Annotated in this window: 45 protein-coding genes, 1 tRNA gene, 4 pseudogenes and 1 riboswitch (1 of these 51 running past the window's edge); of the genes and pseudogenes, 28 read left to right on the forward strand and 22 right to left on the reverse strand. The window is 40.1% G+C overall.

The window, feature by feature from the left end; translation table 11 throughout:
* Positions 1-106: 106 nt before the first annotated feature.
* From HMPREF2794_RS11500 to HMPREF2794_RS11520, 5 genes are all read right to left on the reverse strand, one after another.
* The gene (locus HMPREF2794_RS11500) at positions 107-766 is read right to left on the reverse strand and encodes a MarC family protein (protein WP_010535335.1); all 660 of its coding nucleotides are present in this window, start codon (positions 764-766) and stop codon (positions 107-109) included.
* Between the two features lie 61 nt (positions 767-827).
* Positions 828-1520, reverse strand: a complete 693-nt coding sequence (locus tag HMPREF2794_RS11505; protein ID WP_055270364.1) for a YjjG family noncanonical pyrimidine nucleotidase — start codon at positions 1518-1520, stop codon at positions 828-830.
* Positions 1521-1622: 102 nt separating this feature from the next.
* Positions 1623-2477 (reverse strand): Cbp1 family collagen-binding glycoprotein adhesin, encoded by an 855-nt coding sequence (locus HMPREF2794_RS11510; RefSeq protein ID WP_008763834.1) that lies wholly within the window; start codon positions 2475-2477, stop codon positions 1623-1625.
* Between the two features lie 34 nt (positions 2478-2511).
* The gene (gene rsmI / locus HMPREF2794_RS11515; RefSeq protein WP_008763835.1) at positions 2512-3186 is read right to left on the reverse strand and encodes a 16S rRNA (cytidine(1402)-2'-O)-methyltransferase; all 675 of its coding nucleotides are present in this window, start codon (positions 3184-3186) and stop codon (positions 2512-2514) included.
* 6 nt (positions 3187-3192) lie between these two features.
* Positions 3193-3912 carry a hypothetical protein gene (locus HMPREF2794_RS11520; RefSeq protein ID WP_070751569.1) on the reverse strand — a complete coding sequence of 240 codons (720 nt, stop codon included), beginning with the start codon at positions 3910-3912 and terminating at the stop codon, positions 3193-3195.
* Between the two features lie 141 nt (positions 3913-4053).
* Between HMPREF2794_RS11520 and HMPREF2794_RS11525 the strand changes: the two genes are divergently transcribed.
* The 3 genes from HMPREF2794_RS11525 (at position 4054) to HMPREF2794_RS11535 (ending at position 5972) form a co-directional block, all read left to right on the forward strand.
* Positions 4054-4653, forward strand: a complete 600-nt coding sequence (locus tag HMPREF2794_RS11525) for a thymidine kinase (protein WP_010535339.1) — start codon at positions 4054-4056, stop codon at positions 4651-4653.
* An 18-nt stretch (positions 4654-4671) separates the two neighbouring features.
* The gene (locus HMPREF2794_RS11530) at positions 4672-5805 is read left to right on the forward strand and encodes an AI-2E family transporter (RefSeq protein ID WP_070751548.1); all 1134 of its coding nucleotides are present in this window, start codon (positions 4672-4674) and stop codon (positions 5803-5805) included.
* A gap of 94 nt (positions 5806-5899) precedes the next feature.
* Positions 5900-5972 (forward strand) — tRNA-Lys (locus tag HMPREF2794_RS11535).
* A gap of 40 nt (positions 5973-6012) precedes the next feature.
* On the opposite strand, the gene HMPREF2794_RS11540 is transcribed toward HMPREF2794_RS11535, so the two are convergent.
* Positions 6013-6906 carry a helix-turn-helix domain-containing protein gene (locus HMPREF2794_RS11540; RefSeq protein WP_070751549.1) on the reverse strand — a complete coding sequence of 298 codons (894 nt, stop codon included), beginning with the start codon at positions 6904-6906 and terminating at the stop codon, positions 6013-6015.
* Between the two features lie 201 nt (positions 6907-7107).
* On the opposite strand from HMPREF2794_RS11540, the gene HMPREF2794_RS11545 reads away from it, so the two are divergent.
* Entirely contained in the window at positions 7108-7713 is a 606-nt protein-coding gene (locus HMPREF2794_RS11545) for a sugar O-acetyltransferase (protein WP_007485298.1), read from the forward strand.
* Positions 7710-8360 (forward strand): HAD family hydrolase, encoded by a 651-nt coding sequence (locus HMPREF2794_RS11550; protein WP_070751550.1) that lies wholly within the window; start codon positions 7710-7712, stop codon positions 8358-8360. The genes HMPREF2794_RS11545 and HMPREF2794_RS11550 overlap by 4 nt, the downstream gene beginning before the upstream one ends.
* A gap of 263 nt (positions 8361-8623) precedes the next feature.
* Here the strand turns inward: HMPREF2794_RS11550 and HMPREF2794_RS27745 are convergent.
* Positions 8624-8824: pseudogene (locus HMPREF2794_RS27745) on the reverse strand (transposase domain-containing protein); the annotation flags it as partial.
* An 8-nt stretch (positions 8825-8832) separates the two neighbouring features.
* Here HMPREF2794_RS27745 and HMPREF2794_RS29520 point away from each other — a divergent pair.
* The 7 genes and pseudogenes from HMPREF2794_RS29520 to HMPREF2794_RS11575 form a co-directional block, all read left to right on the forward strand.
* Positions 8833-9024: pseudogene (locus tag HMPREF2794_RS29520) on the forward strand (IS66 family transposase); the annotation flags it as partial.
* Between the two features lie 443 nt (positions 9025-9467).
* On the forward strand, positions 9468-12293 hold the full coding sequence (locus HMPREF2794_RS11555) for an SNF2-related protein (protein WP_070751570.1): 2826 nt from the start codon (positions 9468-9470) through the stop codon (positions 12291-12293).
* A 15-nt stretch (positions 12294-12308) separates the two neighbouring features.
* Positions 12309-12767 (forward strand): hypothetical protein, encoded by a 459-nt coding sequence (locus HMPREF2794_RS29525; protein WP_246839605.1) that lies wholly within the window; start codon positions 12309-12311, stop codon positions 12765-12767.
* A gap of 938 nt (positions 12768-13705) precedes the next feature.
* Positions 13706-15448: a site-specific DNA-methyltransferase gene (locus HMPREF2794_RS29530; protein ID WP_246839606.1), complete on the forward strand. Its 1743-nt coding sequence runs from the start codon at positions 13706-13708 to the stop codon at positions 15446-15448.
* Between the two features lie 6 nt (positions 15449-15454).
* Positions 15455-18709, forward strand: a complete 3255-nt coding sequence (locus tag HMPREF2794_RS11565; protein WP_070751551.1) for a DEAD/DEAH box helicase family protein — start codon at positions 15455-15457, stop codon at positions 18707-18709.
* A gap of 599 nt (positions 18710-19308) precedes the next feature.
* Complete coding sequence (locus HMPREF2794_RS11570) at positions 19309-20112, forward strand: AraC family transcriptional regulator (protein WP_070751552.1); 804 nt, start codon at positions 19309-19311, stop codon at positions 20110-20112.
* An 81-nt stretch (positions 20113-20193) separates the two neighbouring features.
* Positions 20194-20553: a DUF6463 family protein gene (locus HMPREF2794_RS11575; RefSeq protein ID WP_070751553.1), complete on the forward strand. Its 360-nt coding sequence runs from the start codon at positions 20194-20196 to the stop codon at positions 20551-20553.
* Between the two features lie 238 nt (positions 20554-20791).
* Here the strand turns inward: HMPREF2794_RS11575 and HMPREF2794_RS11580 are convergent, their stop codons facing one another.
* From HMPREF2794_RS11580 to HMPREF2794_RS11590, 3 genes are all read right to left on the reverse strand, one after another.
* A complete protein-coding gene (locus tag HMPREF2794_RS11580; protein ID WP_070751554.1) occupies positions 20792-22189 on the reverse strand; it encodes a bacteriophage abortive infection AbiH family protein in 1398 nt (465 codons plus the stop codon).
* Between the two features lie 1112 nt (positions 22190-23301).
* Positions 23302-23712, reverse strand: coding sequence for a helix-turn-helix domain-containing protein (locus HMPREF2794_RS11585; RefSeq protein ID WP_011108252.1), 411 nt, complete (start codon positions 23710-23712; stop codon positions 23302-23304).
* Between the two features lie 43 nt (positions 23713-23755).
* Positions 23756-24145 (reverse strand): helix-turn-helix domain-containing protein, encoded by a 390-nt coding sequence (locus tag HMPREF2794_RS11590; protein ID WP_010535380.1) that lies wholly within the window; start codon positions 24143-24145, stop codon positions 23756-23758.
* Between the two features lie 329 nt (positions 24146-24474).
* Here HMPREF2794_RS11590 and HMPREF2794_RS11595 point away from each other — a divergent pair, with 329 nt between their 5' ends.
* From HMPREF2794_RS11595 to HMPREF2794_RS11620, 6 genes and pseudogenes are all read left to right on the forward strand, one after another.
* A complete protein-coding gene (locus tag HMPREF2794_RS11595; RefSeq protein WP_070751555.1) occupies positions 24475-27561 on the forward strand; it encodes a SusC/RagA family TonB-linked outer membrane protein in 3087 nt (1028 codons plus the stop codon).
* Between the two features lie 18 nt (positions 27562-27579).
* Entirely contained in the window at positions 27580-29412 is a 1833-nt protein-coding gene (locus HMPREF2794_RS11600; protein ID WP_070751571.1) for a RagB/SusD family nutrient uptake outer membrane protein, read from the forward strand.
* A gap of 242 nt (positions 29413-29654) precedes the next feature.
* Positions 29655-32227: pseudogene (locus HMPREF2794_RS11605) on the forward strand (SusC/RagA family TonB-linked outer membrane protein).
* Positions 32228-32260: 33 nt separating this feature from the next.
* Entirely contained in the window at positions 32261-33754 is a 1494-nt protein-coding gene (locus tag HMPREF2794_RS11610; RefSeq protein WP_010535383.1) for a RagB/SusD family nutrient uptake outer membrane protein, read from the forward strand.
* A gap of 263 nt (positions 33755-34017) precedes the next feature.
* On the forward strand, positions 34018-34581 hold the full coding sequence (locus HMPREF2794_RS11615; protein WP_010535384.1) for a Crp/Fnr family transcriptional regulator: 564 nt from the start codon (positions 34018-34020) through the stop codon (positions 34579-34581).
* 109 nt (positions 34582-34690) lie between these two features.
* Positions 34691-35839, forward strand: coding sequence for an acyltransferase family protein (locus HMPREF2794_RS11620; protein ID WP_010535385.1), 1149 nt, complete (start codon positions 34691-34693; stop codon positions 35837-35839).
* Positions 35840-36049: 210 nt separating this feature from the next.
* Here the strand turns inward: HMPREF2794_RS11620 and HMPREF2794_RS11625 are convergent, their stop codons facing one another.
* Both HMPREF2794_RS11625 and HMPREF2794_RS11630 read right to left on the reverse strand, forming a co-directional pair.
* Positions 36050-36274: a winged helix-turn-helix domain-containing protein gene (locus HMPREF2794_RS11625; protein WP_010535386.1), complete on the reverse strand. Its 225-nt coding sequence runs from the start codon at positions 36272-36274 to the stop codon at positions 36050-36052.
* A 550-nt stretch (positions 36275-36824) separates the two neighbouring features.
* The gene (locus tag HMPREF2794_RS11630; RefSeq protein ID WP_010535387.1) at positions 36825-37130 is read right to left on the reverse strand and encodes a hypothetical protein; all 306 of its coding nucleotides are present in this window, start codon (positions 37128-37130) and stop codon (positions 36825-36827) included.
* Between the two features lie 231 nt (positions 37131-37361).
* Here HMPREF2794_RS11630 and HMPREF2794_RS11635 point away from each other — a divergent pair, with 231 nt between their 5' ends.
* Both HMPREF2794_RS11635 and HMPREF2794_RS11640 read left to right on the forward strand, forming a co-directional pair.
* Positions 37362-38237 (forward strand): helix-turn-helix domain-containing protein, encoded by an 876-nt coding sequence (locus tag HMPREF2794_RS11635; RefSeq protein WP_010535388.1) that lies wholly within the window; start codon positions 37362-37364, stop codon positions 38235-38237.
* Between the two features lie 12 nt (positions 38238-38249).
* Entirely contained in the window at positions 38250-38651 is a 402-nt protein-coding gene (locus HMPREF2794_RS11640; RefSeq protein ID WP_010535389.1) for a GNAT family N-acetyltransferase, read from the forward strand.
* 20 nt (positions 38652-38671) lie between these two features.
* Here HMPREF2794_RS11640 and HMPREF2794_RS11645 read toward each other — a convergent pair whose 3' ends face one another.
* Positions 38672-39295 (reverse strand): hypothetical protein, encoded by a 624-nt coding sequence (locus HMPREF2794_RS11645; protein ID WP_070751556.1) that lies wholly within the window; start codon positions 39293-39295, stop codon positions 38672-38674.
* 122 nt (positions 39296-39417) lie between these two features.
* Here HMPREF2794_RS11645 and HMPREF2794_RS27750 point away from each other — a divergent pair.
* A pseudogene (locus HMPREF2794_RS27750) lies at positions 39418-39700 on the forward strand (AraC family transcriptional regulator); the annotation flags it as partial.
* A 181-nt stretch (positions 39701-39881) separates the two neighbouring features.
* Here HMPREF2794_RS27750 and HMPREF2794_RS11650 read toward each other — a convergent pair.
* Positions 39882-41444, reverse strand: coding sequence for a DUF3858 domain-containing protein (locus HMPREF2794_RS11650; protein ID WP_010535392.1), 1563 nt, complete (start codon positions 41442-41444; stop codon positions 39882-39884).
* Positions 41445-41450: 6 nt separating this feature from the next.
* The gene (locus HMPREF2794_RS11655; protein ID WP_010535393.1) at positions 41451-43406 is read right to left on the reverse strand and encodes a DUF3857 domain-containing protein; all 1956 of its coding nucleotides are present in this window, start codon (positions 43404-43406) and stop codon (positions 41451-41453) included.
* A gap of 147 nt (positions 43407-43553) precedes the next feature.
* Here HMPREF2794_RS11655 and HMPREF2794_RS11660 point away from each other — a divergent pair, with 147 nt between their 5' ends.
* Both HMPREF2794_RS11660 and HMPREF2794_RS29535 read left to right on the forward strand, forming a co-directional pair.
* The gene (locus HMPREF2794_RS11660) at positions 43554-43982 is read left to right on the forward strand and encodes a DUF3788 domain-containing protein (protein WP_070751557.1); all 429 of its coding nucleotides are present in this window, start codon (positions 43554-43556) and stop codon (positions 43980-43982) included.
* A gap of 77 nt (positions 43983-44059) precedes the next feature.
* A complete protein-coding gene (locus HMPREF2794_RS29535; protein WP_029425004.1) occupies positions 44060-44263 on the forward strand; it encodes a hypothetical protein in 204 nt (67 codons plus the stop codon).
* A gap of 22 nt (positions 44264-44285) precedes the next feature.
* Here the strand turns inward: HMPREF2794_RS29535 and HMPREF2794_RS11665 are convergent, their stop codons facing one another.
* The 4 genes from HMPREF2794_RS11665 to HMPREF2794_RS11680 all read right to left on the reverse strand — a co-directional run bounded on the left by HMPREF2794_RS11665 (position 44286) and on the right by HMPREF2794_RS11680 (position 48174).
* Positions 44286-44747: a DUF3795 domain-containing protein gene (locus HMPREF2794_RS11665; protein ID WP_070751558.1), complete on the reverse strand. Its 462-nt coding sequence runs from the start codon at positions 44745-44747 to the stop codon at positions 44286-44288.
* Positions 44744-45700 (reverse strand): bifunctional helix-turn-helix transcriptional regulator/GNAT family N-acetyltransferase, encoded by a 957-nt coding sequence (locus tag HMPREF2794_RS11670; protein ID WP_070751559.1) that lies wholly within the window; start codon positions 45698-45700, stop codon positions 44744-44746. The genes HMPREF2794_RS11665 and HMPREF2794_RS11670 overlap by 4 nt, the downstream gene beginning before the upstream one ends.
* 301 nt (positions 45701-46001) lie before the next feature.
* Positions 46002-47375 (reverse strand): MATE family efflux transporter, encoded by a 1374-nt coding sequence (locus tag HMPREF2794_RS11675; protein WP_055270460.1) that lies wholly within the window; start codon positions 47373-47375, stop codon positions 46002-46004.
* 175 nt (positions 47376-47550) lie between these two features.
* Positions 47551-48174 carry a CatB-related O-acetyltransferase gene (locus HMPREF2794_RS11680; protein ID WP_010535398.1) on the reverse strand — a complete coding sequence of 208 codons (624 nt, stop codon included), beginning with the start codon at positions 48172-48174 and terminating at the stop codon, positions 47551-47553.
* A gap of 260 nt (positions 48175-48434) precedes the next feature.
* On the opposite strand from HMPREF2794_RS11680, the gene HMPREF2794_RS11685 reads away from it, so the two are divergent.
* Positions 48435-49007, forward strand: coding sequence for a Crp/Fnr family transcriptional regulator (locus tag HMPREF2794_RS11685; RefSeq protein WP_070751572.1), 573 nt, complete (start codon positions 48435-48437; stop codon positions 49005-49007).
* 77 nt (positions 49008-49084) lie between these two features.
* Positions 49085-49942 (forward strand): 23S rRNA (adenine(2030)-N(6))-methyltransferase RlmJ, encoded by an 858-nt coding sequence (locus HMPREF2794_RS11690; protein WP_055270462.1) that lies wholly within the window; start codon positions 49085-49087, stop codon positions 49940-49942.
* Here HMPREF2794_RS11690 and HMPREF2794_RS11695 read toward each other — a convergent pair.
* Positions 49939-50409 carry an Lrp/AsnC family transcriptional regulator gene (locus tag HMPREF2794_RS11695; RefSeq protein ID WP_022301676.1) on the reverse strand — a complete coding sequence of 157 codons (471 nt, stop codon included), beginning with the start codon at positions 50407-50409 and terminating at the stop codon, positions 49939-49941. The two genes, HMPREF2794_RS11690 and HMPREF2794_RS11695, sit on opposite strands and share 4 nt — an antisense overlap.
* A gap of 178 nt (positions 50410-50587) precedes the next feature.
* Between HMPREF2794_RS11695 and HMPREF2794_RS11700 the strand changes: the two genes are divergently transcribed.
* Positions 50588-51874: an O-acetylhomoserine aminocarboxypropyltransferase/cysteine synthase family protein gene (locus HMPREF2794_RS11700; protein ID WP_070751560.1), complete on the forward strand. Its 1287-nt coding sequence runs from the start codon at positions 50588-50590 to the stop codon at positions 51872-51874.
* Between the two features lie 60 nt (positions 51875-51934).
* Positions 51935-52174, forward strand: a complete 240-nt coding sequence (locus HMPREF2794_RS11705) for a hypothetical protein (protein ID WP_008763772.1) — start codon at positions 51935-51937, stop codon at positions 52172-52174.
* 97 nt (positions 52175-52271) lie between these two features.
* Here the strand turns inward: HMPREF2794_RS11705 and HMPREF2794_RS11710 are convergent, their stop codons facing one another.
* Positions 52272-53183 carry a mechanosensitive ion channel family protein gene (locus HMPREF2794_RS11710; RefSeq protein WP_022301675.1) on the reverse strand — a complete coding sequence of 304 codons (912 nt, stop codon included), beginning with the start codon at positions 53181-53183 and terminating at the stop codon, positions 52272-52274.
* Between the two features lie 131 nt (positions 53184-53314).
* Positions 53315-53411: riboswitch (TPP riboswitch) on the forward strand.
* Between HMPREF2794_RS11710 and HMPREF2794_RS11715 the strand changes: the two genes are divergently transcribed.
* Positions 53412-55649 (forward strand): TonB-dependent receptor, encoded by a 2238-nt coding sequence (locus HMPREF2794_RS11715; RefSeq protein WP_070751561.1) that lies wholly within the window; start codon positions 53412-53414, stop codon positions 55647-55649. It abuts the riboswitch before it with no gap.
* 53 nt (positions 55650-55702) lie between these two features.
* Here the strand turns inward: HMPREF2794_RS11715 and HMPREF2794_RS11720 are convergent, their stop codons facing one another.
* Positions 55703-57671, reverse strand: partial view of a hybrid sensor histidine kinase/response regulator transcription factor gene (locus HMPREF2794_RS11720; protein WP_070751562.1) — the final stretch only. 2165 nt of this gene lie beyond the right edge of the window; 1969 of the gene's 4134 nt are visible here — the last part of the coding sequence; the start codon falls outside the window, past its right edge; its stop codon occupies positions 55703-55705.

The following is a 57671-nucleotide window of genomic DNA, read 5'->3' on the forward strand; positions in this document are numbered from 1 at the left end:
AAAAAGGTTGTGCCAGCGTTTTGACACAACCTCTCGCTTTTTATTTTTCATTTCCGAATTTACACATGAAAGTAATCTTATCCGTTCCTCCCCACAATACAGACTTCTACTTGCAGATACCGCTCAGCCCTTCTCTCACAATATCCGCCAATATCGGCTTCGCTCCACTCACAAAGCATTCCACTGCAATCACCATCAGAATCAATCCCATCAAACGCATCATCACATTATTTCCGGTCTCTCCCAGTACTTTCACCAGTCGGGTGGAAGCACGGAGAATGAAGAACGTCAGCAGATAAATCAAGGCGATTGTTCCGATCAATATACCTTTCATTGCATAAGTATGAGAATCCTGCATCAAAACGATGGCGTTAGCGATAGCCCCGGGACCACACAACATCGGAATTCCAAGAGGAGTAATGGAGATGTCATCGGCATAGGTTTTAATCTCTTCGTCTTTAAGTTTCATCGGAGTATACCGTGCCTGAAGCATATCAAAACCAATCTTAAAGATAATTACTCCACCGGCAATACGGAAACCATTGGTAGAGATACCGAAGAATTTGAAAAGGAACTGCCCGGCAAAGACAAACACCATCAACGTTATAAACGACACGATGGTGGCACGGCGCACAATAGCCTGCCGCTCCTTATCTGTCATTCCGTGTGTCATGGTCAGAAAGACCGGCATTGTCCCCAAAGGATTGGTCAGCGTAAAGAACGAAGTAAAACAAAGTAAGGCAAATGGCAGAAGCGTACTATCCATGATGTTATCGTATTTTATACATTTATTAAATACAACAAAAATACGACTTAATCCATAAAACCTACAATAAATTCATTAATTCTTTCAGTGAATGGATATGATAGGTAGGTTGAAAAGGAAAAGCGGTTCGTTCCGTCACATCATAGAAAGCCTGATGCATCCCTACCCCATGCGCTCCGGTAATATCGGCTTCCCAACTGTCACCGATCATTAACGATTCGCGTAACTCGGACTGGGTGGCAGATAAAGCAAAATAAAAGATTTCGGGCCAAGGCTTCAATATGCCGAGGTCCTCCGAAAGAATGATCTTCTTAAAATAACGATCTACTCCTGCCGAACGCATCTTGCGCGACTGCAGTTCGCGGAAACCATTGGAAAGGATATACAGATTATACTGCGGCGCAAGATACTCCAACACTTCTTTGGCATGGGGCATCAGACCGCTTTTGGTAGGAATAATGGCAAAGAAATCTTCCGAGAAACGTTCTGCCAAAGCCTCATCCTCCACTCCTACTGCCTGTAAGGGATAAAAGAAACGCTGGCGGTTCAGTTCCTCCTTTGTCACCTTTCCCTTTCCATATTCAAGCCAGAGTTCGGTATTGCGTCGTTGATACAGTGTATAATAATGATCGAATGAATCAAAATAGCGGTCAAATGAATATTTCTGATATACTTCTTCAAAGGTGTCGCGTGCATTTCGTGAGAAAGCCCAGATGGTGTCATCCAGGTCAAAAAAGAGATTTTTATATTTCATTGGCTCCGTAATATATATAATATGAGAAATAAAAAAGCCAATGTGCTAATTTCTTGAATTCAGGAATCAGCACATTGGCAATTCTAACCAGGTATGTCTACCTTATTTTACCTGAATAACCAAGTATCTGGATACGCTCCAGAATTCGGCAGGATTAGTAATTTTCAAAGTCAGCTGACCTTTGTCATCTTTCACCAGTTCATAAGAACCTGTCGGATGAGTAGTCAACAACTCAGCACGTTTGGAGTACAACTTGATTTCTTTTGTTGTACGGATATCGATCTGAGTAAAATAATCCTTGTTGAAATCAGCGCTCTTCAGCACGTCACCGCTCTGAAGAATCTTCTGGGCTTTCAACTCTGATTTTGTTCCGAATACGAACCATGCGGCATTCAGACTCTTATCCTGTTCGGCAACGGTTTTAGCTTTCGCTTCGTTTTCGGCAGCCAAAGATTCTTTGGCAGCAGACAGGTCGCTGACAGCTGCATCCAGTTCCTGGATACGAATGTTCTTAGACGCCAGTTCAGTCTGAAGTTCTTCGATACGTTGTTGTTTAGCTTTCAATTCAGCAGTCAGAGCTTCTACAGCTTTCTTCATCTGAGTAGAGTTATACTTGCTGTTTTTCAGCTGAGCTTCCAGTTTTGCAATCTGAGCTTTGTTTTCTTCCATTTGCTTGGAGATGAATTCGATATCAGAAGCAATCTGTTGCTTGGCACTGGCTGAATTTTCGGTAATAGTACCACGCTGCAAGTCCACACGGCTTTCGGCAGCATTGATCTTACGGAATCCTTCCTGCACTTCATTGAAAGTTCCCATCATATCATCCAATTCAGCGTTACGCTGTGTCAATTCCATTAAAAGAGAGTCATTTTCAGCCTTAAGGTCTTTGCTTCCACCTTTAAAGTCACACGAAGCCAACATGGCTGCGCACATAAATAAAACTGCTAACTTTTTCATACGTTTACGTTTTACGTTTTTAAATGAAGTTATTTTAATCGTCTATTCCTGCTAATACTATCACAATCTCGCCCCGGGGCTCGGTAGCGGTAAAGTGTTCTATCAATTCCGCCAAACTTCCCCGAACGGTTTCTTCGTGGAGTTTGGAAATTTCGCGAGACACGGTTGCCTGACGTTCAGTGCCGAAATATTCGGCAAACTGTGTCAACGTTTTCAACAAGCGGTGAGGCGATTCATAAAACACCATCGTACGATGTTCTTCTGCCAATGCCTTCAGTCGTGTCTGTCGTCCTTTCTTCTGAGGGAGGAACCCTTCGAAGCAGAACTTTTCATTCGGCAGTCCCGATGCTACCAGTGCCGGAACAAAAGCTGTCGCTCCCGGCAAACATTGCACTTCGATACCGTTGCGCACACATTCGCGGACTACCAAAAATCCCGGATCAGAAATCCCGGGTGTTCCGGCATCCGAAATCAATGCCACGGTTTCACCTGCCTTTATTCTATTAACAACACTTTCCACCGTTTTATGTTCATTAAATTTATGGTGAGATTGCATTGCGTTCTTTATTTCAAAGTGTTTCAGCAAAATACCGGAAGTACGTGTGTCCTCTGCCAAAATCAGATCGACCTCTTTCAGCACCTTGATTGCCCGAAAGGTCATGTCCTCCAGATTTCCTACCGGCGTAGGTACTACATATAACTTTCCCATAAACTTTTATGCTGATTGATTAAAATACTTTTTTAGCAACTCCAGAAAGTCGGTCATCGCCTCATTCTCTTCGTTTACGCTGACTTTCGAGGCAAGAAATGCCACGGCAGTCTTATAAGAACTCATGACTGATATCTGCTCGATAACACGGTTCATCAGTTCAGGGTCTCCGCCGAATATCTCACGTGAGAAACGGAAAGAATCATTCAGGCTGATGGAATGACGTAATCCGGCAGCCATCTTTATGCTTTCGCCCAATACGGCAGCTTTCGGCTCCTCTATCAGAAGCGATTCGTCGTCTTCCAACTCATCTTCCACTTCTTTCTCTTCCATTTCGTCTTCGACAACAGGTTCCTCAATTACTGTTTCTTCCACAACAGCCTGCGGTTCCTGTACTATCACAGGTTCATCTTCTCCCAGCGCTGTCGCTTCATTCTCTTCCACGACCTTCTCTTCTATTACCGGATATTCAATTCCCTCTATTACAGGAGCTTGTTCTTCAACAATGGGGACTTCACTTTCCACTTCCGCTATAGCGGAAGGCGAATCTTCCACCGGGACAGCTTCTATCTCTTCCGACAACTGCTCCAAACGATCCTGCATACGCAGGATGCTCCGCTTCAACAGTTCAGACAAAGTCTGAGTCGGCTCTTTAGAAAACGTATCCATGAGGAACTTCAGCTCATGAACATCCAGCTCAATATCTGTTAATAGCTTCTGTTTCATTTCCATCCATTGTTATTATGGTGCGAATGTAGGAATAATTTATGCAATAACTTAAAATAATGGATAATTTAACAGTTCTTGTACATCGAATTGTTTACCTTTGTCCATTCATTTATTAAATCAAGAAAGCACAAAAATCACATGGTATTATTTTCAGAAGACCACATACAAGAGACCAGAAGAAGAGGTAGAATAGAGGTAATCTGCGGTTCAATGTTCTCCGGAAAGACGGAAGAATTGATTCGTAGAATGAAGAGAGCCAAATTCGCACGCCAGCGCGTAGAGATATTCAAACCGGCTATCGACACTCGTTACTCAGAAGAAGACGTAGTATCGCATGACAGCCATTCTATCGCATCTACCCCTATCGATTCATCGGCAAGCATCTTGCTGTTTACTTCTGAAATAGATGTGGTAGGCATTGACGAAGCTCAGTTCTTTGACGACGGACTGATTGACGTATGCCGGCAGCTTGCCAATAACGGCATCCGTGTCATTATTGCCGGACTGGATATGGACTTCAAAGGGAATCCCTTCGGACCGATGCCGCAATTATGCGCTATTGCCGACGAAGTCTCCAAAGTTCATGCTATCTGCGTGAAGTGCGGTGACCTGGCATCTTTCTCTCATCGTACCGTCAAGAATGACAAGCAGGTACTTTTAGGAGAGACAGCCGAATACGAGCCGCTTTGCAGGGAGTGCTACCTCCGTGCACGGGGAGAGGACGGACAACAGATATAAACTCTATTTAAAACATATATGGAAAGAAAGAAGATAACATTCGACAGTTTTATACGTGGTTCCATCGGATGTGTACTGGTGGTAGGGATATTAATGCTTGTGGAACGGCTCAGCGGAGTGTTATTACCTTTCTTTATAGCTTGGCTGATTGCCTACATGGTTTACCCGTTAGTCAAGTTTTTCCAGTATAAGCTACGGTTGAAAAGCCGCATTGCTTCTATCTTCTGTGCCTTGTTTCTGATCACTATTATTGGAGTATCCCTCTTCTATCTGCTGGTTCCTCCCATGATTTCGGAAATAGGCAGAATGAATGACTTATTGGTGACTTACCTCACCAATGGAGCCGGGAATAATGTACCTAAGAATCTTTCTGAATTCATTCATGAGAATATTGACCTTCAGGCGCTCAACCGTATATTAAGCGAAGAGAATATTCTTGCAGCCATCAAAGATACAGTGCCCAGAGTGTGGGCCCTGCTTGCGGAGTCGCTCAATATCCTGTTCAGCATTCTCGCCTCATTTATCATATTATTATATGTAATCTTTATATTGCTGGATTATGAAGTCATAGCCGAAGGATGGCTACATCTGCTGCCCAACAAGTATCGTACCTTCGCATCCAACCTCGTTCATGATGTACAGGACGGTATGAACCGATATTTCCGTGGGCAGGCATTGGTTGCCTTTTGCGTGGGTATTCTTTTCAGCATAGGTTTCCTTATTATCGATTTTCCGATGGCCATCGCCTTGGGACTTTTCATCGGAGCGCTTAATATGGTTCCCTATTTACAGATCATCGGTTTTCTTCCTACTGTTTTATTAGCGATTCTTAAAGCTGCCGATACGGGAGAAAATTTTTGGATTATCATTGCATGTGCACTGGCAGTCTTTGCTATCGTTCAAATTATACAGGATACCTTCCTCGTCCCCAAAATCATGGGAAAGATTACGGGGCTGAATCCTGCCATCATCCTTTTATCCCTTTCTATCTGGGGTTCATTAATGGGAATGCTAGGCATGATCATTGCCTTGCCTTTGACCACCTTGATGCTTTCCTACTATCAACGCTTTATTATCAACAAAGAAAAGATAAAATATGATGAAGTAGAAATCACTGATAATCAAGAAACAAGCGACAAAGAGGGAAAATAGTTGAAACTTTTTTCTACGAAACACTTGCAAATTAAATAAAAGTAACTACCTTTGCACCCGCAATCAGGAAATAACTGATTTGCAAATAAGGATTGATTCGCTAGCTCAGCAGGTAGAGCACAACACTTTTAATGTTGGGGTCCTGGGTTCGAGCCCCAGGCGGATCACTGAAAATCAAAAGAGTAATTCAAGAAAATTCCCTGATAATCAAACATTATCAGGGATTTCTTTTTTGGGCAGATAGCAAGAAACATCTGTTTCAAGTATATTATTACTTTTTCTGAAACTTGAAGGACTACATCCCTTGTATTTCTTAAAAAATTTACTCAAATGGCTTTCATCAGTAAATCCTAGTTCCTCGGCAATCTCATTTATTCTCATTTGACTATGTAACAATCTGCTTTCGACCAATTTTAGTTTATAACTTAATATGTATTGCTGCATTGTTTCGTTAGTGTGCTTTTTTATATAACGTCCCAAGTAGCTTTCAGATATACCGAAGTGCTGACTGATTTCTTTTGCTCTAATTTTACCTGTTTGATAGATATTTGCTTGGATATATTGAAGAATATCGAGAGACTTATCATCTGAACATTCATCGACTTGTTGAGGTAGAAACATAGCTATATTTCTTGCCACAACAATAATTATAGTATTTATCAACTGCGTGATAATCTCTTTACTGTACAAATTCCTATTAACATACTCCCGAATAATAGCTTCAATCATTGGTTTCACTAATAACTTATCCACTTTATTTCTAAGGATGCAACCCGGTTGATGATTTGCATGTTGCAAAATAAATTCTAATCTCTGGATATTCTCTGAACCCAATATAGCTGAATGTATATAGATATCATTAAACTTGATGTTAATGAATTTTGTAGTTGTGTGAATCTCAAAGGAATGAGAATCATTTGGAGTTATCAAGAACAAATGTCCATCATGATATGGGAACATATTATTGTTAATCCATTGAATACCTGTTCCTGTTAAGATGTAGACTAGTTCAAAAAAAGTATGCTCATGCTCAGTTAATAACGATTCATTATGCTCGTTAAAGCTGATCTCAAATGGTTGATGAAGATTTTCTTTTTTCATACTTCAAATATAACACATAAAGCAGAATTATACCAATATAACAAAAACATATACCTATAATTGAAACAAAATAGGTATAACTTTGCCACAAATCAAAATTAGATTACTTATGAACTTTTTAGAACTATCAAAACAACGTTATTCAGCAAGAAACAGAAAAGATATAACCGAAATAGTTTCAATCTTATAAACGTAACAATTATGAAAACAGAAATGGAAAAATGTCTGGCTGGTGAATGGTATGATTGTCATAACCAAGTTTTCTTGGATTTAAAGACCCGAACACATAAGTTATTAATGAAATATAATTCATTACCTTATGAGGATAAAGAAGAAAAACACAGCTTGCTAAAAAAGATGCTAGGTAGTATCGGAATGAAAGTTTCGGTTGCCAGTCCATTTATTTGTGATTATGGCTGCAATATACATATAGGGGATAATGTTACTGTAAATACTGGTTGTACCTTTGTGGATTGTAATAAAATCACTATCGGAAGTAATGTTCTTATTGCCCCTAATGTTCAGCTTTATACAGCAACTCACCCTATTGATTTAGATGAACGGCTAGCGCCTGTTGAAACAGAAGATGGAATAAAACGAGTTCGCCGCACTTACGCTTTGCCTATTACAATTGAAGATGGATGCTGGATTGGTGGAGGTGTAATAATCCTTCCCGGAATAACAATTGGGTACGGTAGTGTAATTGGAGCAGGTAGTGTTGTTACAAAAGATATTCCGGCAAATAGTTTAGCCGTTGGAAATCCATGTAAAGTGATACGTCAAATCAATCAAACTAAGAAACTATGATAAAATTGGTCGCTTTTGATTTAGATGGTACAATTGCCGATACAATCCCAATGTGTATCGAAGCCTTTAAGCAGGCAGTATCTCCCTATGCATCAAAAATATTGTCAGAAGATGATATTGTGAAAACATTCGGACTTAATGAAGAGGGAATGATTAAAGAGGTCGTTTCAGAAGATTGGGAAAAAGCTCTGATTGATTTTTATGTGAAATACAAAGAAATGCACACAGTCTACATTCAACCATTTGCAGGGATAAGAGAATTGATAACAGAATTGAAGAAGAACTCAATTATTGTATCTTTAATAACAGGTAAAGGTCAAAGGAGTTGTGATATTACGCTTCACCATTTTGAAATGGAAGCTCTTTTTGATAGTATTTCAATCGGATCGCCAGATAGAAACACAAAAGCGGAATCAATGACGGAACTAATGTCAAAATATAATATCCAACCAGCAGAAATGGTATATGTTGGAGATGAATTTTCCGATATTACGGCTTGTAGTAAAGTTGGAATACAATGCTTGTCTGCTGCATGGATAGCCTCACTCTCAAAAATGAAGAAATTAGAAAAGGAGAATCAAGGATATGTGTTTAGTTCTATCAAATCACTTCATTCTTTTCTAAAGAAAGAAGCCAATTTAGTTTAGATTCATAATTGTAGATTGATTTTAGTATTTTCTGGCATAATGGATATTTATTGGTAATATAAAAGTATGAAATCAGACATTAAATCTTTCTATATAATACTTACCATTAAAATTATGCTTATGAATGTATTGTGTAAGCCCCCGATAAAGTACCCGTATAAATATAGAATCGCTATATAAATCGAATAAGTTTATAGCGATTCTCTGTTTATAATATGCTTTTCATTAGAGTATTGTTAGAGTTCTTTGGAGTTTCTCAGTTTTCAGTAATTGGGTAGCAACTCTTTTAGGTCTTTTCCCTTATCCCTTGTGTAATATGGCAACCTGGCAATTATATCGGTAAGCCATTCTCTGGGGTTAACTTGAGATGCTTTGCATGATGCCAATAATGAACAGATGACAGCTGTGTTTTCCGCCGCCTCATGATTTCCACAAAACAAGAAGTTTTTTCTCAATAAAGCTATTAGCCCTGAGAAGAAAGAACTATTTATTCTGTGGAAATGATGATGCGGCAGAGAATGCTGCGGTAATCTATGCTTTTATGGGCTGTTGCAAAGTAGGAGAAGTTAACTTCAGAAATTGGCTTGTATATGTCCTGAAGAATATACATACTTATGACAAAGATTACAGCAAAGATTTAGCAGAACTCTTGCCTCGCAACTGAAAATCCGAAAACTCCCAAAAACTCTAAATCTTCTCTGAATGTTTTGCGAGTTTTTAATGATAGATAGAAAAAACTTGCAAAAGTAAAAAACAAATTATTCAAAAAAAAGAGTTTATTTTCCCCCAAAAAGCCAAAGAGGACAATGTGTAATTTTTAAAGATCACTTTAAAATAAATGAAGGGGCAGCTGAGAGTCAATTTTCCACATTACCAACTAATTCGTGCATATTTGAAGAAAACGGAACAGAAAATGGTGTTTTAAAGTTCAAAATATGTATTTTTGCAAGCGCCTTCACCTATTAATATAGGTCAACAAAAAGCAAAAACATTTATTATTCTACTATAACATAGTTATATTGAAATAATGAATCAGAAAGACAGTTCTTTCGCATCTACCTAGGAATAAAGCAGTTAAAGTATTTTGTGACGGAATTTTTTATTAATATGATAACTAAATATCACGCGAAGTATTACGCAAACTTGCTTACACAAAAAGCTGTGGGCGGTGAACTATCTTCAATCTCGCAATCACTAATGAGTGCGTCTGTTGACATCAATCCACATCAGATTGATGCAGCTCTTTTTGCATTCAAATCACCGCTATCCAAAGGTATCGTTTTAGCTGATGAAGTCGGTTTAGGAAAGACTATCGAAGCAGGTTTGGTCATTTGCCAATATTGGGCTATAGGCAAACGAAAGATTATAATTGTTTGTCCTGCTGCATTGAGAAAACAATGGAGTACAGAATTGATAGATAAATTTGGCATTGACAATATTATCCTTGACACTAAGAACTATAATGAAGCCATCAAGAACGGCAGATCTCCATATTTAAAGAATAAGGCAATTATTTGTTCCTATAATTTTGTGGCTCGTAAAAAGGATGAAATATTGATGCATGGTTTCGATATATCAATCATTGATGAAGCTCACAAACTAAGAAATGTTTATCGCCAATCAAGCAAAACATCTCATGCAGTTCGTGATGCTCTCACAACAACAAAGAAGTTGTTGCTTACAGCTACCCCCTTCCAAAACTCTTTACTGGAGCTTTATGGCTTGACAAGCATAATTGATGATCATATTTTTGGTAGCGAGAAATCATTTAGAAGTGAATACGGTTCTGGAGAAAATAATGCCGACCTTCGTGCACGATTGTCTACGATGTATAAACGTACATTAAGACGTGATGTAAAAGAATATATCAATTATACAAATAGATTACCACTGACACAGAAGTTCGACTCAACTGATGCTGAATATGAGCTATATCAAGCTATTTCTGATTTTCTCAGAAGAAACGATATATACTCAGTTCCTGCACAGCAGAAGAAATTGACTACAATGATAATCCGTAAGATATTGGCTTCTTCAACTTTTGCTCTTATAAGTACATTGACTAATATAAAATCACGTCTCGAAAAGATGCTCGAAACGGCATCTATGCTCTTATTTACAGCAGAGGATTTGATAGACGATGATGAAGAAATAGATTTGTATGTTGATGATAACGAAGATATATCAGCCGAGGAAGAGAATGCGATTGACATTGATAAACTAAAGGCTGAGATTGAGCTGTTGCAAACATTTATCAACAAAGCCAAACAGATAAAGCAAGATTCCAAATCAGAAGCTCTTCTTCAAGCATTGGATAAATCATTTGAGATGCAAGCCAAAGAGGGTGCTTCACGAAAGGCATTGATATTTACCGAATCAACAAAGACACAGGCATATCTGAAAGAATATCTTGAAGCTAATGGCTACGAAGGTAAAATCGTATTGTTCAATGGTCGGGGTTCTGACCCTAAAACAACACAAATATATAAAAACTGGTACGAAGCTAATCCTTCAAAAGTTAGTGGCATCAAATCTGCTGACCGAAGAATGGCATTAGTAGATTATTTTAGAGAATCGGCAGATATTATGATTGCAACAGAGGCTGCTGGCGAAGGTCTTAATCTTCAGTTCTGTTCTCTTGTTGTAAACTACGATTTACCGTGGAATCCTCAAAGAATTGAACAGCGCATTGGTCGTTGCCACCGTTATGGTCAAAAACATGATGTTGTTGTTGTCAACTTCGTAAATATCAGGAATTACGCAGATGTGCGTGTATTCAATATCCTTAACGAGAAATTCAATCTTTTTGATGATATATTCGGCGCTTCTGATGAAATTCTTGGTAAGGCAGACGCTATCGACTTTGAAACTCGCATTTGGGAAATCTATCAGCAATGTAGAACTGAAGAAGAAATCAATGAAGCGTTCGATCGTCTTCAAACTGACATGCAGGTTGAGATAGACGAACGCATGAAAGATACTCGCCATCAAATTTTAGAAAACTTTGATATTGATGTGCAAGAACATCTTCGTGTAGCAAAAGATGAAGCAAGTACTTTCTTAAATAGATATGAACATATTCTTTGGGAATTAACAAAGTATGTGCTTGATGGCAAAGCTAAATTCGATGATAAACAACATTCTTTCGTTCTCAAAAAGTCAGTTGCGAATTGCGCATGTGGTAAATATGATCTACTATCACAACTGCAAGATGGCGCTCCGTATCGACTTTCTCACCCTTTAACTCAATATGTCCTCGACAAAGCTATGATTTTAGATACAGACAACTGCAACAGTGAAATCATATTCAACAATAAAGACACTGGTATAAACGTAGTACTGCCTGAATATCTTAGATGTCAATCAGGCTATTTAGTCTTATCAAGACTTCAAATTTCATCATTTGAAGACGAACAATATTGCTTGTTTACTGCATTCACTGAGGATGGCAAGTTCTTAACACAAGAAGAAGCCGAAAAACTATTCCTCTGTGGTGGAATTGAAAAGATAAATACCCAAATATCCGATACCATTGTTTCTCGACTGAATGCAAATTCAAAACAACACATCATAACAACAATAAATAATGTGGATAGCAGAAACCTTTCATTTTTCAAAGAAGAAGAAGACAGAATCTATCGTTGGGAACGTGATGTAATTGATGGTATTGAGCAAGAGCTTGATATAGTAAAACGTAATATACGTGAGACAGAAAGACTTGCTCGTCAAGCTGAAAATATAGAAGAACGTATCAGTCTTGAAGCTAAAGCAGAGGATCTGCGCCGCCAGAAGCGTAGAAAGCGCAATGAACTTGAAAACAGGGAAGATGAAATATCTGTTCGTAGAAAAGAGCTCGTTGCTGAACTTGAGAGAAAAATGATTCAAACAACTTCCTCAGACAATCTATTTATTGTCCGCTGGAGTACTAACTAATTAATAAACAACATAATGAATGAATATCAGAAGCGCTTCGTCGCATTATTGAAAACCATATTTGAGTTAGATAAGTCTGACCTTGATTTCGGTATTTACAGAATCATCAATATTCGTCAACGTGAGATTGTTGATTACTTCGAGAATCGTCTACCCAAGAAAATACAAGAGATTCTCGCCCCATTTGCAAATGAAAAGACTGATGAAATCAAACAAAAGTTGGCTAAGATAGAATCTGATGTTGAATCAATGGGTATGACTATTGATGCTCTTCAAGACAATACTCCCAAAAGCAAGAATATATTGCTTTGCAGAAACAATTATCTCAAGGCTCAGATATGTCAGCACTCGAAAGCGACGTTTATTCTGCACTATATTCATTCTTTAATCGTTACTACGACGAAGGAGATTTTATCTCTAAACGGCGTTATAAAGAAGGTGTCTATGCCATTCCATATGAAGGTGAAGAAGTAAAACTGTATTGGGCTAACCAAGACCAGTATTACATCAAGACTGCTGAAAACTTTAAGGATTATTCATTTGTTACAAAGGAGGGGATAAATGTTCATTTTCGGTTGGTTGATGCTACAATCGAGCAGAACAATAATAAGGAAACTGACGATTCTAAACGTGTGTTCATGCTGTATACAGAAAATGATGAGCGGCCTGAATTGAAGACATTCGAATGGAATGCTGAATCAAAGGAACTTATCATTCGCTTTATCTTTGACATACCTGCAGACAAAAAGAAGAACTATGTTGATGATAACTATGCAAAAATTCGTGAATATATTATTGGTGTACCTGAATTGATGATGCCATTGATGTACCAAACATCAACAGACCCAAAGAAACCTGTAACTTTGATTCAGAAACATCTTAACGGATATGTAGCAAAGAACACATTCGATTATTTCATCCATAAGGATTTAGGTGGATTCCTCACACGTGAACTTGATTTCTTTATCAAGAACGAAGTGATGCATCTCGATGACCTTGACACAGATAACGAAGTACATGCAGAAAGTTATCTTGCAAAGGTGCGTGCGGTAAAACGTATCGGTAAAGAGATAATCACATTCTTGGCACAAATAGAAAATTTCCAGCGCAAACTTTGGCTGAAGAAGAAGTTTGTGGTGGAAACGAATTGGTGCATTACACTTGACCATATTGATAAATCTTTTTATCCAGAGATTATTGCTAATAAGACACAGATTCAAGAGTGGATTGATATGTATGCTATTGATGAAATCAAAGGAGATCTAAATACAACAGCATTCACAAATCCTCCGAGCATAGATTTTTTGAAGGAGAATCAGAACTTAATTGTTGATACAAAGAATTTCCCTACCACATTCCGTGACCGTTTAATTGCATCTATTGACAATATTGACGAAAATACCAATGGTTTGATGATTAACAGCGAGAATTATCATGCTCTTAATCTTTTATCTATTAGGTATAATGAATCTGTTGACTGCTGCTACTTTGACCCACCATATAATACATCTGAAGGAACATTCATTTATAAAAATGGGTATAAAGAATCGTCATGGGCTACTATGATGCTTGATAGATTAAATGTATCAAATAGGCTAATGAAGTCTTCAGCAATTCAGTGCACTGCTATTGACGATTTTGAACATTCTCTTTTGGAATACGTATCTGATACTATTTTCGGTCGAAACAATAGATTAGGCAATTTAGCCATAGAGATAAAACCATCTGGTAGAACTAATGATTATTTCCTAGCTACAAGTCACGAATACATAAATTTTTATGCAAAAACATACTCAGAGGCGGCTATTTGCTTTTTCCCTCTTTCAGAAGAGCAGAAATCATTGTATTCGGAAGATTCTGATTTAGGTGCACATAAATGGAGAGATTTTATGAGAACAGGGGGCTATTCAACCCCTGAAGAAAGGCCTAATTCATTTTATCCTATATTTTATAGCGAAGAAACTGGCGATATATGTCTTAATGAGAAGCCAAATTACATCAAAATTTTGCCTGTTGATTCCGAAGGAAAGTATAGAGTTTGGCGAAAGACACAACCTTCATTATTAACTCATCTTGCAAATAATGAAATTAGAATTGTAAAGAGAGCAAATAATGTATATAAGGTTCAAATAATTGACAGAATAAAAGAGGGGGTTAGACCTAAGAGTATGTGGGTAGGAAGCAAATACGATGCTTCTTCGCATGGGACTAAATATATCAAATCTCTATTTGGCGAGTCTGCTCTATTTTCTTTCCCAAAATCTGTACATGCAGTAAGAGATACCTTGTTTACAGTAGTCGGAGAATCTCCTGATAGTTTAGTTCTCGATATTTTTGGAGGTTCAGGTACAACAGGAGATGCCGTAATACAATTAAATCGTGAAGATAATGGAGATAGAAAATATATATTGGTAGAAATGGGCGAATACTTTAATTCTGTGACTCTACCTCGAATAAAAAAAATAATATATAGCACAGAATGGAAGAACGGCAAACCTTCAAATATAACAAGTGGTATACCACAAATAATAAAATACATGCGTCTTGAAAGTTACGAAGATGCACTTTCAAACATTACTCTTGAAGAGAAAGACTCATTCTTCGGATCCAACTTAGGAGATGAATACCTAATAGGCTATATGCTTGATATGGAAGCAAAAGGCAGTTTGCTAAATCTTGACGCTTTCATCTCCCCATTCGAGTACAACATGAAGATTACAGAGAAGAACGAATGTAAAGAAAGACGAGTTGATGTCGTTGAAACCTTCAATTACCTTATTGGTCTTTCTGTCCATAGTCAATCTTCAATCTCCTACTTCTCAACCAAAGAAGCTGTTAATCCTCCATATGAGGGTGCAGTTGATTTGCAAAAAGACCTTAATGGAGTTTATGGATTCCGTCAAATCGAAGGAACATTACCAGATGGTCGTAAGGCTTTGATTATATGGCGTAACATTAATCAAGATAATATTCTAGCGAGCAATGCTGCACTAGATGCCTATTTCTCGAAATATCGCATCAATCCTGCCGACCGTGAGTTTGATGTGATATATATCAATGGGGATAACAACCTTGAGAATCTGCGTCTTGACGATGAGCAATGGAAAGTAGTGCTTATCGAAACAGAATTCAATAAACGAATGTGGGAGGAATAACGAAATATGGCAAAAAAGAAAAGTTCACCATCAGTCAGCTTTGAGACCTATTTGGTTTTATTCCGTTACTTTCTTGGTGAGATAGGCACTACCGAACTGAAAAGTTTGGGTAACAAGCTCAACAACGTTGAATATGAAGGATTGGATGAAAATGGCAATACTCATTTTCATCATTACATAGCTCAGATAGCAAAGATGAAACATTGTAGTATCACAACCGATAAGTTGCGAGAATACGATGAGAGAATCTGTCGATATACAAAAGAAATTGGAGAGAAACGTGGTGGTATCAGTTTGAAGTATTTCCAATACATCTCGCTGCTATTTACTGAGATGTATCTCGACAACTACTTTGCAGACAGATCAGCCTTCTGCAAGTCGCTTAACGAATTCATTGATAGCGAAAACGCAAGAACACTTGGTGCTCTTACGATGGAACCATATACCATTAACTCAATGAACAAGTTAGCGTATATGTGTGCTACAGGTAGTGGTAAGACACTTTTAATGCATATCAACATAAAGCAATTTATATTCTATTTAAAGCGTGCAAAACGAATAAACGGCAGTATCGCTATCAATAAAATTATAGTGCTTTCTCCAAATGAAGGAATGAGTAAACAACATTTAAGTGAGCTTACTCTCTCTGGAATTAAAGCAAATATCTTCAATAAAGATGGTGGCGGTATGTTTAACGGACAAAATGAAGGTGTTGCCATCATTGATATGAACAAACTAAAGGAAGAAGGCAAAGTGAAAACCGTATCGGTAGACAGCTTTGAACGCAATAACCTTGTTCTTGTGGATGAAGCCCATCGTGGCATGTCTTCAACAGATGGTGTTTGGTACGACTATCGTACACGATTAAGCGAAGAAGGTTTTGCCTTTGAGTACTCAGCTACATTCAAACAAGCACTGAATGCCACATCTTCAAAAAAGGAAGACAGGCAGATGGTAGCGGAATATGGCAAGTCTATAATAATGGACTACTCTTATAAATATTTCTATGGCGATGGCTATGGAAAAGATTATCGTATCTATAACCTCAGAGCAGGTATTGATGATCATCACCGTCATTTGTATTTGATAGGTTGTTTGCTTTCCTTCTTCCAACAAGTGAAGTACTCTATTGAAAAACGAACCGAACTGATTCCTTTCAATATAGAGAATCCATTATTAGTGTTTGTTGGAAACCGTGTAACGGCATCAACATCAAAAGATGAGTTGAGTGATGTTCAAGAAGTGCTATGTTTTATCGACAGATTTGTTCGTAACAAACAAGAAAGCATCCGTTGTATAGAACAAGTGAAGTCAGAAGAAACAGGTCTTGCCGATAAATATGGGCGTGATCTATTTTCACACGATTTCAATGCGCTAATAGATGTGTATGGCCAATTACCATCAGCGCAAGTGCTATATGAAGATATGCTTCATCTGATATTCAATACCGACACTGTTGCCGATGCTCCACGATTGCACATTGAAGCCATAAAGCAAGTGCAAGGTGAAATTGCAATGAAGATTGGCGAATATGGTGATTATTTTGGTGTGATAAACATTGGAGATACAGCTAATCTTATTAAGGCTTGTGAAGCAAAGGGAATAGTCAGCAGAAGCGAAGAATTCGTTTCTACTTCACTATTCAGTAGCATCAACGATAAAGAATCAAAGGTTAGAATACTTATCGGTTCACGAAAGTTTACCGAAGGATGGAACAGCTGGCGTGTGTCTACAATGGGATTGATAAATTTTGCCAAAGGTGAAGGTTCTCAGGCAATTCAGTTGTTTGGTCGTGGTGTTCGTTTGAAAGGATATAAAGGAATGCTAAAAAGGTCTACATGCCTTGACGATACCTCAGTAAAGCCTTTGCGATATATGAATTGCATAGAAACACTTACCATTTTCGGTGTGAAGGCGCAATATATGGAGGATTTCAAGAAATTCCTTGAACAGGAAGGCGCTCCTATCAATGATGATATTATTGAAGTGACTCTGCCAGTAGTCAATCGTTATGATGAAGTAAAGACAAAGAAACTCCGTGTCATAAAAGTAAAGGACGGAAAGAATTTCAAGAAGCAAGCACGACGTATGGTACTCGATGTACCCAAAGAAGACTTCATGCGATACCTTGTTCGTAGTAAGTCGGTACTAGATTGCCGAAGCAAGATTCAATCCATTGAATCATCAGGCTCATTAAAAATGAATATTCAGTTGATTGATACAAAATTTACGATTCCAGCATCAACACTTGCCTTGCTTGATTATTATCGCATTTTTGATGAGATTCAGCAATACAAGAATGAGAAGTCTTATTTCAATATCAGCATTGATAGAAACAAGCTGAAACCTATTCTTGAAACAGATGGTTGGTATGAACTAATTATTCCAGAAAAGCAACTTGAAATAGATTCAATTCGCAAAATTGAGTATGCCACAGATTATGCGATTATGGCATTAAAGTCTTATATGGACAAATTCTACAAATTCGAGCAAGAAAGATGGGAAGCACCATTGCTTGAATTCCAAGAAATATCGGCTACTGACAATAATTTTGTAGATGAATATACCTTCACTGTTACACCACAAAATAGCTTAGATACCACTGGTGAAGAATTGGATAAATTCATTGGAGATATAAAGTCTATTCTTGCAGATAATAATGGATTGAACGAATACGAAAAGAAGTTTGACTTCAACAAAAATCTGTGTCTGTTCGATTTCCGTTCTCACTTGTATGCACCATTGGTATGCTTGAAAAAGGGAAATACCAATATACAGATTACCCCTGTCAGTTTAAATGAAGATGAAAAGCTGTTTGTTGATTATCTGAAGGAATTTACAGAGAATAATGGTGATGTACTTGAAAACAAATCTCTTTATCTTCTAAGAAATAAAAGTAAGGTGGGCATGGGATTCTTTGTTGCAGGCAATTTCTATCCTGATTATATCTTATGGATAGACACACCTGAAAAGCAATATATCACATTTGTCGATCCGAAAGGTTTGCTTCGTATTATGCCTGATGACCCTAAGATTGAATTTTACAAAACAATCAAGGATTTGGAAAAGCAGTTAGCACCGACAGCAGGTGATAAGCAGATTGTTCTCAATTCATTTATTATGTCTGCAACAAAATCAGCAGATTTGCATGAATGGTGGCATTGGGATAAAACCACAAGAGAGGCACACAATGTCTATACTCTTGATGATGACCAATGTGTTATCAGTATGATAAATAAAATATGCTTTTTACAAAGTTAATATATAAATAGAAAACTATGAGAGAAATCTCGTAGTTTTCTATTTATACAATGTTACGGAATCCCCCCAGGCATTTCATTCTCACAGAACCGTACATAAAAATCTCCCTCATACTGTTATGTAAGGGAGTTTCTTCAATCAGCAATACCATCGACATTTTAGCTAAACAGTCTCCAACCGTGAATATCCAAAGGACGGGTTCCACCGGAAGGTTTAAGTACATCCACTAACTTTACAGCTTCAGGAAAAGAATTTCCCGAACTCATGCAGTCCCACAACTAGTGCAAGTTCTTTCCGAGATTACTCTCATACTCTTTCGTACTGACATTGTCGATATCCACACTGCCTTTGCTCTTTCTCACTTGCACCAAGACATTAATTATCAACCATTTGTCGATTGCAAACGATTTTGTGACTTGATATTGCATCATACTAATAACATAAAATTAGTTGTACAATACAAATACACCGAACAACTGAATTATCTATTATAAAGAATCTAAAACAAATACAAATGTCGAAATCGTACAATAGGAATCCTATACGATTGCTTATATTTGTACTATCAGATCGTTTTTCAACAGATACCCTTTCTAAATATGTACAAAGAATACTTACCATGCCATATACTTGCTCCCTATGTTGATAGATATTGGGAATTCAAAGGCCAAACAGAACAAGGTATGCAAATAAAACTATCTACAGATGGATGTACAGACTTTATGTTCATATTAGAAACCACTGTTAATCATGGCATTATAATGCAGCCCTATCATTCTTATTTTATTGGTCCCACGGATATCGGTTCGGCATTAATAACATCAGCAGGTACTATCAATACATTTGGAGTTCGCTTTCGTCCATGCGGACTATCCCGTTTTATGAAGACTTCTCTAAGCGAATTGACAAATATAAGATTAAGTGTGAATGACTTAGATACTATTTTCAGCGATTCTTTTGCTGAAAGGTTATTCGAAGAACAGGGTATTCAGGGCAAGATTAATTTAATAGAACGTTATCTGAAAGAACACCTATATAAAAGCAGCCATACAATGGATGCACAAATCGCATATGCTGTGAATCAAATTAATGCGCATGAAGGCAAGATATCCATAAGCCATTTAATGAACGAAGTTAATCTGTGCCAACGACACTTTGAACGAAAATTCAAGTTACATACAGGTTTCACTCCTCAAAAATATAATAGTATAGTAAAATTCAAGAATGCGATTAAAATATTGAGGAACGAATCATCTGACAACCTTTTATCAGTAGCAGTAAAAGCCGGATATTATGATGCTTCTCATTTATCAAGAGAAGTGAAAAAGCTATCCGGTAGTACTCCAAATTTCTTTTTATCATTACCCCCCGATAATGAGACTACTATCATTTATACAAAATAAAAAAAGTCGAATTCATCCAATACCCATATCTTATTATACTTTATATTTGCAGCATTAACCAAGTATATAAATAATAAGAACATGAAACTTTGGAAATATAGTGGGACATTTTTAACAGCGACAGGAATCATTCATACGATTTATGCACTATTTATCGGAAAAGATGCTTTTTCGGAAATGCTCAGAAATGGATTGGTAAATTCTATTGGAGAGAATTATAGTCAAGGATTCGCCTTTTGGTTCTTGATCTGTGGAGTAATACTTATCCTTTTGGGGCAAACGCTTCAATATTATATCAGAAAAGAACAAAAACCGGCACCCGTATTTTTAGGTTACTCTATTTTACTGCTTACCATAATCGGTTGTATTATTGAACCTGCCTCCGGTTTCTGGCTCTTTTTGCCACAAGCAATTATTATTATTTATTCAAATAAAAAATAGGATTGTGATATCCTTCTATTTTGAAAAGAGGGCAGGCTTGTGCCTGCCCTCATAACCATTAAACAAATCACATTCGAGTCTTAAAGACCTACTAGCGATTCTGGTTTTAGAAACTCTGCTCAAGGCAGAAAGCGTACACACCTATACAATAGAACACTGCATAATAGCAGCATTAACTAGTCACACACCACCAAACAGATCGTTTAGAATTAAAGGTATGCGAATGGTGTGAGTCCGGCTACCGCTTTATATCAGACATCTTGAAATGCCGGACATTTTTTCCTTGGGGAATATTCAGATGTCTGCAAAATCTTCTGATATTTTTAATATCATTATCACTATAATAACTAAAATTCCAAATCAGATCATCCACATTTCTTACATTTTCAACAATTGCCTTAAAATATGGAAAGTCTACATCACCCAGAGAATGACCAAGCAATGTAATCTCTTTCAAATCATTCAGCGACTCAAAAAAGCCCAAGTTATGATCTATTATGTCATTAGAATGTTTTATGTTCTTCGCATAATAATTTTCCAAACGCTCCTCAATATGATCTACAGCATAATATCTTATTGGATTTTTCCAATTCCCTTTTTTCATATCCTTTAAAAAGAAAGCGAGATAGACCAACTTATCATTGGCAAAATATTTACCCTCCTTATCCTTCAGATTCGGGCGATATCTCCGACGATTTTTATGTTTATGAACCCACTCTTCAAAAGCGACTTCATTATCCTCTACATTATGCCCTAAAACCAAAGAGCCAAACTTCTGCCTTCTATCGCCGTGAATATAAAGAATATGTTTCCGGGAAATATTATATTCTGTTTCAAGAAACAATGTATAATTAAAATTCAGGTAAACAGCGTTCGGATCAAGATACAGCATATTCTTCCTAAATCCTTTCTTATAATGTATTGTATTAATCCAGCGGTGAAACAGATATTGCATTTCGAAGGTACAAGAAGAAACAACATCAGCAACAATATCTATAGGACCTAAATATTCAGCATAACTAAAATTCTCGTCATCTTCGTATAATCGCGGCAAATTCTCATCAACAAAATCAAAAATACGTTCCCTGTTCAGTTCACTAAGATATTTTTCAAAATCCTTCCATAAATAGTCTTTAGCCCAAGTGTTCTTTGGAGCCGGCAATTTGCGTCCGTATTGAAGGCACAAAAGATAATCATTATAATCATCAAAATTATTCATCATAGATCGGGGACCGAAGAAGAGTTCGAACATCTTTACGACAAAATCATTGTGCTTTAATAGGTAGTTGCGAAAATCCATATAAGTAGAATCAGCACCATGATATCTGTCAAATCCATTACCTATAATATAAAGATGATGTATGGGATCACCATTAATTGAATATCTTTTTTTTCGATAAGGTTCGAGCATTTCGGCTCTACGCTGCAGGCAATAATCTTTCATCCCACTGACCAATTCTTTCGTTGAAAGGTCAAGCGGACATTGCATCAAATAATCACGAGCACTATATTTGGCCATATAATCTCTAGCTCGTTTAAAGGTGATCCCGTCTATTCTCATGAATCCATTGCGAGCTCTGTCAATTAGACGAGCTCTATCAAAAGAATATAGAATATCACTATCGCCAATGTTCATAATTATCAAATTTTCGGTCACAAATTACAGCATCTATTGCTCTAGACCAAACTGTATCATTACATAAGGTAACAAAGATAATAATTTTCAAAGTTCGCTAGTCTCATTGACCAAAGATAACTAACCAATTTCATACCGTTTGACTTATTGCTATGTAGCTATGAATAAAATAAAACTTCGTCAGCAAATCATATTTTCATCTATCATTCAACTGTTCAGCCTGTTACAATGCATCTTCTTATTCTTTTAATGTAAACAGACACATAGTCTGCTGATTTGAAATTGTCATTCTATAAAATAATTTATGCCTTTAAGCTAACTCACATAATGTGCGATAGCTAATCCATATCATGTGCGGTAGCTATTGCACATTATGTGAGTTAGTTATCGCACTATATGCGCCAATCAATATCATAGATAGAAAAGCATGATTGCGACATTCAAATATACAGAGAGAGAACATAATACCCAAAAAAGAAGGTGCATTGTATTCATTTGTATAATAGAGTATTATGGGAAAAAGTGACTATGAGTTACTTACTCTATTGATGTTTCTTGAATCTACTTTCGAGTTACTGCAATCATTGCAGACGAACACAATAAACATTTTCTCTATAAAAAATAATATCCGCGGGTGCATAAATTAATTCGTCCGCCTATAGGCAACGTTTCATCCGGCTATAGGCAAACGAAACGTCGGCTATAGGCAAACTTGCGTCCGGCTATAGGCGGACGAATTAATTTATGCACTGGAAGGGATTATTCATTGCACAAGCCGGAGCTAAATTTAGCATAAGAATTCTTTATCCAATAAACCACTTTTAGATTTGTATGATTTGAATTTATATATAGACAGTGTAGTTCATTTCTGTACCGGTTTGCTCATTGTTAAATCATTTAGCCCATTATTAAATCATTCAACCCATTTTAAATGATAAGCAAGAAGCAATAATTCAATTGCTGACTTCTATCAATTATTTGATTAGAACACATTTATAGGATATCTATCAAATTAAAGCTCCATTTAGTTATTCTTCAATGTCCGAACAACTAAATGGAGCTTTATCATATATTTCTAAGAACCCTAAATAAGGAAAAGGATAAACCCATTATTATTTAGCGCTTTCCTCTTTTCCCTTATCATATTTATCTCTTTCGATTTTAAGTAACTCCTCAAATAGTTTCACAGCTTGATCCATTGAAAAATGGTTGAGATTTTCCACATGAGTAATAGGCCCTATATTAGATGCGCTTACATGGCAGTTCTCATAGAAATTGCTTGTGTAGTATAATACAGTTTCTTCTGTAAATTTCTTTAAGCCTTCTTCTGTAACCCCCAATGCAGTAGCCACTTGTTTTAACTTCTCATCATCTATCTTTTCCGCTTGTTCCATTTTGGAAATAGCCTGTTTTGTCACCCCTAGCAACTCCCCCAAATCCGTTTGCGTCATACCACGAAGACGGCGTATTCTTTCTATTTTACGCCCCAAATGTGAACTGTTTGTATAAGTTTCTGTTTCCATAATATTTATTTCTTAGTTAAATTAGTTAATCAACTAATAATAATCACCTTTTCTTTAATAATTCAATTTTCTCTCTCTCACTTTGCAGCAGACGTTCATACAATTCCACGATTTTATCCAATGGATTGAACTGCTGGGCTATTGATGTAGCTCCTTGTTCAAAGGTGTTATCTCTAATGTTATTGATATTATATATTGCCTTCTCAACATCAAAATCCTTAATCACCTCAGCAGATATCCCCAATACAGAAGCTATTTGATTTAGAAGCCCTTCTTCGATTTCTTCCTGTTTTTCAATCTTTGAAATGACCTGTTGATTTACACCAAGATCAGCCGCTAAAGCCTCCTGCTTCATACCAAAATAAACACGGATCTTTTGCAGATTATGTCCGACGTGCCTCCTGTTTGCTTTATTTTTTACTTCGACATCCATATTATTGTTCTTTATGTGATTACATTGAGACAAAGATAGTAAAAATCAACCCATTCTGACTTAAAGTCAACTTTATTTTTTTCAATCCACAACGCTCTATGCCTACTTTTGTCCAATCAGTCTAAATAAGTTGATATTGACCGTGGCGCCACATCAAATACATACACTCAGAGATTGACCGTCAATTCACGGTACAATCGCAGTTTTAACCAATAAAATCTAATAGCCTATGGAGTAAATCAAATCGGTATAATCGGACATAGATTTAAATCATTCAGAGATTTAACTATTCAAAAACCAATTAGTGAACATACAATTAAACAAAAAACATGAAATCATTTTCTGATAAAACAAACATAGGGACAGACGTTACCCTAAAGACAGTTTATATGATAAGATTCTACCTGCTATTCCTTTTAACAGGAATAATATCGGTAGTCGGAGCCACACAAGTCTACGGCCAGCAGAGCAGAAGCATCTCCGGCGTAGTGAAAAACTCTCAGGGGGAGACGATAATCGGAGCTAATATTGTAGAAAAAGGCACAAACAACGGGACTATTACAAATGTAGACGGACTCTTCACACTGCGTGTTTCGCCCAACGCAGTACTCAAAGTATCTTACATGGGATACATAGAACAGGAAGTCAGCACACGCAATAAAAGCAAACTGGAAATCACGATGGTGGAAGATGCCCGACTGATTGACGAAGTGGTAGTAGTAGGATACGGTTCCGTCAAAAAGCGGGATCTGACAGGAGCGGTAACCTCTGTCAAAAGTGCCGAGGTACTGGCTGCTCCTACCAGTAATGTGATGGAAGCTCTTCAAGGAAAGATACCCGGCATGGACATCACCAAAACATCGGGACAGGTAGGCGGTGAAGTCAGCATCCTGCTGCGTGGTTCGCGTTCCATATATGGCAATAACGAGCCACTGTTTATTATCGACGGAATCCCCGGAAGCTATAATCAGGTCAACCCTTCCGATATTGAAAGTGTCGATGTTCTGAAGGATGCTTCATCCACCGCCATTTACGGTTCGGCAGGAGCAAACGGTGTTGTGATTATCACCACCAAAAGAGGAAAAGAAGGCAAAGCCACAATCAACTTTGACGCGTATTACGGCTTCAGCGGATCGCCCAACTACAAACACGGAATGACTCAGGATGAATGGGTGACTTACCAGAAAGAGGCATACCGATATAAGAACAGTGATTTCCCTTCCGATATGTCTGCCCTACTGGGCAAGCAGGCTTTTACAGATGCGTATAATGCCGGAAAATGGATTGACTGGGTAGACGAGGTTTCCGGCAATACAGCTACCACGCAAAAGTACAGCCTTTCGGTAAGCAGCGGAACGGAAAAAACAAGGATATTCGCTTCGACCTCCTACAACCGGGAAGAAGGCCTGCTCAGCAATGAAAATCTGAACCGGTACTCTTTACGGCTCAACATCGACCAGCAACTCTTTTCGTGGGCGAAAGTCGGTTTCACCTCCAATCTGGTGTACCGTGATTTGAATTCCGGCGTGAAAAACACGTTTACCCGCTCCCTCTCCGCTTTCCCGTTGGGGGATGCCTATGATGAGGAAGGCAAGATCAATCACGAATATATCACAGGGCAGTATTCGCCGATGGGAGATTTTATAGAGAATCAATATGCGAACAACACCCGTTCCACTTACCTGAATATGAGCGGGTATGTCGAACTGACTCCTCTCAAAGATTTCACATTCACCAGCCGGATCAACGGGACATTGAACCATTCCCGACGAGGACAATACTGGGGAAACCAATGCAACGCCAACCGTCCGAGTTATGCGGGTTCGCCTCACGCCTCCATCACCAATGACAACGCATGGAATTACACGTGGGAAAACATTCTGGCATACAGCACGACCCTTGCCAAAGCGCATACGGTAGGAGGTTCTTTAATCACTTCGTGGAACAAGAACCAGTCGGAAAGCAACATGGCTGCCGCAAGCGGACAGATGGTAGACCAATGGTCGTTCTGGCGGTTGACTTCGGGTTCCTCCCCACATGTGGAATCGGACTTCGCACAGACACAGAAAATGTCTTTTGCTTTCCGCCTCAACTATTCATACAAGAGCAAGTACTTATTCAACTTCTCCACCCGTTGGGACGGAGTCTCACAATTCTCCGCCGGACACAAATGGGATGCTTTCCCGGCAGGCGCCATAGCCTGGAGAATTTCCGACGAGGCTTTTATGGAAAAGACACGAAGTTGGCTGGACAACCTGAAACTGAGAGTCAGCTACGGCATCACGGGCAACTCCGGCGGAACAGACGCTTACAGCACCACTACCCAAGCCTACGTATATTCTGCCAGCGGAGTCTCCGTCAATGGAAAAATCGTTCCTTTCACACAATACTCGGAGACTTACGGCAGTGCCGACCTCGGTTGGGAAAAATCGTACAACTGGAACATCGGTCTGGACTTCGGCATACTGAACAGCCGCATCGACGGTTCCATTGAATGGTTCAGAACAACCACCAAAGGATTATTATTCAAGCGTATATTGCCCATCACCAGCGGACTGACCGGATGGGGTTCTCCTCTGTCTATCTGGCAGAATATCGCCCAAACCAGCAATCAGGGCGTGGAAGTGATATTGAACTCCCACAATATACAGCACAAGGACTTTACATGGAACACGACCCTGTCCGCCACCTGGAGCAAGGAGAAGATAGACAAGCTGCCCGACGGTGACCTGATCTCCGAGAACCTGTTTACCGGCGAACCGATTCACGCCATTTACGGCTATAAATATGCAGGAATCTGGGGAAGTGACACTCCGAAGGAGACGCTGGATGCGTATGGCGTAAATCCGGGATTTATCAAGATAGAGACAGTGGATAAAAACGGAGACGGCGGAGTACATAAATACAGCACCGATGACAGACAGATTCTGGGACACACGAATCCGGACTGGATCATCGGACTGAACAACTCCTTCACCTACAAGAACTTCGATTTATCCGTCTTTGCAATGGCACGCTACGGGCAGACAATCAACAGTGACCTGCTCGGCTACTATACCGCAGAGCAAAGTGTGACCAAGAATCAGCTGGCAGGCGTGGATTACTGGACAGAGGACAATCAGGGCGCATACTTCCCGCGTCCCGGAACGGGAGACGAACAAAAAACGGTATATCCTTCGCTGAGAGTACACGATGGCTCCTTCATCAAGATCAAGAATATCACTCTGGGATATACCCTCCCCGCCAACATTTCCCGCAAGGTATTGATGGAGAAATGCCGCATCTACGCTACGGCCTACAATCCGTTCATCTTTGTGAAAGACAAGCAACTGAAGGACACAGACCCCGAAACGAACGGTTCGGACGCGTTTCCCACCTATCGGCAATTTGTATTTGGAGTTAATCTCACATTCTAATTAAAGAAGAAAATGACAATGAAAAGTATACATTTAAAAACAGTTTTTTGCTCTGTCCTGCTGTCCGCACTATTCCTACATTCCTGCTCGCTGGAAGAGTACAACCCGGGCGCATTTACCAATGAAACATTGGCTACCTCAACCGAGGGATACGAAACACTGATCAACCAGTGCTACTTCGCAATGGAAAGGTTTTACTACGGTGCCGCAGACTGGATGTCGCTGACCGAAGGGGATACGGACCTCTGGACGTACAAGGCTAACCAATCGACAAGCTACACCGAATGGTTCTGGTTTTTCGCCGGCACATCGCCCAACACGACCTACACCAATAACTGGTGGAACGGGACATACGACGGAATAGGTTCCTGCAACGAAGCCATCGCCTTAGGCGACAAGCCTCCCTACACCACAGAAGAGGAACGGAATGCGAAAATTGCCGAAGCCCGCTTCATGAGAGCTGTCTATTACTTCAACGCAGTGGAACAATTCGGAGGGGTAACCATGCTTACGGAACCGGAAACCAGCCTCAACTACTCTCCTGTCCGCACCGACCCGATGACTATCTACAAAGAAGTCATCCTGCCCGACCTGAGATTCGCATCCGAATGGCTGTCAATCGGGAATCATGCCACGACTACCACTCCAACCAAGAAGGCCGCTCTCGGCTTTCTGGCAAAAGCCTGTCTGCAGACCTACGAGTATGGAAGCACGGAATACCTGCAGGAAGCTCTCGACGCAGCCTTGCAGCTGATCTCCGACTGCGAATCGGGTGGCGGGAAATACAACACTTATATGTATCCTACGTACAGTGAAGTATTCGAAGAAAGCAATAACTGGGAAAACAAGGAAGCGCTTTGGAAACATCGCTGGTATGCAGGCACGGACGGACACGGTTCGAGCAACGGTAACTACAAGTTAAACCGCAATGACGAGTATTTCCTGTGTGACATCAATAAGTTCGGTGCCCGTGAAGACAATCAGGAGACACGACTGACATGGGAAGGCTCCGTCAGCGGCATCTTCATGCCTACGCAACACTTGCTGAATCTGTATGTACAGAATGACGGCACGTTAGACCCCAGATTCCACCAGTCATTCACTACCCAATGGAAGGCCAATAAAAGTTATACTTGGGACGAAAGTGCCGTACACATGTACGACAAAGACGAAACAGTTATCGGCAAAACTCTGAAGAAAGGTGATCCGGCCATTAAATTTATCATGCCGCAGGATGCGGATTATTCTACGGAAAAACAGAATGAGCACAAGACCGACTATTTGTTGATTGATTACAACCATGTCTACAGTGATAGAAACAACAATGTGAATATGAACTACTCGTATACAAATGTAACAGGGAATTACAAGAACGACGGTACCAGCGAGAATCTGTTCCGTTACTATTATCCGTCACTAAACAAGCACAACAGCAGTAACTATTACGTTGCAAACGCCTCCAAACAAAGAAACGGAAACTTAAACGCTACGTTTATCATGCGTATGGCGGAAGTCTATCTGATTGCCGCAGAGGCTGACATTTATCTGAACGGAGGAGCGAATGCCGCCAAATACCTGAATAAGGTTCGCGAGCGTGCCGGAGCAAATCCGTTAACGGGCAACATGACGGTTCGTGACGTATTAGACGAAAGAGGACGCGAACTATGCGGTGAATATTGCCGCTTCTACGATTTGAAACGGACAGGGATGTTCAAGAGTTCCGATTATCTGAAAGATACTCACCCGGATCTCGCACGGTTCTTTGATCCGAATTATGCTTTACGTCCCATTTCTACGACCTTTACCGCTACCATTATTAATGGCAGCGAGTATCAGAATCCGGGATATTAAATTATAATACCCATATACCCAATCATTATCGGTACAATGATCCATATAGCCACACTATTGACTGTACCAACGATTGGGTATATTTTCCACACCTTTCCACATTTCCTCCACACCTCCTCCCAAATATCCATTTTTCAACTTCGCTGTTAATCTGTATCTTATCTTTTTAAGAAATTCTTTATACCCCATTGGTATACACTTTGTATCGACCTTACAACAAATGTGTTTTTAAATATAAAAGTATGAAGATTAATCAAAGGTTAACATTATGTTTTAGCTTACTGTTTAGTTTGTTGAGTATTTCGTATACATCCGCTCAGCAACTGAACATATCGGGCGTTGTTATATCATCAGAGGATAATGAACCACTTATCGGCGCCACCGTCAGTGTAAAGGGAAATCCCACCAAAGGAGTGATTACTGATATCAACGGTCAGTTTCAGTTGTCCGTTGAAGCCGGAACCAAGATGCTGGTCGTATCTTACGTGGGAATGAAAACACAGGAAATACCGGAAAGGTACGTGTGGATTTGAACGTGTCAGGCGGTTTCTCTCATGCGGCTGTCGACTTCCGCCCTACCTTGAATGGTGACCAACGTGAAGAACTTCTTTATGAAGGATTGCTGAATTATGCAACAGACAACGGTATGGAGTCTCCGGCTGAATATGCCAGTTCCAATATCGGCACGTATGCGTATAAACCGGCTATGGGATACACGGACTGGCGAAAAGAACTGCTCCGCACCGCTACACATCAGAGTTATGAAGCTTCCGTCTCCGGCGGTAACGACCGTTCTACATTCTATACCTCGCTCGGCTACAACAGTCAGGAAGGATTGGCCAAAAACTCCAGTCTGGACCGTTACTCTGCACGTTTGAACATGACGCAAAAAGTCGGCAAATACGGAGAAGTAGGAGCAAATATGATGTTCTCACAAATGAATCAGGAGATGAATGAAGAACGCGGATCATCTATCAACCCTTTCCTGTGCGTAGCTATGACCATGACACCCTCCATGGTGGTACGTGATGAAGAAGGGAACTACGTAGGAGCTTATGACGGCACCAGCCTGAACCCGTTGCGTGATATATTGACCGATTACAACCGCGTGCGTATGACACGTATGTTTTCAACCGGTTACGCAGCGATAGAGCCGGTCAAAGGTCTCAAACTAAAGGAAACATTAAGCTATGATTATACCATCCAGAAGGATTCACGCTATTATAACCCTTTGAGTTCGGCTGGCCCTAAAAGCGGAAGCGATGCCCAGACAGCCAAAGGTTTTATTGAATACGGCAAACTGATTTCATCGACCTCCCTGAACTATGTGCATACTTTCGCCCACAAGCATCACCTGAATGTATTGGCAGCTTATGAAATAGAAAGTTACCAGACAGACCACGCTTCGGGTGAAAAGTCCAAACTGCCCAGTGATAAACTGACAGAACCGGATAATGCCGCCGTATTGAACAGTTTCAAGTCTGCCACTCAGGCCTATCGGATGATTTCATATCTTTCACGACTGAATTATGATTATGACGACCGCTACTACATTGCCGGAAGTTACCGCCGGGACGGCAGTTCACGTCTTTCACCCAACAACCGTTGGGGTAATTTCTGGTCTGTATCGGGCATGTGGCATTTGGGCAACGAGAATTTTATGAAAGCCGTAAAACCGGTTCTGAGTGATGTCAAGATACGTGCTTCGTATGGTGTAAACGGAAATCAACCCGGCTCATACTATGGCTACAAAGGGCTATACAGTTATGGCGAAAACTACATGGAGGCAGCCGGATCTTATGAATCGTCACAACCTAATGATTTGTTGACATGGGAAAAGAATTACAGTTTGAACCTGGGTATCGACCTTTCATTTATTAACCGTATTTTCGCGAGTCTGGAATATTACAACCGGGATACCAAAGACTTGCTCTACAGCCTCCCCATCAGCGCCACTACCGGATTTACCAGCTATTTGAGCAACATCGGACGCTTGAACAACAAGGGAATAGAATTTGAGTTGCGTACGCTGAACGTTGTTTCCAACGACTTTAACTGGACCAGTGTTTTCAACCTGAGCCATAACCGAAATAAGATTGTTTCACTCAACGGACTATTGGATCAAACGATTGAGGGAACATGGTTCATCCATAAAGTAGGTCTCCCCTATCATACGTTTTATGTAAAAGAGTTTGCCGGAGTAGACCCACAGACCGGTTATGCCCAATATTACCTGAACACTAAAAATGAGGACGGAAGCTACAATCGCGAACTTACCACCGACGCTGACAAAGCAGAATCCATTCCGTACAAAACAGCCACTCCCAAAGTATCGGGAGGATTCACCAATATTCTGAATTACAAATGGATAGACCTGACTTTTACGCTGACTTATTCATTGGGCGGCTACTCGTTCGACAAACTGGGAACTTATATTGAAAACGGCACTAGCTCCATCTATAGTTCACGATACAACTTACCCGCATATATGATGAACCGTTGGCAGAATCCCGGAGATCAGACAGACATTCCCCGGTTTGTATATAACGAATCGGCTACTTCTACCAACTCGTCCCGCTATATCCATAGTACCGATCATTTACGCCTGAAGAACTTTACACTCGGCTTCACACTGCCCAACCAGTGGACGCAAAAACTGATGATTGACAAAGTACGCATATATTTCTCGGGAAACAACCTGCTGACCTGGGCCAAATGGAAACAGTATGACCCCGAAACACCCGTCAACGGCGAAGTCTTTTGTGAGGCTCCTGCTATGCGTACTTTCAGTTTCGGAGCACAATTATCATTCTAACACACATGTCATTCTAACTAAATAAACAGCATAATGAAACGAATTCATATATACATACTTACAGCAATGGTTTTGCTAAACAGTTCCTGCTCGGCAGACTGGTTAGACCTTAACACTACCAGTTCGGTAGAAACAGGACAGGCAATCGTAACACTGGACGATGCCCAAATCGCTCTGAACGGAATTTATCGTCTGGCATCCGGCCACAGCTACTACGGAGATAACTATTGGTATTACGGTGATTGCCGTGCCGCCGATGTACAGGCACGTATAACCAAAGGAGACGGAAAACGCGTATCTCCCTATTATGAATACAACGTGCTTGCTTCCGATAATCTGAATATTGTACTGCCCTGGAACACCGTTTATAAAGTAATACGACAGACGAATAATCTGATACAGAAAATTGAGTCGGGCAGTATTCAAAGCAGTGATACCAAAGAACTGAACCGCATTAAGTCCGAAGCGCTGGTCATGCGGGGACTTTCTCTCTTCAACCTGACCCGGTTGTTCGGAATGCCTTATACGAATGACAAGGGGGCTTCATTGGGAGTACCCATCGAAACCTCCCCGTCCGATCCCACGCATAAACCGTCACGCAATACTGTAGCACAATGCTACGAACAGGTAGTCAGTGACATGAGCAATGCACTCTCCGGATTGACACAAGAGACATCCAATGGTTATATCAACTACTGGGCAGCTCAGGCATTACTATCGAGAGTCTATCTGAATATGGGTGAATATCAGAAAGCCTATGATGCCGCTACGGATGTTATCAATAACAATGGCGGACGTTACCAGCTTTACAGTTATGAGGAATATCCCAATGTATGGGGACAGGATTTCCAGTCGGAATCATTATTCGAACTCTACATCACTTTATCTGAACCCTCTGGAGGTACAGGCGGTGAGGGTGCTCCGATGGTTTATGCCAACGAAGCAACAATCGACTGGAATAATCTGATCTTGTCGGAGGATTTTCTCAACCTGCTGAATGAAGATCCCAAGGATGTACGCCATTGCCTGACAAAGGAATCTGTTATAGAAAACAACACCGGACTTCCGACTGCCGCCAGGCACGAGAAAGTCTATCTTGCCAAATTCCCCGGTAAGACCGGAGATGATCCCAAGACCAATAACATTTGCATCATCCGCCTTTCCGAAGTCTATCTGAATGCGGCTGAAGCGGGACTGAAAAAAGGAACGAATCTTGAAGAGGCACAAAGTTATCTGAATGACATTATCAGCCGCCGTACCACGGATACGAGTCAACAAGTATCAACAGAGACTTTCACTCTGGACAGAATTCTTAAAGAACGCCGCAAGGAACTGGTTGGAGAAGGGGAAATCTTCTATGACTACTTACGCAATGGCCTGGCTATTGAACGCAAAGGCAGTTGGCATCTTGAAACTCTGAAAGCATTTAACGCACAAAAGATAGAAGCTACCGATCTGAGAATAGCTCTGCCTATCCCGCAAAGTGAGATAGATGCCAATCCGAATATACAGCAGAATCCAAGATAACCAACGTCTATTGATGTATATAATTTCCGGAATAAACTGGCTATATTCACATATTTAACCTGTCCCCCTGATATCAAAGAAGGTACATTTCATAAAAACTGAAATGTACCTTCTTTACCATTCAACACAGTCCTCACTCTCCCGCTTCTTTCCTCCTTAGTAAACGAATCGATAAAACAAAGCCCTTTTTCACCTGCATCTATTGTGAGCAGAATTGTTTTTCCTATTTTTGCACTTGACAGAAAATTATTAAGGGCTACTTTATGAGGAATATTATAGATAAGATGAACTCTTTGTATCCAATTTCGGATGAAACGATACAAATACTAAAAGAAAATACAGTATTATGTCATTTTCCAAAGAGACATCAACTGATAGAGGCTAACAAGTTTTGCAAATCGGCTTATTTTATAGAAGAAGGGATGACCCGCTCTTTCTGGCTGGTAAACGGAGAAGAGATAACAACTTCTTTTGCATGTGAAGGGGCGATTGTCTTCAGTATGGATGAATTATATTATAATAAGATGAGCGAAGAATTTGTGGAAACCCTTGAGGATGTTGTCGCATACAAAATATCACTGACGGATCTGCTCCGGTTGTTTGAAACCAATATCGAACTGGCAAACTGGGGAAGAGTGATTCATCAAAACGAATACAGACGCCTGCACCGTTCGCACAAAGACCGCCTTACCCTGTCTGCTAAAGAAAGATATGAAGCATTCAAGCTTCAGTTTCCTCAAATGTGCCAGCGGATACAATTAGGATACATCGCCTCTTATCTGGGCATAACACTTTCAACACTCAGCCGCCTCAGAGCATACAAATAATTCTCATACATGGTAAGATTTTGATGCAGGACAAATTTTTAAACCTATAAAATCCGTATTTTTGCGGCTTCTACAATGACTAATACTAATTTGAACAATAATTTAAAACATGCAAAAAATCTCTTCTTCTGCCTTTGCAGACTCTAAACCCCATTACGTACTCCTTGACGGACTGCGAGGGGTTGCGGCCCTTCTGGTTATATGGTATCATGTATTTGAAGGCTTTGCCACAAGTCCCATCGATCAGAAATTCAATCATGGATATCTGGCTGTCGATTTCTTCTTTATTCTGTCGGGCTTCGTTATCGGCTATGCTTATGACGACCGTTGGAAAACAACGATGACCCAGAAAGAGTTCTTCAAACGCAGGTTAATCCGTCTGCATCCGATGGTTGTTATGGGAGCCGTTTTAGGCGCTATTACATTTTGTATACAAGGCTGCGAGCAATGGGATGGCACCCGTGTTTCCATATCCATGGTCATGTTGGCCATGCTCCTCAATCTTTTCCTGATCCCGGCTGTTCCGGGTACAGGTCCCGAAGTCCGTGGAAACGGTGAGATGTATCCTTTGAATGGTCCCAGCTGGTCTTTGTTCTTCGAGTATATCGGTAATATTTTGTATGCCCTGTTTATTCGCCGACTGTCTACCAAAGCACTTACGATACTCGTTGTGATAGCAGGAATCGGATTGGCGTCCTTCTCGATATTCAATCTTTCCGGCAACTATCACTTAGGAGTAGGCTGGTCGATGATCGACTATAACCTGATCGGAGGTTTTCTACGCATGCTGTTTGCATTCTCTATCGGATTATTGATGTCACGCATCTTTAAACCTGTCCACATCAAAGGGGCTTTCTGGATGTGCAGCGTGGCAACTCTCGTTTTACTTTCCATGCCCTACGTTGGCGGTCACACTTCTCAGTGGATGAACGGCATTTACGATGCTGTATGCACCATTCTTATTTTCCCGCTACTGGTCTACCTGGGTGCTTCGGGAAAAACTACAGATAAAGGCACAGCCAAGATCTGTAAATTTCTGGGAGATATATCTTATCCGGTATACATCATCCACTATCCTTTCATGTATCTGTTCTATGCCTGGTTGTGGAGTAAAGAACCACATATTACTTTCTCCCAGTCCTGGCCGATAGCCCTGGTCGTGTTCTTCGGAAGCATCTTGCTGGCTTATCTTTGTCTGAAACTATATGATGAGCCTGTAAGAAAGTGGCTGAGCAAGAAGTTTCTGGCCAAAAAATAAGAATAGTATCTTTTAAAAAGAAACAATCATCTCACCTTGATAAGAAAGAATGCTTATCAAGGTGAGGCTATTTTCTCATCTTTGGCAAAGTCCGACTAAAGAAAAATAGAAGGCAAATAACAATGGCAGTTTACTCAAAACAAACAATAAAAAAGAGCATTACACCATGCTTGATGCAATGCTCCCCATTAAATCAATAAGTATTACGAACTATCCAAAAGAGAAAGTCATATGACTTTCATTATAAACCTCTACCAGTCCATTCTTGCGTTCAATAAACACTTTGTTTTCACGTGCCAGCCAACCGACTGCCAAAGCCGTGCTTTCTACACTAAGATTTACTTTTCGGGCAAGTTCCGGGATGGAAATTCCATCGACTTCATTGAGAACATGCCAAATCTTTCCCGCGTTGACACCTACAATTTTCTTATCCATAGTAGTCTTTTTAAAATTAATACAAAAGGGAAACTAACTCGTCTAAGGGACAACGCTTTTTCACTATAAAACCCAAACTAAAGATCTTTTCATCTGTTTTGAATGTTATCTTGATTATCGAGGATAGGTATAAAAAAACGTGAGCCTTTTCTTCCCAAATGTAGCAACAGGAACTACCAATCCCTACAACACAAATGAGAAGAACGCCCACGCAAAGTATATGTATAATAAGCGTAGGCGTTCAGCCATTTTTACGTGTTGTAATATTTACCCCGAGGGTAAAGAAATTGGTAGTTTCGTTACTACGTAAAAAAGCTGAACGCTTTTCAATATTTAGTCTCAATGAACGCACCTTTCAACGGCTATACAAATATAGCAAAATTTTATATTAAAGATTACATTCGTCCTTTTTTTTACTTTGCGACTACTAATTTATCACATTTCTTAGCATTACAACTACAATAGAGTCTCTCTCCTCATCAAATCTCCCTTCCACTTAAGCGCCCTATTTATTTGCCGGGTTCAAGAGGAAGGGAGAGATTTGCTAAATTCAACCAACTACATTGTAAATGTACACTTCAGGGGCTGCCTGAAAGTAGGGCTTTAGTTCAACTACTACATCCTGATTAAACAAATCAGAGACTAAATACCCTTCGGCCTCTGTTGTAGAAGTAAAACCATGAAGTACCTGCACATCTTCCCCCCTTACAAGTAATTGCTTACTGACTGCACCGGATATTGTATCCAAAAACGGTTGACGATACTTTGTGTACACGGCTGCGGCAGCCGCACGATCGTTCTCATTTACTTTAAGAGTTATTTCCAAATAAGCTCCCACAGTTTTTTCTGTTGCCATAATCTTTTGTTTTTAAATTAACACTGCAAAGTTAGAACTACCGGCATTGGTATTCAATGGGGTTTTAAGAAAATGAATGGTAAATTTGAGAAGGCTATTTCATTCCTTCAAACTCACTTCCTTAATTTACCATTAAATATCTCTTTTTTACCATTGACCTGACATAAAAACAACTTATCTTTGCAAGCAAACTTATATCCATCAATTGTATTACTAATACCATATCCGCTAATGAAAAAGACAGAAACATTTCCTCTTTATCATTTGGAAGAAAAGACACCTGCCAGTATTCAGTTCGAGCTAATGAAAATGCCGGATTTTTTCTTTGAAAACGGCGACAATCCCAAGCAGCCGCACATACATGGCTTTTACCAGATTATATGGTTTCAGAAAGGTACAGGAGTCCACTATGTTGATTTTAAGGAGTATTCGGTAAGCGACAATACGTTGTTCTTTATATCACCCGGCCAGATACATTATTTCGACAATAATCAGGAAGCTGAAGGAGTGATTATTCATTTCAATGAAAGTTTTCTTTCAGACGAAGGAAGCAGCGAAAATGTATTCCTGAAATATAATGTCTTCAATGCCTTCGATGCTGTTCCTTATTATAATGTAACCCCGGAGAATATCCAACGTTTGGCTTATATTACAGAAGAAATGGAGACTGAAAGCCGGAATATAAATACATTTGCCCATAAAGACTATCTAAAGTATTTAGTAAAAATGTTCCTGATCTACATACAGCGTATCGGACAAAGGGGAACAGGCATCCCATTGTGTATCAACAATTCGTCCAATCGTACTTTTGTTCAGTTCCGTCAAACATTGGAGCACCACTACCGACACATACACACAGTTAAAGAATATGCCAATTATCTAAACGTATCGACTAAAACTCTGACTAACTGTGTTTATGAAAGTTCTCATAGTACACCATTGAAGATTATCAATGACCGAGTGATACTGGAGGCCAAACGTCAACTGCTTCATTCCAGTCTAAAGATCAAAGAAATCGCTTTCTATCTGGGATTTGAAGATCCATCTTATTTCGTAAAATTCTTCAAACGACAGACAGGATATTTACCGGCAGAATTCAGAGAATAAATTAAACAACTTATGAATATAGTATACAAAGAGACAAAAGACTTCACAGAACAAGAGGTAGAAGAACTATTCTTGTCTGTAAAATGGTTATCGGGGAAATATCCCGAACGGCTAATTAAAGCATTAAAATCTTCGTCATTAGTAGTAACCGCATGGGATGGAACCCAATTAGTTGGCCTCATCCGTGCACTGGATGATGGAGAAATGGTTGCATTTCTCCATTATTTATTAGTACACCCCGATTATCAGGGGAATGGTATTGCCGGAAAGCTCCTAGATATTGTAAAGGAGAAATACAGAGATTACCTCTACCTCAACATCATGCCGGATGAAAAGAAAAATATTGTTTTCTACGAGAAACATGGATTCTCGTTATTAGAGGAAGGAGCGGCCATGCAAATCAGGCATTTATAAAAACGATTATTTACTGCCAATCATTTTATTTCTGATTTTTGGCTATAAATCAACCTATTTCTCTGGCTGATCGTCCACACGCCATCTACGAACCGTACATTCTTTGTATCATCATCTTCCACATTCCATGCATAACCTCCTGATGGCAGGCCACGTCTTTCCAGAATTTCATTGGGTTGATCATTAGAAAAGAAAAGCTCTACTCGTGTAGAATCAGGGCTAAAAACAATGAAAGCAGAAGCGTCATTGCAATCAACCGCTTCCGTACGGATTCCTTTTTCGAACAAACGAATACAATCCTGTTGCACCTCACACCATACATATCCGGCAGAGCCGATGCAACCATGCTCATCACGGTCACCTCCTACTATCGGAGATTGCGGATACTGAACCAGCTTAGAAGCCTGCATTCCCGGTGTGTATTTTCCTGTATAGAATACCTCCAGAGTATCATTCAGAAGCAGACCATTGACCTCGTCTTTACTCGCATCCATCGTACTGAATGAAAGTGTATCATTTTTATTTGTAACAATCGTTACTGTATTCATAGTCGCATCACAAACGACACCTTTTGAACTTATTGCCTTTGATGAACAACCTCCCATCATGCACAAAACTCCTAATGCTAATATTGCTGTTTTCATATTTTTAATTGACTGTTTGTTCTAATTCAGTGCAAAGATAAAGGTTATATGGAAAATATACTATCATCGCAAGCTGAATTAATGAATAAACACCCATTTATACTATATCTTTCCATATAAGTATCATTCAGTTGATTAATACGATAATTATTGTAGTCGCACGCAACATTGCCATGTTTTTGCCGAGACAGGTAGACGAATACTCAGAAGAAAAGGCATTGGATATTCTGCAATATATCCAAACTAATATCTACCAACCTGATAAAATCAAGACCAAAGTTATCAGCAGACATTTTGGCATTTCGGCAAATTACCCAGGTCGATATTTTAAATTATAAACTAAAATTAGTAGAAGATCGATTATTACATAACGAGATGCGGATAAGTGAGATTGTTACAGAATTAAGGCACTAGATTCATCCGGAGAACAAGCACATTGTCGATATTTGCATTCCGATAAAACTTCTTTAATGAATAATTTACTTTACCGGGTAAATCGAAGGAGCTCTTCTCCTCTAATCAGAAAAGAAAAGTCCTTCGACAAGTTTTGGATAGCATAACAATCAGAACGATCTAATTATCAGATTTACTTTATAGTTTGAAATAACAGGCTATTGCCATTGATGTCCATCCATTCCGCCATCAAGCAATAATATGCCGGATAGTCAGCCGGAGTTATCAATTGCTTTTTCAGTTTCAAAGTACGGATGATCTCTATTTTATCCACCGCCTTTTTCACTGCAACTTCCATGCTACCGACAGGATTTTCCATCTTTTTATTAGTTGGTATAACCGTTGATTTCATTCCTTCATCGATTTTTACGATATAGGTGTAAGTTTCATCAGGCAAATACCGCAAAAGCAAATTAACAGGACGAGTGGTATTCAGAGCCGTCATACGTCCATCGTAACTTGCCCACCCACCGCGAGCCTGTGGCAAATCAATTTTCCGATAACCACCAGCCAGCATCTTTCCGGTTTTATCACTCACCCGTAATGTATCAGTCCGTGAAATAACATGAGTAACCTTCTTCAAAGCTACCGGTTGAGCATTCAGATCAACAACTGAAATAAAATCTTGTATATCAGCAACCCCATTATTGGTCACAAACAATCCACTAAGAGCAGCAAGCCCGGCTGCATCTTTATCTTCAGTTTTAGGAAAAGCCGCTTTTAGCTCCGCACGAATACCTATCGCCTGCTGCAAGGCAGCCAACAGAGCTGCTTTCTCCGCTTCAGTTCCGTATGCGGAACGAATCACCTCAAAAGCCGGTCGCAAACGGTATCCGGTTTGTGATAATGTCAGACTGCAATTTCCTAACCCTTCTACATAAACAGTGAGTAAATCCTTTTTTTGTTCTGTAGTTTGTGCACCGGCAGTCAACTTCTGTGCTAATTCGGAAACATCTTTTCCATTATTTTCTAATTGTTGTTTTATCACTTTCAACGCATCAGCTTTTGAAGCATAAGTTGATGCCACAACTGCCTGTATATTGCCTGCGGGCAAAGATACGTCAAGTGAATAAGGACGTGGTTGCACATTTTTCAATGTCCAGGTCACCGTTTTCATACCATCCGCAGTTTTTACAACCGGAGCAATTTTCCCATTCAACCATTCATAATGCAGAGGTTTGCTTTCGGGCACTGACAGTGAAAATACATATTCCCTGATTGGGGAAAGCTCTTCCACCTGCTCACACACATCCAGTTCGGGCAAATATCCCGGACGAGTAACAACAGAGTAATCCAGATAAATAGTGGCTCCCAACTCCAGCCCCGTATGGACAATTACCATCTCTTTCAAACTGTTATAAGCCGGAGCATCTGCCGCCGCAGAAGGAAGTACCTCTACAAACGCATTTTCAGGAGTCTTCACAATAGTACCATCTTTCTGACGAGTATAAGAATCGTGTATCTCCAGTTTCTGATATTCCGGATTGTAAATAATAAAACTCTCTCCATACACACGGTTCATCGCTGCATGGGTAAATAAAGTCAGCTCTTTTTGCACACGCATTTCCTGACTACCGTCAGCGTGTAACGTATAAGTCTTGCTCAGTTTTCCAAATTCAGCTTCGGATGCCGCTTTCATTGGGAGTGCCAGAATCAGCATCACCAGTGTTACTATATAATAATATGTATTTTTCATTCTGCTCTACTTTTTTATCACCAAATATTCACCATACGCCTTGTGGGCATTAACAGCATTGCGGAAACTTTCCCAATCGGAAGCCTCATAGACACGTTTCTTCAAAGCCAGCCTATTGTGGAGCAACACTTTATTCCCTTTCTGTGTCAGCGAACCTTCAAAGTCAGCTCCTACTCCTTGCATCATTTCATTCTTGGCAGCATTCACCAGTTTGTATCCCGCCGGAAGCTGAATCATTTCATCCAGCTCGACCAAACGGGAACAACCATCTTTGAAACCATATTTGCGATTTTCTACTGAAGTGTCGATACGCAAATAAGAACGTACCTGATTATAAAGGTTATTCATCACCATCGGACGGAAGAACATCTCTCCCTCCCCTTTCAAGGCATAGTCGGGTATCTCATAACGAAAAGTGATTTTAATAGGTGCAGCCTGATAATCTTTGGGATTCTTTCCATAGTCTACGCTCAGCAATCTGGCTTTAGGAGAGATAGTTAACAGTTGGCGCTCCATCGTACTTTTCCATTCGCTCTGAAAACCGGTAGTAAAAATGCGGCGGATATTGCTGTCACTTTGTCCTTCGGCTGTAAGAGTGAAAGTACCACGCAGTGTACCATCTGCCTCCAGACGGTTATCAGCTTTGATACGTACATAATGGTTTTCGGGAGATGAAACCGGGGTGATACACAAATCAGAACCTTCGGGTACCCCCGGTAGATAGTTTTGCTGCTGTTCGGCACTACTCCACAACTCGCGGCAGAAAGGAACCCACGTAGGGTCGAGGGGCATATAAGTTCCATTACTCAATTTTACCACAGCCACACAGTGATTAAAATGATCGGCAGGAATACTCTCTACACGACTTCCTGCCATAGTCATCGCCGGATAGGCCTCGAAACCGGCCATACGCAAAAATGAAATCAGTGTACCTGCTATATCTTTGCAGACTCCACAACGGTCAGTATAATTCATTTTCGTATTATGGAGCGTGAAACCCTCTCCTTTTCCCATCGAAATACCGGAATAGCGAATATTATCTGCCACCCAATGAGTCAGTACAGCAATCTTTTCCATTTCGGTGTTCTTACCTTTTACCAATTCATCCACCTTCTTCTGCGCTTCGGGCAATGGGGCAAAGCTCCCATAATCTTCGTTCACTTTATTGAACCAAAGCGATTTGTCTTTCCATTGTGGAGTTGAAGACATCATCAGTTTGGGAGCCGCATCGAAAAGATCTACCATGTTCGGTTCTTTAGCGAAAGGCACCATATCATTCATCACAAAACTATATTTTTTGCAACCGTCTTCATAGCGCATAGATGAGGTGCACTCCCCCTGATAAAACTGAAATTGAAGTTCCTTCTCCATCGGAATACTTACTACATAAACTTTACGTACAGTAGGAGTATTGCTCCAAAAGGGAACAATATCATAAAACTGCCCACGCATAGGCGGAATAAAACGTGATTCGTCTTCATCACCGGCTGTAAGCAACGCATAAGTAAAACCTTTTTTAGCTATTTCGTAGTCCACGACATCACCGGGCTGCAAAGCACCCACTTCGATCATGATTTGTCTCGCTCCCCAATAAATAGCCCGGGCAGGAGCAGCATAATCACAGGTTCCTTTTACATCAAGCTCATCTATCTTACCATTGGCACGATAGATGGTTACGTGTTTAAACTCAGCATAAGCAGTCAAAGGGTCATAATCGTATTTTATCACCCGGTTGTCCACTGCTCCTTTCGGAGTCTGTACCTTAATTACTTTACATACGGCAAACGAGCCTTGCCCGGTAGGTTGGACAGACACCAACGTGCTATCCAACAGCGTCACGCAATCGGAAGTTTCGTAAGTCTTTCCCTTCGCAATCTTTTCATAAGATTTCCAGTTTTGAGCCAATGATGTGGCCGAAGCAAGAAGGCAACAAAGGAATGACACTAATAGTTGTTTTCTCATGTTTTTCACTCACTTTTTATTTATAAAAACAAATGTAAATAAAATAATCGATTACCCAGCACAAGATAGCTATATCTGACAACGATTCACTAAAAGATTTTCCGATCTTTGCGACACATTACATATCTGATATAAAACAGTAATAACATGAAAGAGACTTTTCAAGTACCGACTCCCAGAGACATAGAGACTCTGATAGGCACAGAACTTTATAATGTATGGAACCGGCTCTGCCAACTCATTGAGCAAAGCTATGAAATGGAGCAACTTTGGAATCGTGGCGGCAAAGCGTGGACATATGAATACAAATACCGTAAAGGCGGTAAAACTCTTTGTGCACTATATGCCAAAGAACGTACTTTGGGATTTATGGTTATCTTAGGTAAAGATGAACGTGCCAAATTCGAAATGCAGCGAGAACTGTTTTCTAACGAGGTACAGATGATATATGATGAAGCTACCACTTTTCACGATGGTAAATGGATCATGTTTGAATTAAAAAACACAGAACTATTCAATGATATGGAACGACTCCTACTAATCAAAAGGAATCCAAACAGAAAAATAAATATATAGATTTCTTAAGGAAAAGCACGATATCCCACAAAATAAATTTCTCATATTGCCCCCTTCAAGAAGCCCTATCCAAACAAATAATTCCCCCTTGCAACATTTTTGATACCAGAAAAATAAAACATATCGCAACTCTTTTCACCCTATGTCCTCAAATCTACAAATGGAATGTAGATTTGGAGGACTGGGAGAAAGTATTAAGAATAGGATGTCAGAACATTACTCCGACTGAAATTTCAAAGGCATTGCGCGCCATCAATATTTATGCACAAGAACTGGAATGAAATAAGAGGGGGAATTGACAATCTAATAACGGGTTATATTTCTGACCTCCTCGTAATACTTTTCCACTCCAATCTCTTGCATTCGCCTGTTGATGATTACAAATCTTTTGTATAAATGGTCGTCGAAACCTGTATTCTCACAGGGGAACTGGCTGCACTGAAAACAAAAATCGACTTGTTTCTCTTCGCTGCATGCACGTACATTACAAGTCTTGAACAACTTGCATTTTTCTTTCCTGCATCCTTGACAAGTCGCTACGGACAAATGATCCAGAAACTCTCTAAAGTCCGGATACTTTGCAAAAACAGGTTCGTCAAGCATAGCTACAAAACGCTGTGCATATACATCAAAGTTGCCCAGTGACCTTTTAAGTTCATTGCTATGATAAGAAATATCTCCATCTGCAAAAGCAAAGCATTTTCCACAATGCAGACCACAAGGGGCAATACGCCCCTTTATAAATTCGCTATCTGCCTTTTTCATTCTTCTATTATTAATTCCATTTGAATGTCTCCCCTTTCATAAGTCGTGTGATATTCGGAAAGTTCCTTAAATCCCAGTTTATGATAAATATGAATAGCAGGTTTCAACCGTGTATTGCTTTCTATAAAGATTCTTTTACCACCCAACTCTTTAGCTTTATTCACGACAGCTTCACAAAGCAGTACTCCGATACCTTTTCCCTGTACTACAGGACTGACAGCAAGTTTGGCCAACTCATAATCATAAAGCGGATGATCCATCTTGCACAAAGCACATACACCGACCGGCTCATTCTTATAAAGAGCTACCAGAATAGTTCCGCCTTTATCCAAAATGTATTCCTGCGGATGGTCCAAAGCCTTATAGTCGGCTTCTTCCATTCGGAAATAGGCAGTTATCCATTCTTCATTAAGAGCCCGGAAGGCCGGCTGATAGCATGGTTCATAAGGTACAATTCTGATATCCTGATTCTCTCTCACCATTTTCGCCTCTTTTACCCGTTGCAGCAGAGATTTATCTGACAATAGTTCTTCCCATTCTTCAATAGCTTTCCAAAGATCATTCCGGGTCTGCCGGGTTATCTCTTCAATAGCGGTCGTCACATCCACACATTGCTCAGCAAAAGAATCCGACATCTTCTTCCCTTTGGCAGATAACATTACTACATTTCTTCTCCCGTCCGACTTGTCTTTTGATTCTTTTACCAATCCTTTAGCCACCATTTCCTTTATTATATTACTCACTGAAGGATGAGAGTGACCTATTTCTCTCGCAATAGAGGTAATCGTTTTCGCCTCCCCACGAGATAATACAAAAAATACAGGAAACCACTTGGGTTTCAAGTCTACTCCAAACATTTTGTAGATTGCAGCTGCATCTACTGTGATCTTATCAGTCAGCATACGCAGTCGGCTGCCTATAGCTAATTTCCCCGTCTGATTAAAAAAGTCCATGTCTTTATTATTTGCGTTATTAAATACGTAATTAATTACGAAAATATAAATATTTTCGACTATACAAACAAATATTATCCAATAAATACGTAACTGATTACATATTTATTGGATAATATCCTTTTTTTACATCCCACGAATGCGGAATTATACCTAACTTAACCGAAAATGAACAAGTTCCAAGTCTTTTTTGTTATCAGGTCTCATTTATCTACTTCACAATCTTATAGATATATTGATTAATGAGATCATGTTGCACTCTGGTGCCATTCTCACCCATAAGAGATTAATCAAATAATTTCTAAGCCGTACGTAGAGAACCTTCCTGAATCCTTCCCAGAATTTTAGGAAATTGCCAAAAGAACAACAACGTACAACAAATGGCAGCTGTTGCGTCGGATATAGCCTCAGCTGCATAGACTCCGGTCACTCCCATAAAATGCGGTAATATCAATGCCAGCGGAATCAACAAAATCACCTTACGCAATAAAGCAATAAAGATAGAAATTCTGGCCTGTCCCAGCGCTACAAACATATTCTGACAAGCACGTTGTAACCCAAAGATTGTCATGCCGCCCAAAAAGACAGGCATCGTCCAACGAACTGTATCAATCAGTCTTTCATCGCTGGTGAATGCAGACGCGATAACTGAAGGAAACAGAATCATGAAAAGCATCAATACCAGGTTAAATGAGAACATAGTAATCATCACAATACGGAAACAATCTTTCACACGCTGTTTGTCGCCATGACCATAATTATAACTTATAATCGGTACAAAACCTTGCGCAAATCCAGTGAGCGGTACGCTGGCAAACTGCATCGCACTTTGCAGAACAGTCAAAGCACTGATATAAATATCTCCAAATCCTTTCAGACTGCTATTCAGAACAAAACCGACCAGGCTCTCTGTGCTTGCCATAATAAAAGGAGATACACCTAAAGCAAAGATGGCAAGTATAATCTTTCGGTCCAGCCTGATATAGCGTCTTTCCAGAGGTAAAGAGGCACGTCGGGAGAAAAGAAAACTCAATACCCATGCCGCACTGCACGCTTGGGAAAATACAGTAGCCAAAGCCGCTCCTTTTACCCCCATATCCAACCAAAAGATGAAGATAGGATCAAGGGCGATATTCAGTAAAGCTCCTATTAAGACTGAGTACATAGCGATGGCAGGACGCCCTTGTGCATTGATAAAGCTGTTCAAACCTGTGGATATCTCAACAAATATCGTTCCCAGCAGATAAATGGAAAGATAATCAACCGCATATTCCAATGTGTTTTCAGAAGCTCCTGTAAAAAGGAGAATAGGCTCCATAAAAGTATATGCGATGAAAGATGTTAATAGAGTAAATAATATCAGCAAAACGAAGCCATTTCCCAGTATTTTCCCAGCCCGTGAACGGTCTCCCTGCCCAAGTGCCATAGCAGCCAGCGGTGCACCACCACCGCCGACTATCGCCGAGAAGGAAGAAATCAGTATAATAAGGGAAGTAGTCACCCCTACACCGGCCAGCGCATCGGTTCCAATTCCCGGAATATGTCCGATGTATATACGGTCGACAATGCTATAAAGCAAATTGACAAACTGTGCGGCTACTGCCGGAAGAGCCATTTTAAAAACAAGCGGTAACATACGTTCTGTTCCCAGCCGTTCTTCATATTTATTTATCATTCCACATTTCTTTTCTAAAGCCGGTACAAAGTTACTAGAAAAACAGGCTAATCTTACAAAGGTGACAGATATATTGACTCTGAAATAAAATAGAGGAGGAATACAGATGATTCTAAATAATAGAAATGCGAATCAGATTCAACCACTGATTCACATTCCATACAAACAACATTATTTATTTCATAAGTTCTTCCGTATTTCCATTCATTATGTGAGGTAGATATTGAGCTATCTTATCAATATTCCAGTCCCACCATTTCAGTTCCTGCAGCTGTGCGATCGTATCTTCATCAAAACGCATCCGGATTTTCTTCGCAGGCGTTCCGCCCACTATTGTATAAGGAGGAACATCTTTAGTGACAACTGCCCGTGACGCAATAATCGCTCCGTCGCCAATATGCACTCCTGCCATAATAACAGCTTCATAGCCAATCCAGACATCATTTCCAATCACGATATCACCTTTATTATCCCAGGCTGAAGTGATATTTCTCTTGTCCAACTGCCATTCCTCAAAAAATATAGGAAACGGATAATTCGATAAAGAGCGTAAAGTATGATTGGCACTATTAAACAGAAACTTAGCCCCGCAAGCTATCGAACAGAATTTTCCTATTATCAACCGGTCTCCATTGATAGAATAATGATATAATACGTTGTTCTTCTCAAACTGGACAGGATCATTCACAAAATCATTGTATATAGTGTAGTCACCTACCTTTATATCAGGATTATCGATAACGGCATTCAGATAGATAGTCTGAAGATCATTAGTTCGCGGATATATATTTGTATTCATTGTAATTGCTTCTTTATATCGTTTTTAATATAAAATAATAAAATACCATATGACTTATTAAGTCACAAAAGACCTGAACAACAGACTTTACCATTGTTCATCGTCCATATAAAGCGAAGCTATTTACAACGTTGCCATTTCATTGCGTTAAAAGAATAGGGTTCATATCACCTGACAAAGGTACTGGATAATTTTCATATCCCGCACGACATTCTAAGAATTATCATGTATATTTGCTAAATATGCTAACAGTATTATATATGAATCCATTCAACGTAAAAGATAATACAACAATAGATACAGGAAAACTGGAAAAGATATTTCTGGAAGAAGGTATCTGCAAGAAGCTAAAAAAAAACGACTATCTGATCCGGCAGAATGAAAAGAACAGTCAGATAGGATTCGTTTCATCCGGCATCTTCCGCCTGTCACACATCGATGGAAACGCCAATGAATGGATTGTCGGCTATAGTTTCAAAGACGACTTTGTCTGCGATTACCCTTCTTTGATGAGCAAGACAAATTCTACAGTCAACATACAAGCATCTACAGCCTGCGAAGTTTATCTCCTCACTTCAGACAGACTTAACCAGTTTTGGGAAACAGACATGGATACTCAACGTCTAGGAAGACAAATAGCAGAAAATATGTTTGCAGAAATATACCGGCGTTTATTAGGTTTTTACTGCGATACTCCCGAACAGCGTTATCAAGCTCTGATGAAGCGATGTCCTGATTTGCAAAAACATCTATCCCTGAAAGAAATAGCCCAGTTTTTGGGAATCACCTCTGAAACATTGAGCAGAATACGGAGAAAACAGCTATTTAAATAAAAGTCTTGACTTTGGTCAATGTTTTCTTGTCGTATATGCCCTAATATTGCCACCGTAAACAGTAAATTGGCAAAGATATGGCAACTTATACTCATTTTGGCAAACAACCCGATGTACTGAAACATCTGGTACTTTGCGAAGTTCTTCGCAGAGAGAGTTCATCAATCTATGTAGAAACAAATTCTGCCTGTGCTATTTATCCGATGAAACAAACTCCGGAACAGCAATATGGCATTTATCATTTCTTAGAAAAAGTGGCAGAAGGCGACAATCAAGATTTAAAAGACTCCACTTACTTTCAGCTGGAATATACAGAAATGCAGGGAGGCTGCTATTTAGGCTCTCCGGCTTTAGCCATGAAAATAGCAGGAAGGAAGGCACAAAGATTTATATTCTTTGATCTCGAAAAGAGTGCTCTGGATAATGTAGCACTGTTTGCGGAACGAGCAGATCTACTTCCTTCTGTCCACCTGTATCACACCGATTCCCTTGAAGGAGTCATAGCCCTACTGCCTTCGCTGCGTAAAGACACTTTCGTTCATATCGACCCTTATGAGATTGACAAGAAAGGAACATCCGGACTAACTTATCTGGATCTATTAATAGAAGCTACCCGATTGGGAATGAAGTGCTTATTATGGTATGGCTTCATGACTCTAAACGATAAAAGCTATCTGAATTCATACATTATGACCCGGCTAAAAGATGCAGGAATCAAAGAGTATACTTGTGTAGAGCTAATAATGAAATCTATCAGACAAGATACGGTATTATACAATCCCGGTATTATAGGCAGCGGCATTCTGGCTACAAACTTATCGCAACAATCAAAGAAGATTATTCTTGATTATAGTGATATGCTGGTTCGTCTCTACCAGAACGCAACATACAAGGATAAGGATGGAAGCCTATACAGAGATAAGCCCTTCAACTAAATATGGATTCCATACCGATGCTTCACTTCCGCCATCACAAATGTGCTTTCCAGTGAACCCAAGCTATCGATAGTCCCCAGTATATTAAGGATGAACTCTTGGTAATATTTCATATTGGGAGCATGAATCTTCAGCAAGTAATCATAGCTGCCCGATATATTATAGCATTCGGTCACCTCGGGAATATCCTGTATGATCCGGGTAAACTCAGCCGCAATATCCCTGTTTAGCCGCCTTAGTTTGACACTGCAAAAGACTACAAAGCCCTGATTCAGTTTCTCTGCATCCAGCACAGCTATATACTTCTTTATATATCCTCCGTTTTCAAGACGTTTGAGTCGTTCGAAAACAGGAGTTGATGAAAGACTTACCCGCGCAGCCAACTCTTTAGTCGTCAATCGCGCATTCTCTTGCAAAGTACGAAGTATCTGCAAATCCACTTTATCCAATTTCTCAAAAGTATCCATAAGAAAAATATTCTTCTAACAGGTGATTTTAAAGAATAAGACAATCGTCTTATTCTGTATAACGATACAAAAATAGTATTATTTTCTATATTTCAGTTATATATTGTTCGATATTTCTACGCTCCATAACTTTGCAAGAAAATAAAGAGAGAACATTAAACTTAAAAAGCATACGATTATGGAAAGAAAGAATTTACACTTTGAGACATTACAGGTTCATGTAGGACAAGAACAAGCAGATCCGACAACAGATGCACGCGCAGTACCTATTTATCAGACTACTTCTTATGTATTCCATAATTCGGCTCATGCAGCCGCACGTTTCGGTCTGCAAGATCCGGGTAATATCTATGGGCGTCTGACCAACTCCACCCAAGGTGTTTTTGAAGAACGGGTAGCTGTCCTCGAAGGAGGGATAGCAGGGCTGGCGGTTGCTTCCGGCGCCGCCGCAATTACTTATGCTTTCGAAAACATCACTCGCGCAGGCGACCACATCGTAGCTGCCAAGACAATTTACGGGGGAAGTTATAACTTGCTGGCACACACGTTATCCAACTATGGAGTTACTACCACGTTCGTTGACCCGAGCGACCTTTCCAACTTTGAGAAAGCGATTCAGGAAAATACAAAAGCCATATTTATCGAGACACTCGGAAATCCGAATTCCAATATTATCGATATAGAAGCCGTGTCCGCAATTGCTCACAGCCATAAAATACCGTTGATCATAGATAACACATTCGGCACTCCCTATTTAATTCGTCCTATCGAACATGGTGCAGACATCGTCGTGCATTCTGCAACCAAATTCATTGGCGGTCATGGCAGTTCATTGGGAGGAGTAATTGTTGATTCCGGAAAATTCGACTGGGTAGCTTCCGGAAAATTCCCGCAACTGACAGAACCCGACCCAAGTTATCACGGAGTACGCTTTGTAGATGCTGCCGGTCCTGCCGCTTACGTCACCCGTATCCGCGCCACTTTGCTACGTGATACGGGAGCGACTATCAGTCCGTTCAATGCTTTTATATTGCTGCAAGGTCTGGAAACACTTTCACTGCGTGTAGAGCGCCATGTAGAAAACGCACTAAAAGTTGTGAACTTCCTGAATAATCATCCAAAGGTGAAGAAAGTCAACCATCCTTCACTTCCCGATCATCCGGATCATGCGCTCTATCAACGCTATTTCCCGAATGGCGCAGGTTCAATCTTTACTTTTGAAGTAAAAGGCGGACAAGAAGAGGCACACCGTTTTATCGACAGTCTGGAAATTTTCTCATTACTGGCTAATGTAGCCGACGTAAAATCACTGGTTATCCATCCGGCAAGCACTACCCATTCGCAACTCAATGCACAGGAGCTTGCGGAACAGGAAATTTATCCGGGAACGGTACGTTTGTCCATCGGAACAGAACATATCAATGATTTGATTGCTGACCTGGATCAGGCACTTGCCAAAATCTGAGGATTGAACTTTCCATCACCGTGATACGTTATAACAATATAACATTAAAACATTGCAGTTATGGAAAAATATTTAATACACAGCAACGAACTGCATCTGATAGACGCAGGAAAAATCCACCAGGCAGTAGAAAAAATGGTGGAATCACTTGATCTTGCCGCAGGATCAACCAGTAATTTTGATCTCTATCAGGTCGTAGAAAGCTACTTTAAAGACCTCGAAAAAAGGAGGAAGATCAACCATGTACTGGGAATCAAAGAAGACCGATATGAATTTGCTGAAGACTTCGGCATAAAATAAAAGAAATTTTCCAATCACACCAGACAAACTGTTCATATAAAACGAGAGAGCCTCACCCAAGTGAAACTCTCTCGTTTTAGCATATATAGCATAGAAATCAATTGCCCTGGTGCACTGTAAGTTGCGGGAACGGGAAGTTGATACCTTTTTCATTAAAGGTTTCATAAATAGTCTTGTTTATATCAAAATAAACTCCCCAATAATCTGCTGTATTCACCCAAACTCGTGCCACCACATTCACACTGCTGGCATCCAACGCATGAAGAGCTATAAACGGAGCCGGATCACTCAGAATCCGCTTATCAGACGTCAAAATATCACGGACAATCTGCTGTACCTTATTATAATCTTCTCCGTAATCGACTCCGACAATCCATTCTACACGGCGGGTAGTCTGTGTATTGTAGTTTGTTACGACTCCACTGCTCATTGCGCCGTTTGGTATATAGATCACTTTATTGTCTCCGGTAGTCAAAATCGTATGGAATATCTGTATTTCCTTCACGGTTCCGGAAACTCCCTGACTTTCAATCCAGTCTCCTACCTTATAAGGCTTGAAGAGCAATACGATCAGTCCTCCGGCAAAGTTCTGCAAATTTCCGGACAATGCCATACCTACGGCCACACCGGCAGAAGCCAGCAAAGCAGCAAACGAAGTTGTTTCAACTCCCAAAGCTCCGACTACGGAAATGATTAAAAGAATAGTCAACAGGATGTTTACCAAGCTTTTCACAAAAGTCTTGATACTTACATCGACTTTTCTTCTGTCCATCAGACGTCCGACAAATCTGTTGAGCATTGATATCAGGAAACGTCCTACAGTGAAGACAATGGCTGCAATCAGGATACGTTCTCCGGCACGGATACCGAAGTCTACCAATTGTTGGGTGATAAGAGTAAGCTTGTCCAGTCCATCCGCATTGGCAATCGCCTCTTCCATTAATTTATCTGCGACGATTTGCGTTGAATCAGCAAGCTGTGTTGCTGTCGCTTGAAATAATAGTAGCATAATTGATATATATTAAAATGAATAAATCCCTATCTTGCTATATTTTAACAAACAACAAAGTTATATTGTTTTTAGCAAATCTAAAAGTTTTTTTTGCTTTCCTCCCGCAAAAGCTGTAATTTTGTCACCGATTCACAAAGTAGGGGTGCCTTAACATGACGGGCTGAGAACATACCCATAGAATCTGAACCGGGTAATGCCGGCGTAGAGAACCAATTAATAAGCAAGATGAAAAAAAATATGATGATGGCCGTCGCCTTATTGGGCGCAGGCTTCCCTGTCCATGCACAAACGAGTGCAGTATCAGACAGTCTGAAAGTAATCAACCTGCAAGAGGTGCAGGTAGTATCCACCCGTGCTACAGCAAAAACTCCCGTAGCATTTACCAATATAGGCAAAGCCGAACTTAAAAAGGTGAACTTCGGACAGGATATCCCTTACCTGTTGAGTATGACTCCTTCCACACTCACCACCTCGGATGCGGGGTCGGGAATCGGTTATACGACACTTCGTGTACGCGGAACGGATGGCACACGTATCAACATCACCGTCAATGGTATCCCCATGAATGACGCTGAGAGCCATAACCTGTTTTGGGTAAATATGCCCGACTTCTCTTCTTCTGTAAAAGATATGCAGGTACAACGTGGTGCAGGCACATCGACCAATGGAGCTGGTGCATTCGGAGCCAGTGTCAATATGCAGACCGAAGGTGCATCTATGAAACCGTATGCAGAATTCAACGGTTCTTATGGTTCTTTCAACACGCACAAGGAAACCGTTAAAGTGGGAACCGGACTGCTGAACAACCACTGGACATTCGATGCCCGCCTCTCCAATATCGGTACGGACGGTTACATCGACCGTGCTTCAGTCAATCTCAGTTCGTACTATCTGCAAGGAGGATATTTTGCAGAAAACACATCTGTCAAACTCATCGCATTTTCCGGAAAAGAAAAGACTTATCATGCGTGGAACTACGCCAGCAAGGAGGAAATGCAGGAATTCGGAAGACGTTATAATTCCTGTGGGGAGTATAAAGGAGACGACGGAAAGAAACATTATTATGCTGACCAGACAGATAATTATCTACAAAAGAACTATCAACTTATTTTCAATCATAGTTTCTCTACCGCATGGAATCTGAACGCAGCCTTGCACTATACCAAAGGAGACGGCTACTATGAAGAGTACAAAGACAGTAGCTATCTGGTAACATACGGGCTGAAACCATTTACAATGGATGGAAAAGAAGTTTCGAAAAGCGATCTGGTCCGCCAAAAGAAAATGGACAATAAGTTTGGCGGAGGTGTATTCTCCCTCAATTATACCAACCACCGGCTGACAGCTTCCTTGGGCGGAGGCTTAAATCAGTACCGGGGCAGCAACTTTGGAAGAGTGACCTGGGTGAAGAACTACATCGGCGCATTATCTCCCGAACACGAATACTATCGTAACCAATCGAAGAAAACCGATGGCAACATCTACCTGAAAGCAACTTACGACCTGACCAAAGGCCTAAGTGCCTATGCCGATCTCCAATACCGGCATATAGACTACACCATCGACGGGGCAAATGACAAATACGACTGGAATAAAAACACGTTGCGACCACTCGCCATAGACAAGAAATTCGACTTCTTCAACCCGAAAGTCGGACTGAACTGGAATATCAACTCCAACCATCGCATCTATGCCTCTTTCTCCGTTGCCCAAAAAGAACCGACAAGAAACAACTATACCGATGGCAATCCGGACAGCTACCCGAAAGCTGAAAAGCTGCTCGACTACGAAGCCGGATATACCTTTGCCACTCATTGGCTGACAGCAGGTGCCAATTTTTACTACATGGATTATACCGACCAGCTTGTCCTCACCGGTGCACTAAATGATATCGGTGAAGCTCTGACTGAAAACGTTCCGGACAGTTACCGGATGGGAATCGAACTCATGTTAGGCATCAAGCCGTGCAAATGGTTCCAGTGGGATATCAATGCCACATGGAGCAAAAACCGTATCAAAAATTTCGTAGAAAACATTCCCATATACGATGATGACTGGAACTTATTGGATGTCGCAAGCGTTTCTCATAAAAGTACCCGAATCGCTTTTTCACCAGATTTCCTGCTAAACAACCGTTTCGCTTTTACGTATCAGGGATTCGAAGCCTCTCTTCAATCTCAGTTTGTCGGTAAGCAATACATGACAAACGCCGAAGTAGAAGCATTGACACTGGATAAGTATTTTGTAAGCAACCTGAATCTGGCTTATACATTCAAGCCCCGCAAGGTAGCGAAAGAAATCACTTTGGGTGTGACCGTCTATAATCTCTTCAACGAAGAATATGAGAATAACGGCTGGGCATCCAGTTCATACGATAAGGACGTGAATCATAGAATAGATTCTGCCGGATATGCTGCTCAGGCGGGAACAAACGTTATGGGACATGTGTCTTTCCGTTTTTAACAATAACAATTCAAACAGATAGTACAGAAGCCGCCAACATGAAACGCGGCTTCTTATTTCCTCATTTTCTCTTCCATATATTTGGAAGGAAGCACCCCAAACTGTGCAACGAACTGCTTACGGAAGGAAATCATCGAATCATATCCTACCATTTCCGCAACTTCTGTCAGACTGCTATATCGCCCGCTCATGATAATAGAGGCAGCTTTACTCATCCGTACTCCATGAATCACCTCTATAATCGACAAACCAGTTTTCTGCTTAACCTTGCGATAAAGGGTCGGCTGGCTCATATTCAATTTGTCCGTCAGCACTTTTATTGTAAAATTCCGGTTTGATAAATTTTCTTCTATAATCTGAAGCATTTTAGGCATAAAAACATCCTGAACATCTTCTGAAGATTCCAGTACCTCTTCATCCAGCATAAGAGTTTTCGCATAAAGTTTTCTTAACAGATCACGTTGTTCTATCAACGCTTTCACCTTCTCTTTCAAGAACTCCGGATTAAAAGGTTTCATTATATAGTCATCTACCCCTATTTGTAAACTTTTCAACCGGTCAGCATCCTCTGCTTTAGCTGTTAAAAAGATAACCGGTATATGAAAAGTCCGCTTATTTTCACGAATCTCCCGACTACATTCAAACCCATCTTTAACAGGCATCATTATATCAGATATGATTAATTTAGGTATATATTTATCAGCCATAGCCACCCCTTCTTCTCCATTTCCAGCCTCAATAACATTATAATCTTCTTTAAATAGACTGCATAAATATTCTCTCATCTCATCGTGGTCCTCTATGATCAACAAAAATTCCTTATTATTTTTCACTCTGTTAACGGTCTCCTCCATAGTCTCATTCTTTTCTGCTATTACTTCTTCCATCGGACGTTCTTCTGTCGTACACTCTTCCAACAAATCTCCCTTCACCGGATCAGGTACCATTTCATATTCTCCTGGAACAAAATGAGAAAGTCCCACCGGAATGTGCAGAACGAACCGGCTTCCTTCTCCAACACGACTGGTTAACGTTACAAATCCATGATGCAACCCCATCGTATGCTTTACAATATGTAATCCAAGACCTATTGACGTGGAATATTGCGGGATACGTTTCCCTGTTACAAACGAATCAAACACGTGCTGTTGCAAATCATCAGGTATCCCAACTCCATTATCAGACACTGTTACAAGGCAATAAGGTCTTCCGTCAATTTCCGCCTCTGACACAGCCAGTTCAATACGTCCATTCTGAGAAGTGTATTTAAAGGCATTTGATAACAAATTTTGAACAGCTGATTCTATTTTCGCCACATCCACCCATAAATACAAAGGCACTGTATCCACCTGGACCAAAAATTCCCGCTTCTTGACCATAGCCATTTGCAGAAAAGGATTAGCCACCCGGCTAACAATCTCCTTTATATCCGATTCTGACAAATGAAGTTTTATCATGCCTCCCTCTATCTTCTGTACATATAGCAGACGATCAACCAATGTCTGTAGAGAAAGACAATTCTTGTGCAATCTGCTAAATGAATCAAACCAATTATCCGATGGGGTAATGGACTTCATTATATCATGTATAGGAGCAAGTATCAAAGTAAGAGGAGTTCTTAACTCATGAGCAGCATTCATAAAAAAGTTCTCACGTTCTTCCCGTATATGCCGTTCTGCGTTTCTCTCCAAATTTGCAATCGTCAGTTCATGTTTCAATTGAATCATTTTTTTGAAACGACGTTGCCGCCGCAACAAACTATAGAAAATATAACCAACCAAAAATAAAACCGAGAAAATCAAAAGCAAACGAAACCAAACGGTCTGGCTCCAATGTGGAAGGATTGTTATCGGCAATGCAGTAACGTCTCCTTCCGTATTATTAGGGAACAATGTTTTGACTTCAAAAATATAATAACCGGCAGACAAGTTGGTAAACGAGACCTTACCCGCTTCAGAAACAATCCAATCTTTTTGATATGGATATAACCGATAGCTATATTTTTGCAGATCCTTCGAAAAA

It is taken from the genome of Bacteroides sp. HMSC067B03, assembly GCF_001811315.1.
In the GTDB taxonomy this organism is placed as follows: Bacteria; Bacteroidota; Bacteroidia; order Bacteroidales; family Bacteroidaceae; genus Bacteroides; species Bacteroides faecis.

Excerpts from the sequence above, each read along its gene's own strand:
- HMPREF2794_RS11500 (WP_010535335.1), bottom strand. The coding sequence starts at position 766 with ATGGATAGTACGCTTCTGCCATTTGCCTTACTTTGTTTTACTTCGTTC.
- HMPREF2794_RS11505 (WP_055270364.1), bottom strand. The coding sequence starts at position 1,520 with ATGAAATATAAAAATCTCTTTTTTGACCTGGATGACACCATCTGGGCT.
- HMPREF2794_RS11510 (WP_008763834.1), bottom strand. The coding sequence starts at position 2,477 with ATGAAAAAGTTAGCAGTTTTATTTATGTGCGCAGCCATGTTGGCTTCG.
- rsmI (WP_008763835.1), bottom strand. The coding sequence starts at position 3,186 with ATGGGAAAGTTATATGTAGTACCTACGCCGGTAGGAAATCTGGAGGAC.
- HMPREF2794_RS11520 (WP_070751569.1), bottom strand. The coding sequence starts at position 3,912 with ATGAAACAGAAGCTATTAACAGATATTGAGCTGGATGTTCATGAGCTG.
- HMPREF2794_RS11525 (WP_010535339.1), top strand. The coding sequence starts at position 4,054 with ATGGTATTATTTTCAGAAGACCACATACAAGAGACCAGAAGAAGAGGT.
- HMPREF2794_RS11530 (WP_070751548.1), top strand. The coding sequence starts at position 4,672 with ATGGAAAGAAAGAAGATAACATTCGACAGTTTTATACGTGGTTCCATC.
- HMPREF2794_RS11540 (WP_070751549.1), bottom strand. The coding sequence starts at position 6,906 with ATGAAAAAAGAAAATCTTCATCAACCATTTGAGATCAGCTTTAACGAG.
- HMPREF2794_RS11545 (WP_007485298.1), top strand. The coding sequence starts at position 7,108 with ATGAAAACAGAAATGGAAAAATGTCTGGCTGGTGAATGGTATGATTGT.
- HMPREF2794_RS11550 (WP_070751550.1), top strand. The coding sequence starts at position 7,710 with ATGATAAAATTGGTCGCTTTTGATTTAGATGGTACAATTGCCGATACA.
- HMPREF2794_RS11555 (WP_070751570.1), top strand. The coding sequence starts at position 9,468 with ATGATAACTAAATATCACGCGAAGTATTACGCAAACTTGCTTACACAA.
- HMPREF2794_RS29525 (WP_246839605.1), top strand. The coding sequence starts at position 12,309 with ATGAATGAATATCAGAAGCGCTTCGTCGCATTATTGAAAACCATATTT.
- HMPREF2794_RS29530 (WP_246839606.1), top strand. The coding sequence starts at position 13,706 with ATGATTAACAGCGAGAATTATCATGCTCTTAATCTTTTATCTATTAGG.
- HMPREF2794_RS11565 (WP_070751551.1), top strand. The coding sequence starts at position 15,455 with ATGGCAAAAAAGAAAAGTTCACCATCAGTCAGCTTTGAGACCTATTTG.
- HMPREF2794_RS11570 (WP_070751552.1), top strand. The coding sequence starts at position 19,309 with ATGTACAAAGAATACTTACCATGCCATATACTTGCTCCCTATGTTGAT.
- HMPREF2794_RS11575 (WP_070751553.1), top strand. The coding sequence starts at position 20,194 with ATGAAACTTTGGAAATATAGTGGGACATTTTTAACAGCGACAGGAATC.
- HMPREF2794_RS11580 (WP_070751554.1), bottom strand. The coding sequence starts at position 22,189 with ATGAACATTGGCGATAGTGATATTCTATATTCTTTTGATAGAGCTCGT.
- HMPREF2794_RS11585 (WP_011108252.1), bottom strand. The coding sequence starts at position 23,712 with ATGGAAACAGAAACTTATACAAACAGTTCACATTTGGGGCGTAAAATA.
- HMPREF2794_RS11590 (WP_010535380.1), bottom strand. The coding sequence starts at position 24,145 with ATGGATGTCGAAGTAAAAAATAAAGCAAACAGGAGGCACGTCGGACAT.
- HMPREF2794_RS11595 (WP_070751555.1), top strand. The coding sequence starts at position 24,475 with ATGAAATCATTTTCTGATAAAACAAACATAGGGACAGACGTTACCCTA.
- HMPREF2794_RS11600 (WP_070751571.1), top strand. The coding sequence starts at position 27,580 with ATGAAAAGTATACATTTAAAAACAGTTTTTTGCTCTGTCCTGCTGTCC.
- HMPREF2794_RS11610 (WP_010535383.1), top strand. The coding sequence starts at position 32,261 with ATGAAACGAATTCATATATACATACTTACAGCAATGGTTTTGCTAAAC.
- HMPREF2794_RS11615 (WP_010535384.1), top strand. The coding sequence starts at position 34,018 with ATGAGGAATATTATAGATAAGATGAACTCTTTGTATCCAATTTCGGAT.
- HMPREF2794_RS11620 (WP_010535385.1), top strand. The coding sequence starts at position 34,691 with ATGCAAAAAATCTCTTCTTCTGCCTTTGCAGACTCTAAACCCCATTAC.
- HMPREF2794_RS11625 (WP_010535386.1), bottom strand. The coding sequence starts at position 36,274 with ATGGATAAGAAAATTGTAGGTGTCAACGCGGGAAAGATTTGGCATGTT.
- HMPREF2794_RS11630 (WP_010535387.1), bottom strand. The coding sequence starts at position 37,130 with ATGGCAACAGAAAAAACTGTGGGAGCTTATTTGGAAATAACTCTTAAA.
- HMPREF2794_RS11635 (WP_010535388.1), top strand. The coding sequence starts at position 37,362 with ATGAAAAAGACAGAAACATTTCCTCTTTATCATTTGGAAGAAAAGACA.
- HMPREF2794_RS11640 (WP_010535389.1), top strand. The coding sequence starts at position 38,250 with ATGAATATAGTATACAAAGAGACAAAAGACTTCACAGAACAAGAGGTA.
- HMPREF2794_RS11645 (WP_070751556.1), bottom strand. The coding sequence starts at position 39,295 with ATGAAAACAGCAATATTAGCATTAGGAGTTTTGTGCATGATGGGAGGT.
- HMPREF2794_RS11650 (WP_010535392.1), bottom strand. The coding sequence starts at position 41,444 with ATGAAAAATACATATTATTATATAGTAACACTGGTGATGCTGATTCTG.
- HMPREF2794_RS11655 (WP_010535393.1), bottom strand. The coding sequence starts at position 43,406 with ATGAGAAAACAACTATTAGTGTCATTCCTTTGTTGCCTTCTTGCTTCG.
- HMPREF2794_RS11660 (WP_070751557.1), top strand. The coding sequence starts at position 43,554 with ATGAAAGAGACTTTTCAAGTACCGACTCCCAGAGACATAGAGACTCTG.
- HMPREF2794_RS11665 (WP_070751558.1), bottom strand. The coding sequence starts at position 44,747 with ATGAAAAAGGCAGATAGCGAATTTATAAAGGGGCGTATTGCCCCTTGT.
- HMPREF2794_RS11670 (WP_070751559.1), bottom strand. The coding sequence starts at position 45,700 with ATGGACTTTTTTAATCAGACGGGGAAATTAGCTATAGGCAGCCGACTG.
- HMPREF2794_RS11675 (WP_055270460.1), bottom strand. The coding sequence starts at position 47,375 with ATGATAAATAAATATGAAGAACGGCTGGGAACAGAACGTATGTTACCG.
- HMPREF2794_RS11680 (WP_010535398.1), bottom strand. The coding sequence starts at position 48,174 with ATGAATACAAATATATATCCGCGAACTAATGATCTTCAGACTATCTAT.
- HMPREF2794_RS11685 (WP_070751572.1), top strand. The coding sequence starts at position 48,435 with ATGAATCCATTCAACGTAAAAGATAATACAACAATAGATACAGGAAAA.
- HMPREF2794_RS11690 (WP_055270462.1), top strand. The coding sequence starts at position 49,085 with ATGGCAACTTATACTCATTTTGGCAAACAACCCGATGTACTGAAACAT.
- HMPREF2794_RS11695 (WP_022301676.1), bottom strand. The coding sequence starts at position 50,409 with ATGGATACTTTTGAGAAATTGGATAAAGTGGATTTGCAGATACTTCGT.
- HMPREF2794_RS11700 (WP_070751560.1), top strand. The coding sequence starts at position 50,588 with ATGGAAAGAAAGAATTTACACTTTGAGACATTACAGGTTCATGTAGGA.
- HMPREF2794_RS11705 (WP_008763772.1), top strand. The coding sequence starts at position 51,935 with ATGGAAAAATATTTAATACACAGCAACGAACTGCATCTGATAGACGCA.
- HMPREF2794_RS11710 (WP_022301675.1), bottom strand. The coding sequence starts at position 53,183 with ATGCTACTATTATTTCAAGCGACAGCAACACAGCTTGCTGATTCAACG.
- HMPREF2794_RS11715 (WP_070751561.1), top strand. The coding sequence starts at position 53,412 with ATGAAAAAAAATATGATGATGGCCGTCGCCTTATTGGGCGCAGGCTTC.